The sequence below is a fragment of the Janibacter sp. CoH_79_TC_3 genome (assembly GCF_058197955.1).
In genome coordinates, this window is the sequence record NZ_JBXWIV010000014.1 from 1 (window position 1) to 57,671 (window position 57,671).

At 42.1% G+C, this 57,671-nt stretch carries 46 protein-coding genes and 1 tRNA gene (1 of these 47 running past the window's edge); 20 read left to right on the forward strand and 27 right to left on the reverse strand.

Features of this window, described 5'->3' with window-relative positions; translation table 11 throughout:
• Positions 1-735: 735 nt before the first annotated feature.
• Positions 736-1,371 (forward strand): OmpW/AlkL family protein, encoded by a 636-nt coding sequence (locus AC2FA3_RS11140; protein ID WP_201543140.1) that lies wholly within the window; start codon positions 736-738, stop codon positions 1,369-1,371.
• 168 nt (positions 1,372-1,539) lie between these two features.
• On the opposite strand, the gene AC2FA3_RS11145 is transcribed toward AC2FA3_RS11140, so the two are convergent.
• Positions 1,540-3,330, reverse strand: coding sequence for a 2-oxo acid dehydrogenase subunit E2 (locus AC2FA3_RS11145; RefSeq protein ID WP_490509616.1), 1,791 nt, complete (start codon positions 3,328-3,330; stop codon positions 1,540-1,542).
• Positions 3,331-3,369: 39 nt separating this feature from the next.
• Entirely contained in the window at positions 3,370-6,183 is a 2,814-nt protein-coding gene (gene aceE / locus AC2FA3_RS11150) for a pyruvate dehydrogenase (acetyl-transferring), homodimeric type (RefSeq protein ID WP_201543142.1), read from the reverse strand.
• A gap of 692 nt (positions 6,184-6,875) precedes the next feature.
• On the opposite strand from aceE, the gene AC2FA3_RS11155 reads away from it, so the two are divergent.
• Both AC2FA3_RS11155 and AC2FA3_RS11160 read left to right on the forward strand, forming a co-directional pair.
• On the forward strand, positions 6,876-7,340 hold the full coding sequence (locus tag AC2FA3_RS11155) for a hypothetical protein (protein WP_201612223.1): 465 nt from the start codon (positions 6,876-6,878) through the stop codon (positions 7,338-7,340).
• 285 nt (positions 7,341-7,625) lie between these two features.
• Positions 7,626-8,408 carry a hypothetical protein gene (locus AC2FA3_RS11160; RefSeq protein ID WP_490509618.1) on the forward strand — a complete coding sequence of 261 codons (783 nt, stop codon included), beginning with the start codon at positions 7,626-7,628 and terminating at the stop codon, positions 8,406-8,408.
• 227 nt (positions 8,409-8,635) lie between these two features.
• Here AC2FA3_RS11160 and AC2FA3_RS11165 read toward each other — a convergent pair whose 3' ends face one another.
• The 4 genes from AC2FA3_RS11165 to glpK form a co-directional block, all read right to left on the reverse strand.
• Positions 8,636-9,328, reverse strand: coding sequence for a TetR/AcrR family transcriptional regulator (locus AC2FA3_RS11165; RefSeq protein WP_201543145.1), 693 nt, complete (start codon positions 9,326-9,328; stop codon positions 8,636-8,638).
• A gap of 213 nt (positions 9,329-9,541) precedes the next feature.
• Positions 9,542-10,570: an endonuclease/exonuclease/phosphatase family protein gene (locus tag AC2FA3_RS11170; protein WP_490509619.1), complete on the reverse strand. Its 1,029-nt coding sequence runs from the start codon at positions 10,568-10,570 to the stop codon at positions 9,542-9,544.
• 316 nt (positions 10,571-10,886) lie between these two features.
• Positions 10,887-11,567, reverse strand: coding sequence for a hypothetical protein (locus AC2FA3_RS11175; RefSeq protein ID WP_490509621.1), 681 nt, complete (start codon positions 11,565-11,567; stop codon positions 10,887-10,889).
• A 286-nt stretch (positions 11,568-11,853) separates the two neighbouring features.
• Entirely contained in the window at positions 11,854-13,446 is a 1,593-nt protein-coding gene (gene glpK, locus AC2FA3_RS11180; RefSeq protein WP_490509622.1) for a glycerol kinase GlpK, read from the reverse strand.
• Between the two features lie 403 nt (positions 13,447-13,849).
• Between glpK and AC2FA3_RS11185 the strand changes: the two genes are divergently transcribed.
• The 4 genes from AC2FA3_RS11185 (at position 13,850) to AC2FA3_RS11200 (ending at position 19,512) form a co-directional block, all read left to right on the forward strand.
• The gene (locus tag AC2FA3_RS11185; protein WP_490509623.1) at positions 13,850-15,601 is read left to right on the forward strand and encodes a TolC family protein; all 1,752 of its coding nucleotides are present in this window, start codon (positions 13,850-13,852) and stop codon (positions 15,599-15,601) included.
• Positions 15,602-15,694: 93 nt separating this feature from the next.
• The gene (locus AC2FA3_RS11190) at positions 15,695-16,939 is read left to right on the forward strand and encodes an HlyD family secretion protein (RefSeq protein ID WP_490509624.1); all 1,245 of its coding nucleotides are present in this window, start codon (positions 15,695-15,697) and stop codon (positions 16,937-16,939) included.
• A gap of 3 nt (positions 16,940-16,942) precedes the next feature.
• Positions 16,943-18,280: an ABC transporter permease gene (locus tag AC2FA3_RS11195; protein WP_490509625.1), complete on the forward strand. Its 1,338-nt coding sequence runs from the start codon at positions 16,943-16,945 to the stop codon at positions 18,278-18,280.
• Positions 18,280-19,512, forward strand: coding sequence for an ABC transporter permease (locus tag AC2FA3_RS11200; RefSeq protein WP_490509626.1), 1,233 nt, complete (start codon positions 18,280-18,282; stop codon positions 19,510-19,512). Before AC2FA3_RS11195 ends, AC2FA3_RS11200 begins: the two co-directional genes overlap by 1 nt.
• A gap of 120 nt (positions 19,513-19,632) precedes the next feature.
• Here the strand turns inward: AC2FA3_RS11200 and sthA are convergent, their stop codons facing one another.
• Both sthA and ppsR read right to left on the reverse strand, forming a co-directional pair.
• Complete coding sequence (gene sthA / locus AC2FA3_RS11205) at positions 19,633-21,282, reverse strand: Si-specific NAD(P)(+) transhydrogenase (protein ID WP_490509627.1); 1,650 nt, start codon at positions 21,280-21,282, stop codon at positions 19,633-19,635.
• Between the two features lie 190 nt (positions 21,283-21,472).
• A complete protein-coding gene (gene ppsR, locus AC2FA3_RS11210; RefSeq protein WP_227679121.1) occupies positions 21,473-22,369 on the reverse strand; it encodes a posphoenolpyruvate synthetase regulatory kinase/phosphorylase PpsR in 897 nt (298 codons plus the stop codon).
• Positions 22,370-23,055: 686 nt separating this feature from the next.
• Here ppsR and ppsA point away from each other — a divergent pair.
• The 6 genes from ppsA (at position 23,056) to AC2FA3_RS11240 (ending at position 28,581) form a co-directional block, all read left to right on the forward strand.
• Complete coding sequence (gene ppsA / locus AC2FA3_RS11215; RefSeq protein WP_490509628.1) at positions 23,056-25,440, forward strand: phosphoenolpyruvate synthase; 2,385 nt, start codon at positions 23,056-23,058, stop codon at positions 25,438-25,440.
• Between the two features lie 182 nt (positions 25,441-25,622).
• Positions 25,623-26,609 carry an RDD family protein gene (locus AC2FA3_RS11220; protein ID WP_490509629.1) on the forward strand — a complete coding sequence of 329 codons (987 nt, stop codon included), beginning with the start codon at positions 25,623-25,625 and terminating at the stop codon, positions 26,607-26,609.
• A gap of 301 nt (positions 26,610-26,910) precedes the next feature.
• On the forward strand, positions 26,911-27,315 hold the full coding sequence (gene rpsF / locus AC2FA3_RS11225; protein ID WP_149489873.1) for a 30S ribosomal protein S6: 405 nt from the start codon (positions 26,911-26,913) through the stop codon (positions 27,313-27,315).
• 16 nt (positions 27,316-27,331) lie between these two features.
• Positions 27,332-27,562, forward strand: coding sequence for a 30S ribosomal protein S18 (rpsR, locus tag AC2FA3_RS11230; protein ID WP_010198808.1), 231 nt, complete (start codon positions 27,332-27,334; stop codon positions 27,560-27,562).
• A 26-nt stretch (positions 27,563-27,588) separates the two neighbouring features.
• On the forward strand, positions 27,589-28,098 hold the full coding sequence (rplI, locus tag AC2FA3_RS11235) for a 50S ribosomal protein L9 (RefSeq protein ID WP_201543154.1): 510 nt from the start codon (positions 27,589-27,591) through the stop codon (positions 28,096-28,098).
• Between the two features lie 258 nt (positions 28,099-28,356).
• Positions 28,357-28,581: a hypothetical protein gene (locus AC2FA3_RS11240; RefSeq protein ID WP_490509631.1), complete on the forward strand. Its 225-nt coding sequence runs from the start codon at positions 28,357-28,359 to the stop codon at positions 28,579-28,581.
• Positions 28,582-28,681: 100 nt separating this feature from the next.
• Here AC2FA3_RS11240 and AC2FA3_RS11245 read toward each other — a convergent pair whose 3' ends face one another.
• The 7 genes from AC2FA3_RS11245 to AC2FA3_RS11275 form a co-directional block, all read right to left on the reverse strand.
• Positions 28,682-29,239, reverse strand: a complete 558-nt coding sequence (locus tag AC2FA3_RS11245) for a histidine phosphatase family protein (RefSeq protein ID WP_490509632.1) — start codon at positions 29,237-29,239, stop codon at positions 28,682-28,684.
• A gap of 37 nt (positions 29,240-29,276) precedes the next feature.
• Positions 29,277-30,158 carry an adenosylcobinamide-GDP ribazoletransferase gene (gene cobS, locus AC2FA3_RS11250; RefSeq protein WP_490509634.1) on the reverse strand — a complete coding sequence of 294 codons (882 nt, stop codon included), beginning with the start codon at positions 30,156-30,158 and terminating at the stop codon, positions 29,277-29,279.
• Complete coding sequence (gene cobT / locus AC2FA3_RS11255; RefSeq protein ID WP_490509635.1) at positions 30,158-31,210, reverse strand: nicotinate-nucleotide--dimethylbenzimidazole phosphoribosyltransferase; 1,053 nt, start codon at positions 31,208-31,210, stop codon at positions 30,158-30,160. The genes cobS and cobT overlap by 1 nt, the downstream gene beginning before the upstream one ends.
• 147 nt (positions 31,211-31,357) lie before the next feature.
• Positions 31,358-31,780, reverse strand: a complete 423-nt coding sequence (locus AC2FA3_RS11260; RefSeq protein ID WP_201543159.1) for a tetratricopeptide repeat protein — start codon at positions 31,778-31,780, stop codon at positions 31,358-31,360.
• 165 nt (positions 31,781-31,945) lie between these two features.
• The gene (locus AC2FA3_RS11265; RefSeq protein WP_490509637.1) at positions 31,946-32,284 is read right to left on the reverse strand and encodes a RidA family protein; all 339 of its coding nucleotides are present in this window, start codon (positions 32,282-32,284) and stop codon (positions 31,946-31,948) included.
• A gap of 94 nt (positions 32,285-32,378) precedes the next feature.
• Positions 32,379-33,626 (reverse strand): NAD(P)/FAD-dependent oxidoreductase, encoded by a 1,248-nt coding sequence (locus AC2FA3_RS11270; protein WP_490509638.1) that lies wholly within the window; start codon positions 33,624-33,626, stop codon positions 32,379-32,381.
• A 228-nt stretch (positions 33,627-33,854) separates the two neighbouring features.
• Positions 33,855-36,017, reverse strand: coding sequence for an ATP-dependent helicase (locus AC2FA3_RS11275; protein ID WP_490509639.1), 2,163 nt, complete (start codon positions 36,015-36,017; stop codon positions 33,855-33,857).
• 334 nt (positions 36,018-36,351) lie between these two features.
• On the opposite strand from AC2FA3_RS11275, the gene ychF reads away from it, so the two are divergent.
• From ychF to AC2FA3_RS11290, 3 genes are all read left to right on the forward strand, one after another.
• Entirely contained in the window at positions 36,352-37,443 is a 1,092-nt protein-coding gene (ychF, locus tag AC2FA3_RS11280; RefSeq protein ID WP_490509640.1) for a redox-regulated ATPase YchF, read from the forward strand.
• 178 nt (positions 37,444-37,621) lie between these two features.
• Positions 37,622-39,076, forward strand: a complete 1,455-nt coding sequence (locus AC2FA3_RS11285; protein WP_490509641.1) for a deoxyguanosinetriphosphate triphosphohydrolase — start codon at positions 37,622-37,624, stop codon at positions 39,074-39,076.
• 178 nt (positions 39,077-39,254) lie between these two features.
• Complete coding sequence (locus AC2FA3_RS11290) at positions 39,255-39,935, forward strand: TetR family transcriptional regulator (RefSeq protein ID WP_201543164.1); 681 nt, start codon at positions 39,255-39,257, stop codon at positions 39,933-39,935.
• A gap of 47 nt (positions 39,936-39,982) precedes the next feature.
• Here AC2FA3_RS11290 and gspK read toward each other — a convergent pair whose 3' ends face one another.
• The 8 genes from gspK to AC2FA3_RS11330 all read right to left on the reverse strand — a co-directional run bounded on the left by gspK (position 39,983) and on the right by AC2FA3_RS11330 (position 48,033).
• Positions 39,983-41,107 carry a type II secretion system minor pseudopilin GspK gene (gene gspK, locus AC2FA3_RS11295; RefSeq protein WP_490509642.1) on the reverse strand — a complete coding sequence of 375 codons (1,125 nt, stop codon included), beginning with the start codon at positions 41,105-41,107 and terminating at the stop codon, positions 39,983-39,985.
• A 12-nt stretch (positions 41,108-41,119) separates the two neighbouring features.
• Positions 41,120-42,034, reverse strand: coding sequence for a type II secretion system protein GspJ (locus AC2FA3_RS11300; RefSeq protein WP_490509643.1), 915 nt, complete (start codon positions 42,032-42,034; stop codon positions 41,120-41,122).
• Positions 42,031-42,525: a type II secretion system minor pseudopilin GspI gene (gspI, locus tag AC2FA3_RS11305; protein ID WP_490509645.1), complete on the reverse strand. Its 495-nt coding sequence runs from the start codon at positions 42,523-42,525 to the stop codon at positions 42,031-42,033. Before gspI ends, AC2FA3_RS11300 begins: the two co-directional genes overlap by 4 nt.
• A gap of 3 nt (positions 42,526-42,528) precedes the next feature.
• A complete protein-coding gene (locus AC2FA3_RS11310; RefSeq protein ID WP_490509646.1) occupies positions 42,529-43,227 on the reverse strand; it encodes a prepilin-type N-terminal cleavage/methylation domain-containing protein in 699 nt (232 codons plus the stop codon).
• A 211-nt stretch (positions 43,228-43,438) separates the two neighbouring features.
• Positions 43,439-44,122 carry a TetR/AcrR family transcriptional regulator gene (locus AC2FA3_RS11315; RefSeq protein WP_201543168.1) on the reverse strand — a complete coding sequence of 228 codons (684 nt, stop codon included), beginning with the start codon at positions 44,120-44,122 and terminating at the stop codon, positions 43,439-43,441.
• A gap of 232 nt (positions 44,123-44,354) precedes the next feature.
• Entirely contained in the window at positions 44,355-45,143 is a 789-nt protein-coding gene (locus AC2FA3_RS11320; RefSeq protein ID WP_490509647.1) for a TatD family hydrolase, read from the reverse strand.
• A gap of 148 nt (positions 45,144-45,291) precedes the next feature.
• Positions 45,292-47,079, reverse strand: coding sequence for a type IV pilus assembly ATPase TfpB (gene tfpB / locus AC2FA3_RS11325; protein ID WP_490509648.1), 1,788 nt, complete (start codon positions 47,077-47,079; stop codon positions 45,292-45,294).
• Between the two features lie 72 nt (positions 47,080-47,151).
• On the reverse strand, positions 47,152-48,033 hold the full coding sequence (locus tag AC2FA3_RS11330) for a tRNA (N6-threonylcarbamoyladenosine(37)-N6)-methyltransferase TrmO (protein WP_490509650.1): 882 nt from the start codon (positions 48,031-48,033) through the stop codon (positions 47,152-47,154).
• A gap of 430 nt (positions 48,034-48,463) precedes the next feature.
• Between AC2FA3_RS11330 and AC2FA3_RS11335 the strand changes: the two genes are divergently transcribed.
• The 4 genes from AC2FA3_RS11335 to AC2FA3_RS11350 all read left to right on the forward strand — a co-directional run bounded on the left by AC2FA3_RS11335 (position 48,464) and on the right by AC2FA3_RS11350 (position 51,315).
• Entirely contained in the window at positions 48,464-49,237 is a 774-nt protein-coding gene (locus tag AC2FA3_RS11335) for a ferredoxin--NADP reductase (protein ID WP_490509651.1), read from the forward strand.
• A 137-nt stretch (positions 49,238-49,374) separates the two neighbouring features.
• Positions 49,375-49,461: transfer RNA gene (locus tag AC2FA3_RS11340), tRNA-Leu, on the forward strand.
• A 182-nt stretch (positions 49,462-49,643) separates the two neighbouring features.
• Positions 49,644-50,921, forward strand: coding sequence for a site-specific integrase (locus tag AC2FA3_RS11345; RefSeq protein WP_198334084.1), 1,278 nt, complete (start codon positions 49,644-49,646; stop codon positions 50,919-50,921).
• Positions 50,922-51,000: 79 nt separating this feature from the next.
• Positions 51,001-51,315 carry a hypothetical protein gene (locus AC2FA3_RS11350; protein WP_200663603.1) on the forward strand — a complete coding sequence of 105 codons (315 nt, stop codon included), beginning with the start codon at positions 51,001-51,003 and terminating at the stop codon, positions 51,313-51,315.
• 97 nt (positions 51,316-51,412) lie between these two features.
• On the opposite strand, the gene AC2FA3_RS11355 is transcribed toward AC2FA3_RS11350, so the two are convergent.
• The 4 genes from AC2FA3_RS11355 to AC2FA3_RS11370 all read right to left on the reverse strand — a co-directional run.
• Positions 51,413-52,627 carry a competence protein CoiA gene (locus tag AC2FA3_RS11355; protein WP_490509653.1) on the reverse strand — a complete coding sequence of 405 codons (1,215 nt, stop codon included), beginning with the start codon at positions 52,625-52,627 and terminating at the stop codon, positions 51,413-51,415.
• 98 nt (positions 52,628-52,725) lie between these two features.
• Entirely contained in the window at positions 52,726-56,013 is a 3,288-nt protein-coding gene (locus tag AC2FA3_RS11360; RefSeq protein WP_413501502.1) for a type I restriction endonuclease subunit R, read from the reverse strand.
• A gap of 34 nt (positions 56,014-56,047) precedes the next feature.
• Entirely contained in the window at positions 56,048-56,668 is a 621-nt protein-coding gene (locus AC2FA3_RS11365; RefSeq protein ID WP_413501503.1) for a hypothetical protein, read from the reverse strand.
• A 287-nt stretch (positions 56,669-56,955) separates the two neighbouring features.
• Positions 56,956-57,671 carry the 3' portion of a hypothetical protein gene (locus tag AC2FA3_RS11370; RefSeq protein WP_490509654.1) on the reverse strand. It continues 211 nt past the right edge of the window, so 716 of the gene's 927 nt are visible here — the last part of the coding sequence; the start codon falls outside the window, past its right edge — the gene reads right to left on this strand; its stop codon occupies positions 56,956-56,958.

Sequence of the window (57,671 nt, forward strand, 5' to 3'; positions counted from 1 at the left end):
GAGTAAGTCATGGTCTTTATAATAACAATTGGGTTTGATAATTAGTTTATAACACTTTTAGGTGGGCTTGACTATATGGACAATCGATGAATAGCTGAATTGATTCTAAAAACATGGTTTTTCTTAGAAAATTAGTAATGGATTACTTTTAAAATTAAAAGTATCAAAGCTAGTTTTACTTTGATTTATCCATCAGTACTCACGATTATACAAAATTTAGATAATAAATGTAGGTTGCCCCTAACAATATAATAGCAATCACAAAAAAGACCAAGCGTAGAAAGTGCTCATCAGCTCTTAACTGACTGCTTAAATTTTGCGCAGGTAATAAGAATAAACCACATTGAGGACAACACGAATCAATTTGGTTTAACAGCTTGATTGAACGGGCATTTTCACAGCGCAGTGGAGAATTGCTACAATAGCCAAGCATAATATGTAACCAGAACCTTTATCAAATAGTAGAAAAAGCGAAAAATTAAAACTGATTAAAACTGATTAAAACTGATTAAAAAACGGATCTTAATTTAACCTATCACATCAATCGCAACTGTAACTTAAAATATAAATATTACTACTTTCTATGCAATGCCTTACTTTTGGTAAGGTTTTTGTATTATAATAGAGAGATAATGTTACGAGTTAACAATAACTATAACATTGTGTATCGGTCACTAATGTCATCCCTCATTAGAAACTGACCAATAATCATCTATTATGTTGAGGAATCAAACGATGAAACTACAATCCCTAGTTTTAGCTGCTGCAACTGCCCTTACTATGACCACTGCTTTCGCTGTACCTGCTGGTACTTGGTCAGTCGCTGCCGGCGCACACTATGTTGATCCTAAAAGCGATAACGGTAACGTCACTATAGGTAATACAAATTATGCTGTAGATGTTGACGGCGATGTACGTCCAACCATCAGTGGCGAATACTTTATCGCTAATAACGTTGGTGTTGAACTACTAGCGGCTATTCCATTTCATCATGATTTCACTTTAACTGATGCAAATGGTGGTGAAATCACAGGTAGAACTCAACATTTACCACCGACTCTTTCACTACAATATCACTTCGACGGCTATAACATGCCTATGAATGTGAAGCCTTTTGTTGGTGTTGGTGTGAACTACACGACTTTCTTTAAAGAGAAAGCCAATGTTCCAGGTACTGAGCTAAAACTTGACGATAGCGTTGGTGTTGCTGGTCATATTGGTCTTGATATCCCATTTGCTCCTACCGAGTCTTTCCGTATTGATGCCCGTTATATGGACATCAAAACTGATGCTACTTTAAACGGTGCAGATATTGGTGAAATCGATATCAGCCCTTGGGTTTATGGTGTTGCTTTTGTAAAACAGTTCTAATATAGCCCATTGCTATAGACTGAACGGCATAAATAAAAGAAGCCAGCTTAATAGCTGGCTTCTTTATATCTGTCATTTATCTATAATTTAGTGAAATAACAGATATAAAAAAGACCACCCGTAGACAGTCTTTTCATGATTCATACTATTTTTAAATAATCATAAAACCTATAGCAAAATCCGACGTGGATCCGCCAATAATGTTGCGATATAACGGGTAAATACCGCGGCATCGGCGCCATTAATCACCCGATGGTCATAAGACAATGATAGCGGCAACATCAAACGCGGCTCAAAGGTTTGCTTAGTTGCATTCCAACGCGGCTGCATACTGGCTTCTGATACGCCTAAGATACCCACTTGTGGCCAATTTACTAATGGTGTGAATGCAGTACCACCTAAGTTACCTTGACTAGATATCGTAAAGCTCGCGCCTTGCAAGTCTTTAGTCGTGAGCTTCTTATCACGCGCTTTAACCGCAAGTTCCCCAATTTCAACGGCAATCTGCTTAAGCCCTTTATCTTGCACATTTTTGATAACAGGTACAATTAAACCGTCATCAGTCGCTACTGCAATACCCATATTGACACTCTTACGTAAAATAATTTGGGTATTATCGTCGCTCAAATGACTGTTAAAACGCGGATGCTGAGTCAATGCGTAAGCAGTCGCTTTGACAACAAAAGCTAAAATAGTGAAGCCAATACCTTCCGCTTTCATAGCACCTTTAAGCTCACCACGTAACTTTTCAGTTTCTGTGATGTCAGACAAGTCAAACTGCGTCACTTGCGGCAATAAGGTATTATAATTAAGCTGCGGTATCGACACTTTTTGTAGGCGGCTTAAATCTTGTACTTCGGTTTCACCCCATATTTCAGTATTACTCATATCAGGTAAGCTTGGTAGGCTTGAGCTAACTCCATTGCTACTTGCAGGTGCTACTTTTTGCGTATTCAAGCTATCTTTTACATGCGCAAATAAATCTTCTTTTAAGATACGATCATTAAGCGCCGAACCCGTCACTTGGGAGATATCAACCCCTAGCTGACGCGCAAGCTTACGCACAGCAGGACCGGCATAGATATCGACCATTTTTTCGTTGACTTGTGCTTCGCTCAGCTTAGCATTTGTAGCGTTCGTATTAGTCGTAGATTTAGCGGCTTTTTTGGGCTCGCCAGTCGTTTGCGACTTAGCAGACTGCTCAGCTGATTCAGTTTTATTAGTTGAGTCAGCAGGTTTTGATGCTTGCGATTCAGAAGCCTCTGCTTTACTCTCATTTGCCGTACTCGTGCTAGCTGCACCTTCAGCAATAATGACGATAAAGTCTTGACCATTCGCGACCATATCACCGGCTTGCACCAATATTTTTTCGACCTTGCCAGCTTCTGGCGCTGGTACTTCAACCGATGCTTTATCAGACTCAATAAGCAAAATGGATTGATCAGCAGTGACGATATCACCGACACTGACCATAATCTCAGACACTTGCGCTTCATCAACACCTAAATCGGGCAAAGCATGAGTGGTTGATTTTCCTACTTGCTCGCCTGCTTGCTCACTTGCTTGTTTGGCAGGTTGAGAAGTATTTGCCTCAACTGCGTTAGCTTTAGTATCAGTATCGCTTTGCTTTTCGACTGACTGATTATCCTGCGACTCATTTTGTTTATCAGTGCCAGATTCTGTTTTGTTTTCTGTGTCAGTGCTTTGGCTGTCATTTTGGCTATCAGAATCAGTATCGCTTTCAAGCTCAATAAGCACCATACCTTCGCTCACTTGGTCGCCAACTGCCACGCTAATCTTAGTTACTTTACCGGCAGCCGAGCTTGGTACTTCTACTGAGGCTTTATCAGATTCCAATAAAATAATATTGTCATCTTTTGCAATAACGTCGCCAACTTCGACCATAATCTCACTGACTTCGGCGCTATCGACACCCAAATCGGGGGCTTTAATATCCATCCGTAATTCTCCTTGTATTATGTTTGCCTTGTCTTTTGGCTATTCTTTGACGTCATCATCATTGAGTAAAGCGGCGTCGGCTGGGTCTTCTGCGCGACCTTCGCTACTTATCTCATCATCATCTTCATCGACAAACTCTGGTACAGGGCTCGGATTGACATTGTCAGGGGCTGGCGCATCTGGGAAATGATCATAATGAGGCTGTTGCTGCCATGCAGGCGGTTGATCGGCTTCGATACCAAAGCTTGAAATCGCATCTTTTACCAGACGCATCTCAACTTCACCCTCATCGGCTAAGCGCTTAAGCGTTGCAACCACGATGTGTGCGGCATCTACGTGGAAGAAGCTACGTAATTGCTCACGGGTGTCCGAGCGACCATAGCCATCAGTACCTAAAGTCGTATAAGGACGATTGTCAGGTAACCATGCACGGATTTGTTCTGGATAATTGCGCATATAGTCTGTCGCCGCTACGACGATACCTTCGTGTGGAGCAAGCTGTTCGGTGACCCATGGCACCACTTCTTCATCCATTGGATGTAGGCGGTTATAATCATCACAAGCCATACCATCACGAGTTAGCTCATTAAAGCTGGTCACACTCCAGACGTTAGATGAAATATTAAACTCATCTTGTAATATTTTGGCCGCTTTTTGCACTTCGCGTAAAATAACGCCTGAACCTAGCAGCTGAACTTGGCTTGAACCGTTGTCCTCTAACAAATACATACCACGTTTAATGCCTTCTTGGACGCCTTCTGGCATGGCAGGTTGTTCGTAGTTTTCGTTCATCAAGGTCAGGTAATAATAAATACGCTCGCCCTCGCCATACATACGGCGTAGACCATCATGCATAATCACTGCCAGCTCATAGCCGAAACAAGGGTCATAAGTGACACAGTTCGGTACGACGTTAAATAGAATTTGTGAATGACCGTCTTGATGCTGTAAGCCCTCGCCATTTAGCGTGGTGCGACCGGCCGTTGCACCAAGTAAGAACCCTTGCGCCTGACAGTCACCTGCCGCCCATGCCAAGTCACCAACACGCTGGAAGCCAAACATAGAATAGTAAATATAAAGCGGAATCATCGGTAAAGCATTGACAGAATAACTGGTTGCCAGTGCAATCCACGTACTCATCGCACCCGCTTCATTAATACCTTCTTCTAGCATGTGACCATCGATGGCTTCTTTATATCCCATTAAGGCTTCACTGTCTTCTGGGGTATATTTTTGCCCAGAAGCCGAGTAAATGCCCAATTGACGGAACATACCTTCTAGACCAAAAGTACGCGCTTCATCAGGAACGATAGGCACAACGCGGTCTTGAATGTCTTTATTTTTTAACATGGCAGATAGCAGACGTACAAACACCATGGTAGTCGATTGCTCTTTACCATTACTACCTTTAAGCACACGATCAAAAATAGACAAATCTGGAATATTGAGCGGTATATGACCACTACGGCGATTGGGCAGATGACCACCCAAGGCTTCACGGCGACCTTTTAGGTACTTCATCTCCAGCGAATCTTCTTTTGGACGATAAAACGGTAACGTCTGTAATTCGTCATCGGTAAATGGCAAATCAAAACGGTCACGGAAATACATCAAAGCTTCATGATCGAGCTTTTTGATTTGATGCGATTTATTTACCGCTTGTGCTTGGGTAGACAAACCATAACCTTTAACAGTTTTTACCAAGACAACGGTCGGTTGACCTTTGGTTTTCATGGCTTCACTAAAGGCAGCATAGACTTTCATTGGATCATGACCACCGCGGTTTAAGCGCGAAATATCATGATCAGACAGCTCGTTTGCCATCTCTTCTAGCTCTGGATATTTACCAAAAAACTCTTTGCGCGTAAATTCAGGCGTACGGGCTTCATATAATTGATACTCACCGTCGACCGCTTCTTCCATACGATATTTAAGCACGCCGGTGGTATCTTTATCTAACAAGCTATCCCATTGACCGCCCCAAACCACCTTAATCACGCGCCAGCCAGCGCCGCGGAATACCGACTCAAGCTCTTGAATAATCTTGCCGTTACCACGCACAGGACCATCAAGGCGCTGTAAGTTACAGTTGACCACCCAAATTAAATTGTCCAGTTTTTCACGACCGGCGAGAGAAATCGCACCCAAGCTTTCTGGCTCATCGGTTTCGCCATCACCCAAGAACGTCCAAATCTTGCGATCTTCTTTTTCTAGCAAACCGCGGTTTTCCATATAGCGATGCACGTGCGCATGGTAAATGGACATAATCGGACCCAAGCCCATCGACACGGTTGGGAACTGCCAATAATCTGGCATTAAGTAAGGATGCGGATAGCTCGAAAGACCCTTGCCGCCGACTTCACGGCGGAAGTTTTCCAGCTGTTCTTCGGTCAGACGACCTTCTAGATAAGAGCGCGCATAAATACCAGGCGCTGAGTGACCTTGATAATAAATCATGTCACCGCCGAAATGATCACTGGCAGCACGGAAGAAATGGTTAAAGCCTGTCTCATAAAGAGTCGCACTTGAAGCGAAGGTCGCTAAGTGACCGCCTAAATCATCATCATTTTTATTAGCGCGCATCACCATTGCCAAGGCGTTGTAGCGAATCAAAGCACGAATTTTACGCTCAATCGTTAAATCACCTGGGTACATTGGCTCATCTTCGACGGCGATGGTATTGATATAAGCGGTATCAAGACGGTTAAATGGCAGCCCTTCTTGTACTGCCATGTTATATAACGCTTTTAATAAAAACTGCGCCCGATCCTTATCGGCATGTTTGATAACGGACTCAAACGCTTCCAGCCATTCTTGGGTTTCGGTGCTATCAGCATCCTTATAATAATTCATCTTTATTAATCCTTTTTATCAGTCAGCCCTGCACGATGACAGGGTGTTATTAAATCAGAGTGTGGTACGTGTTTTAATGAGCAATCGATTGACTTGATGCTTTCCTTATAACGTCCTTGCTGCATCTAAGCATTGCATTGCCATTCATGGTTATAACAGAGAATTCTAAATAGATCGTATCACTGTAGATTAGCATAGGCACATATAAACATCGTTGTAAAATTAAACGATATCCGCTACGCGATTCTCACTATCAAATGATAATGACACTCTATTATAGGTACTTATTGAGGGTTTGTTTATAGCTATAGAGAAATGCCAATATGACAAGTATTTTTGAAATAAATAGTGATTAGTTTTTAAATGAATAATTGTAGGCAAATTAATTAGGGTATGCCTCTACTGTAGGTTTAAGAGCGGCTGACTCATAAAAATCTAAAGGAGCTATAATAGAACTATAAACATACGGCTGTGTTCAAACATATTTTGATTAGATAAAATTATAAACATTATCCACTTTATAATTAAATAGCATATTCCTTAGAATTACCTCATAATCTTTAAATTATATAGTCGCTATATCATCTAATAGTAATACAGTATTTAAAGTACATAATAACCAATGGTAATAGACAATTTGAAGCTCAATCAGCTTGTAGATAGCAACATGAGAATTAAGGAAGAAATATACTATGAAGTGCCTTAGATTTTTAAAGGTTATTTTGTCAGCAGCTCTATTATCTATAATTTCATTAAATCTGGCGTATGCTAATAATGGAGTAAAAATGGAGCTAACCACTAATGAAGTATTTAAGGATCAGCAGGGTAAAGTAGTTTATATACCTGTCAGAACAGCTTCAACTGGTGCTATCATTGAATACAAAGCTACTTACACTAATACCTTAGCACAAGATTTAAATGACTTAATTATCACTTTGCCAATTCCTTCAAGCATGACATTTACTGGTGAGGCACATCCCGCTAGCGCCCAAGCTAGTATCGATGGAAAAGACTATGCCGATATACCATTAATGCGTCAAGTAGCTGGTAAAGTCACTAAAACCCCTCTTGCTGAATACCGTTATATTCGTTGGAACATCAAACTATTACCTGCAAAAAAATCTGCTAATGTATCTTTAAATACGACAGTCAATTGAATTCTGTATTAAATCCTTTATAACGACACTACTATAGAAGATGCTTACTTTAGATTGCGCTTCAAATTTGATGAAGACTTATTCAAACGCGAAGATTCACGCAAAAATAAGCCGCTCAGCGCGAATTCTACGTTATAATTCCTCCTAGTTTTCATTTATTCTCATTGTCGTAAGCCATGCTTACGGCAATTTTGTATTAACGGGGCAATATTTTTTATCCCATGATAACTAACCCGTTTAAATACAAACCTCTAATACTTATTACCTTACTATAAGGTTGTTCTTATGCCTCACCCTAGCACTCAAGCCGCTGACTATAAAAAACCTTTATATACTGCGTTATCAGCTGCGTTACTACTATCAGCCGTTTCTTGTGTATCAACGCCAAGCGCTGCGCCAAAAGTTAATACACTAAAGATAGCAGATTACTGTCTTAGCAGCAACGATACTGAAACCTTAGCTTCTTCTAAAGCTCAAAGCGCCCAACAGCGCGCTATGAATTGCATGTTGAACGAATTGCAAACTTATCAGCAAAAAAACATGAGCGCGCGGCAACAATATTTTGCTTACAAAGCTCAGGCTTGGCTGAACTATGCCACTGATAAAGACAGTATGAATAGTCGTTCAGACGCTGGCGTGGAAGCTGCCCAAACAGCAGAAAATATCTTGCAAGCGTTAAAAAATGATAAAGTTGAAAACCTTGAACTTATAGAGGACATTCCATCTACTTCTGCGCTCATGCGACCTGATTTATGGGCAGCTTTAAACGCTCTTAAAGATAGTGGCGGTATCAATAGTGCGCCACGCGAAATCGCCTTTAGTGAAGTGTCATTAATATGGGCAGCTAGCGACCAATGTGAGCGCGGCGCAAAATCATCAAACAGTCACTTTCGGATGGCCGATCGCTGGCTTGAGCAAGCGCGCGAGGCTTTCGTTAACACCCACGACTCAAAAGCGAACGTCGCTTTAGAAGCGCTTATCGTGCGTTATTATGAAGAATACGTCCCTTTAGATTCAAGCGATGATACTTGTAACGGTCAAGCGCTAACAACTATTGATAAAAAGTAGATGCCTTCTGTGTGTAGTGACTTATGCTTGTATTGATTACTCCTTGACAGCTCAATAAAATTTCAATCAATATCTAATAAACGTTTAATCAATATTTATTAAAAACGCCCAAAAAAAAGCCGACATCATGTCGGCTTTTTAATATCTGTTATTTGATTTTAAATTCTAAGCTAATTTCATAACAATTAACAATTAACAATTAACAATTAACAATTAACGATTAACAATTAGCGATTTTTACGCGGTAATTTTTCTGGTAAGTAGCAGCGCAGATACGCGATAGACGCGGTATTGGCTTCTTGTAAATACTTATCGGTAATGCTTTGATGACGGCGGTAAGAAACCGTAAAAATGGCATTGATAATGCTAAAGGTAATCAATAATACATCTTGAATATCTTCAAACTTTGGCATCTCATAGCGCTCTGATAGGCGTTTATAGACCAATTGCACCACTTGATTGTCCATATGCTCACCATAACTATCACCTTCAAAATCAGGCGTATTGGTGTCATAAATCAATTTGGCTTTGGTTTGATCTTCATCAAATATTTGTACGCAACGCTCAATCAGTGCGGTCAAATAAGCTTGCCATCTGTCATAATCAACGGTTTCAACAGTGGTAAGTACTTCTAAGATGTCGATGGCATTTAAAAAACGCAATGCTAAAAATATCGCTTCGATGTTTGGAAAGAAATGATAAGCAGAAGCTCTTGGAATACCCGCTTCTTCACAAACAGCAGCCAAGGTAATATCGTTAATCGCTTGAGTTTCACTCAATTTTTTCGCGCCCATCAATAGCTTTTGACGGCGTGCGCGACCTTGCTGACTGGTAAACTTAAATTTATTAGGCACCAGCTTTTTCGCTAGCTCCGAATCTACCAACACATCTTCAATTTTGTCGTCTTTACTTTCACTCATGATAAATCTCTTAATGTTACGCCCCATCTTTATAAATATAGTCTTCATCGGATAGCATCTGTCCTAAATCGAAGAACATTCTATCAACCGGTAATTTGGGTCAATAGCACCACTACTATACTCAATGAAGAGGCATGATAAACGCTTGTACACAGTCAAGCAAGGGACATGAATAGGTTAAAAAATAATTCACTAACTACGCAAAAAATGGGTTTAATTGTGAAGTTTTATTTTCGCTCGTATAATACCATGATCAGTGACTCTATCGGCATAATCCCACTTCAAATGGTCATTAAAATAGTCAACTCGTTCAACATGACCGAGCGAAAACTTACTATCAGGCAAAAACTCTTCTGAAACAAATAGCTGATCAATCACTTCTGGCATACCCTGATAAATATGGGTATACGCCACATCTTTCATCCAACCATAACGGGCTTGGATACGAGCAGCATCAAACAATGCTACGTCACGCATACTCTTATCATAATTGACTTCGCCAGTTTCGGTCATCAATTGGGTGGTAACGCTACCGGTGACATCGTTCATATCACCTAACAAAATCAGTGGCTCACGATTATGATGCAAGCGTTCAATGATAGAAATACGAATAGAGGCGGCTTCTGCAGCGCGCATACATAAACTACGCAGCTTGGCACGAATGCGAATGTTTGGATCGTCCATATCTTCTAATAAGTGACCGTTTTCATCGCGTAAGAAAAAAGCCCGTTTGCTTTTTAAATGCGCGGTAATAATCGTCATCGGCTGCCCATAAGCGTTCACTCGTAATATGAGCGGTGGGCGATTAAAGCGCTGATAAGGTCCAATATCAGGAATATCAATGACCGCTTTTGGCTCTATCTCTTCTAGCAAGGTGCTTTCTAACTGCTCAAAACGAGTGATAATACCGACGGCTGGTGTATTTTGCGCGCCCTTTCCTTGGGTATAAGGACTTGCACCATCGTTGCTTGCCAGCGGAATCACTACATGCTCAGGCTCAAATCCCAATGATAGCGCTAATGCTTCGAGCGCATTGCTATCCCATACTTCTTGCACGGCAATGATATCGGCATGTGCCTTTGCCAATAAATCGGTAAGGCCGCGCAGCTTATGGTCGTATTCTTTGTTAGTATAAGCAGGTGCGTTTTCGTAATAAATTCGATTAGGATTGGCAAAATTTAGTAAATTGGCAGTCGCTATATAAAATTGTTTAGAAGCACTACCTTGCACATCATTAATCATAAATTGCCTATTATTATTATTTTTAATAACTGTCTTTTATCACCATATATTCATATATAACAATATACATTAAAAAAGCCTCCAAAGGAATCTTTGGAAGCTTTAAAATAACATAAAACAGACTTGTTTTAGCCGTTAGTAGAATAAGCTCTACAATCCGACTAACTCTAGTAATGAGAGAGTAAGCTTTTGTATTGTTTGCTTACTCATATTAAATACACCATTAATTAACCTTAACTATCAGAATTAAAAAATATCAGGTTATTCATTATTACTTTTATTGGCTATCGTCGTGTTTTGTGAGCCTAGAGTACTATTATGATAAGCGATTCCAAGCATCACGTGAAGCGCGACGGGCATCATTCCATTCTAGACGCGACTCACCTTTTACTTCATGCCATGAGCGCTCTAAATCTGACTCGTGGTCTTCAAAACGAGCCTCGGCTGGATAACGTGCGCGGTTTGCATAACCAACAGCATACGCTGGATGTAAATCACGGTCAAAGTCATGACCTTCACGATAGTAATCCGCCTTAGCATATTCTGCACGCCAGTAAGCTTCTTCACGTGTCGGATCGATGGCTTCCGCTGCCGCATGACCTGCACCGCCGCCAACGATAGCACCAATAGCACCACCGATTAACGTACCAAGTGGACCTGCCATTGTACCAATTGCTGCACCTGCTGCTGCACCACCAAGGCTACCGATACCTGTACCGAGTGGATGTGAACCTGGTTCACCTGTAATTGGATCAGCATTCAAATCTTGCTTACTTTCTTTTGACATATGCTTGACGGCAGTACGATCGATACCATCATGATCATCGATGATATTGTCATTTTCATGTTTAATGACTCGATTGCCATTGATATCGTGGTCAGTGCCAGTTAATCGACGTTCATTATCATCGATAATACGCTCTCTATCGCCAACTTCAAGATAGTCATCAGCGATTACACGGTTATTAGGGTCTGTAATGCGTCCATCGTTATTCATAATATTATCCTTAAATTATTTGTTATATATTAGATTTATTTATTGCTAACTTATTAATGAATAGAAAATTAAATATCAGCGGTATTGCTTATTAACTCATCTAAAGTATAGGGATTTATGAATAGCGACAGATAGACAGGTTATGTAAACTCTGTCCAAATTACGATTGCCTTACGTTACAACCTGTATCTTTATCACGAATTTGCATGGATTTGTAGGTCAGTAAAGCATTTTGAGTAATTTTTAACTGATTTTTTATAGCGCTTTAGAACTGTTAATTATCAATTTACATCACTTTTAATGCTCTATCGATGGCTCGTTGCCACTTATTAAGGTGCTGCTGACGTCTATCGGCAGACATTTTAGGCTCAAAAATCCGCTCAACTTGCCATGACGCTTGCATTATTGATTCATCATATAGACCGGTTTTCAATCCTGCTAATAAAGCCGCACCTTTAGCAGTGATTTCTGTGTCTTTGGGGCGCAACACCGGTACGCCTAATAAGTCGGCTTGAAACTGCATGAGTAAGTCATTGTTAGCTGCGCCGCCATCGACTCTTAGCTCAGTCAATGGATGAGGACTGTCTTTTTGCATAGCGATAAGGACATCGTACGTCTGATACGCCACCGCTTCTAACGCAGCGCGCGCAATATGGGCTTTGGTGGTACCGCGGCTCATACCAGTAATACTGGCACTGATATCGGAGCGCCAATAAGGGGCGCCAAGTCCTGTAAAGGCTGGCAATAATACTACCTCTTCACTACTATCTACTTGCCGCGCTAAGCTCTCAACCTCACTACTTTGTTGAATCATACCTAGATTATCACGCAACCACTGCACGATAGCGCCCGCCATAAACACACTGCCCTCTAAGGCATAAGTGACTTCTCTTTTAGGCGGCTGTAGCATACGTCTACCAGACTGAACGATTTGATCAAAGGATAGATTGTCTGGACGAGTTGGCGTTGATTTACGTTGCCAAGCAATGGTGGTTAATAGCTTGTGCTCGCTCAGTTTTGGCTTTTCACCAATATTCATCAGCATAAAACAGCCGGTTCCATAGGTATTTTTTGCCATGCCTGCATCAAGGCAGCCTTGCCCAAACAGTGCTGCCTGCTGGTCGCCTAATACCGCCTGAATAGGAATTTGTTTGGCAAATAATCCTTTTTTGGTTTTACCAAAATCGCCATCAGATGGCAGTACCTTGGGCAATATATTCATTGGTACACCAAAGCAGGTACATAACTCCTCCGACCATGCCAGTTTATGGATATCATACAATAAGGTACGACAAGCATTGGTCACATCGATGACATGCTCGCCGCCGGTTAAATTATAAATAAGCCAGCTATCTATAGTGCCGACAGCGATTTCCCCTTTATTGGCGCGTACTCTTAATTTAGGATCGTTTTCTAACAACCACGCGATTTTACTGGCGCTAAAGTAAGGGTCCAAACGTAATCCTGTGATACGCTGCACTTCACTTGCCATGTCATCATGGTTATTATCGGTCTTAGCGCCCGCGCTTTCTGCAGCAAGCGTTTTACAATAGCTGGCGGTACGGCGGTCTTGCCAAATAATAGCAGGCGCTAGCGGTTTGCCCGTTTGCTTGTCCCACATCACGATAGACTCACGCTGATTGGTAATCGCAATACTGGTAACATCGGTTGCCAGCAGCCCTGCCTGATTAATCACATCATGGGCACAGCTAATCTGAGTTTGCCAAATCTGCTGCGCATCTTGCTCGACAAAACTTGCCTGCGGAGTTTTTAAAGTTGTCGGCTGCTGCGCCATTTTAATCGGGCGGGCATGGTCGTCATACAGTATCGCCCGACTCGACGTCGTACCTTGATCTAGCGCTAAAATATATCCAGCCATGACTCACATCCTATTTTATATAATGTTTTTTCTTGGTTTTTATGCGCTTGTTTGATTCATCTGCTTTTATAACTATCTATATTATGACCAGTACTTTTGTTTGTCTTAAGCAACCTTTAGTCACTCATCCATAAATCCTCACCCATAAATAGTGCTATTATCTAGCTTAAAGTTAAACACTTAACATAAAAGCCACGCTCATTCAACGTAAAATAAGCGAATAGTGAGCATTGACCCGTCACTATTGTGGCACTACAGTGTACGCTTTGTTATGAATAACCAATTTTTGCTTTCTATTAATAGTCTATAATATCGCCCTGTTTGACTATCTTCAAAACACTTTGCGTTCTAAATACTTTGTGCTCGAAACACATTGCATTCTAATTAATGGCTTATGTGACTTATGAAATTTGCTTTATCGACTCTGTCTACTACTGTGATGACGGTTACGCTCATGGGCTTAGCCGCGCCTCACTGCGCTAACGCCAATGATGATACTATCATGCCAGAAAATGAAGTAGCGCCCGTTGTAGTGACGCAAATTATTGACGCGGATACGCCAAGCATCCTTCAAGACAATAGTACTCAAGGCAATACAATTCAAAGAAACGGCACTCAAATAACTCAGACTCAAACTTATAAAAGCCCTACACAAAAAAGTATTATAGAAAATAAAGCTGCGACGCCTAATATAGAGTTAGATAAAGCAAAGCCCAATATCGCTTTAAGCACCCTTATTGATCCCATCACCCATAAAAGCATTGATAACAGTTATCCCTTAGAAGTGTCTAGCCTGCTCAGTCTTGAGCAAGCGCAAAATATTTTATTGCAAGTTTCACCAAAAATCGCCGCCAATCAAGCCGCGATTGCTGCCAGTGAATATGAAACCGATGCGCTAAAAACCATTGATCATCCATTGGTATTTGCACGCGTCTCCGCCACTGCTTATAACTTAGACGCCGATATTGACTTATCTTCGATTAAAACGGGCATTATCAATGATGTGAATAGTAGCGTTGATAGTATCGACCCACCCATAAATATAGAAGATTTACCAGATTTTGGTGAGTTGGTCGGTGACCGTATCCCAGATAATTACAACTTAAAGCGCTCAGGTTCAACGACGGGCGCAGGTCTAGGAGTGGTATGGCCCATTTATACCGCTGGACGCACAGCGGCATTAACCGGCGCTTCCACTGCTCGCACCCAAGAAGCCGTCGCCGATAGCATACTGGATACCAACGAGCTTTATAACACCTTAATTGAGCGTTATTTTAAGGCACAATTAGCGATTATTGCCGCTTATTTACGTGAGGATGCTTATGATACGGTGCAGCAAGTTGACCATATGGCGCAGCGGCTTTTTGAAGAAGGGTTTATCTCACGTGTCGATCGCTTAGAAGCCCAATCGGCGCTTGCGGATGCGAAAAGCGAATCGGTCAATGCCAATAATGATGCGCGTTTGGCAATGATGGCACTACAGCGTCTTTTGCGTACCGATTATCGTATTAAACCAAGCACACCTTTATTTGTTTCTAGCCGTCCTCTGCCTGATGTGAACTACTTTCAAGATTTGGCACTGAATAATCATCCAGGTCTGCAAAAAGTCGTGGCTAAACGGGCGCAGGCTCAGCAGCTACACGCACTATCCGATACGGGCTACAAACCTACGGTCATGCTTTATGGCTATGGACAAGTTGAAAAAGACCCCAGTTGGGTCGCTGGTATCTCAGCAAGTTGGAAGCTTTGGGGCGGGCTTGATAAAACCGCTACCTTAGCCTCTAGCAATGCAAAGATACGCCAAGCCGATCTGTCTGAGATTGAAGTCAGTGACAATCTATTATTGTTGGTCGAAAAAAACTGGCACGATGTCAATAATGCCCAATCTCGCTATCAGGCATTACAAAGTAATGTGGATTTGGCAGCAGAGGTATTGCGCTTGCGTCAACTCGGACTACAAGAAGGCTTAAATACGCCTATCGATGTGGTACAAGCGCAAACGCAGTCGCTCAAAGCACGTACGGAACAGGCGCAAGCGGCGAATACTTATGTACAATCTCTTGCCGCTCTAATGCAAAGCTGCGGTACGCCCCTTGCCTTTAATGCTTACCTAAACGCCGCTGACATTCGTCTACCAACCTTATATGACAAATAGCTCATTTAGTAAAAAATATTAAATGCCAAGATTAAATAACGCTAGACCTATTCTGCTTATTCCCGACTTTATCGCTTTAGGAATCTCACTGTCATGACTGAATCTAATAACGAATCAGGCGACTCACGCAAATTAAATGCTTCAGACCAAGCCGCTGAATCAAACAACAGTCAGCATGAGCAAAAGCCTCTTGATGCTATTGATGGCACTCGACCGACTGAAGCCTTCGTTGATAGTGTCGATAGCGCTGATACTGAACAAGAGCAAGCTTTGCCCCCTTATAAGCGCGAGCCTATAAAAGCGAATAAATCTGCCATGATCAAAAAGGTAATTTTGGTGCTTTTTGTGCTGCTCATATTAGGGACGATTGCTTATGGTCTATATAAAAGCAATCAACACAATGAGCCTGAAGTCATCACCCTACAAGGGCAGATGCAAATGCAGCAGACGTCCATTGCCGCAAAAGTACCGGGGCGTATTGCACAAATCATGGTTACAGAAGGTGATGCGGTGACGGTCGGTCAGCAATTGATTGAGATGGACTCACCTGAGATTAACGCTAAGATAAATCAAGCACGTGCTGGTAAACAAATGGCACAGAGTCAGCTTGATAAAGCAGAAAATGGCGCCCGTCCACAAGAGATTGCGCAAGCAAAAGCAGCTTGGCAAGCCAATAAAGCGGCGTCTGATTTGGCAGAAAACACTTATCAGCGGGTCAATCGTCTGTATGAAGAAGGGCTGATGGCACGACAAAAACGCGATGAAGCGTATGCGCAATATTTGGCTACTCAGGATCAGACAGAAGCCGCGCGTTTGCAATACGACTTGGCAATGGAAGGCGCACGCAGTGAAGATAAATCTGCCGCGACGGCACAAGTTGCCCAAGTCGATGCGCAACTAGAAGAAGCGTTGGTCGCAAAAGAGGAAGCCAATCTAAGAAGTCCGATTGCTGGTATCGTGGATAATGTCATCGTTAATGCTGGCGAAGTCATTGGTCAAGGCGTGCCGCTACTTACTTTGGTGAATACCAATGATCAATGGGTGATACTCAACGTGACCGAAACCTATTTAAATCAGTTTGCGATTGGTCAGCGCTTTATGGGTACGATTCCCGCTTTGTCATCGCCTGAAAAACCTTATACCAAGCAGTTTACCGTTTATGCCACCTCAACATTATCTGACTTTGCTACTTGGCGTCCAACCAATAATAACGATGGTTTTGATGTGCGTACCTTTGAGGTTAAAGCGCGTACATCAGCTCCTGATCGTCGTATTCGCTCGGGTATGAGCGTGGTTGTCAATATCAATCCAGCCCTTGCTAATCAGAGCCAAGAGTAAACCATGCGCTTGACTAAGCAAAAGAAGTTAAGTGAGCAAAAGGGTTTAATTGGCTCTTTTGTACGCAGTGCGGGCTACGAGCGACGTTTTTTAGCCAAAAACCCATGGGATTTGAGCATGGTGCTTTGGATACCGCTTGCGACCGTGCTATTGATTTGGTGGATATTTTCACAAATACAAATCACCGATTTACCCATCGGTGTAATGGATAAAGATCGCGGTCCTATTGCTAATACCGCCGTGCGTTATTTGGAAGCCAACCCGAATCTCACGGTCAAACAACTGTATCATTCGCCAGCAGCAGTAGAAGCGGCGCTCTTGCAACGTGATATTTATGCGGTAGTTATTATTCCAGAGGATTTCTCGCGCAATATTTCATCCAGCAAACCTGCACCGATTGTATTGCAAGTAAACGCCCAATACGGTACCCACTCTGGCATCATCCAAACCAGTGTACAATCAGTGATTGGTACGCTATCGGCAGGCGTTGAGATACAGCGTTTGGTAAAAAAAGGCATTGCACCATCACAAGCAGCGATTGCCTACTCGCCCATTGCTATTCAGCGTATCAGCTTATTTAATGCCGCAACGGATTATCAGCAGTTTTTAGCATCCACCGTTATCCCGGCGCTGCTACATATCTTGGCCATGGTAATCGGTGCCACGACCATTGGGCGTGAGCTACGTGATAAGCAAATCGGTCGGTGGTATGACTTTATTGCAAGCGGTCGTCCTGACTTAACCAATACTGAAAGCAACATTGCAAACAGCAAAATCATAGCAGCCTCGACCTCTGCTGAAGACAATAACGTCTCTGTTATAGATATTAAGCCCAGAAAAGCCAGTGTTTTAATCTTGCTCTTTGGTTTATTGGGTAAGTACTTTTGGCCGATGCTGGCTTATAGTCTATGGTCAGTTTTGGCGTTATGGCTTGCCACTCCGCAGCAAACGCTCGCTATTAGCTCCATTATTGCGACTTATATCGGCCTTGTCTTGCTTATGATGCTGTCATTTTGGCTTGGGGCAATATTTACTTTAACCTCATTTTCATTACGTATGGGCTTATCGTCTACGGGGTTTATCTCAGCGCCTTCTTATGCTTTTGCAGGGGTGACATTTCCTTATATCGCCATCAGTGACAGTGCTCAGCATTGGTCAGACGTCTTACCACTCACCCATTATCTGAAGCTGCATATCGCACAATTACAGATGCAAGCACCCGTTGCCATCTCACTCCCAATTGTCTACGGACTGACGTTAGCGACTCTTATTGCTATGTTCTTAACCACTTTATTGAGCAAACGCGCGCTCTCACATCCTGAACGCTGGGGAGCACGCTAATGTCTATATTAAAAAAACAGCCTGACTCACCAAAAGAATATGTATCACTAAAAGATAAGTTATCTAACGAAGCAGCAGATTCAAAAGACTGTTCTTCATCGCAAAGCTTTTTAGGCAGTTTTTTGCAAACCATTAAAGATGTCTTTTCTGATAAAGGCGTGATGTTATTATTAATGATTGCACCGATTATTTATGGCTTTTTTTATCCTTGGCCGTATTCAGCGGAAGTGATTAACCATGTGCCAGTGGGTATTATTGATCAAGACAACAGTAACTTATCTCAAACCATCGTCCGTTACGCCAGTGCCAGCCCACAACTAGATACCAAGCGCTTTCTCAATGAGCAAGATGCCATCGAGGCTATATGGTCAGATGACATCGCTGGTTATATGATTATTCCAAGCGGACTTGAACAGCAAGTACTATCTGGAAAAGCGGCAAGCGTCAGCGTACTGGGTAATGGCGGCTATTTCTTGCTAAATAAAAACGTCCAAATGGGGTTTCTACAAGCGGTCAGTACGGTATCAGCAGGGGTTGAGATTAAAAAAAGCGTGGCGCAAGGAGCTTATTCTGCGACCGCGGCGGCAAGTACCCAAGCGGTGCCCTTAAAGATCATTCCTTTATATAACCAAACCGAAGGTTATGGCGCTTACGTGGTGCCAGCGGTCGCTATTCTTATCCTGCAGCAAACCCTTTTGATGTCTACAGCAATGTTAATTGGTACGTGGTATGAGCAGCGTCGTCATGCCACCAGTATTCGCGGCTGGCTCGGACGTATTGCAGCGCTCAGTATGTTCAGCTTTATCATCGGCTGCTTTTATTATGGCTGGACCTTTGAGCTGCATCATTATCCGCGCGGACAAAATATGCTCGGCAGCTTGTTATTTTTGCTGCTATTTTGTCCGACTGTCGCCACCCTTGGCTGCGTGTTTGGGCTATGGTTCCGCCAGCGTGAGCGCAGTATGCAAATCTTAATTTTCAGCTCGCTGCCGATGTTTTTTGTCAGTGGTTATCCATGGCCTGCCCATCAATTACCAGAATTTTTACAAATCATACGCTGGTTAATACCGACGACACCTGGCATCAATACCTCTGTTCAGCTCAATCAGATGGGCGCAAGTGTAGCGCAAGTTGCAACGGGATTTTATGCCTTGGCAGGATTGTGGCTATTTTACTTTATATTACTGCTGCTTTTTCGTTGGCATACCGCGCAAAGCAAGACTGCCTTTTAAGTTAAAAAGAGCTTTATAGCACTTATGCTATTAAAAAATCCCACAAAAAAAGCGCCTGCTTATTAAGTAGGCGCTTTTTTATGTATTTGACTTTAGGGTTTAATAGTTAAAAACTCACCATTAAAAAACGCGATTTAAACCATTCAGTGCTGCCACACGATAAGCTTCTGCCATCGTTGGATAGTTAAAGGTCGTATTGACGAAATACTCAAGGGTATTATTGCTCTTGCACTTCATCACTGCTTGACCGATATGAATAATTTCTGACGCGTGATTACCGTAGCAATGAATACCTAAAATCTCAAGCGTATCACGATGGAACAAAATCTTTAACACCCCTGAGCGTTCACCAATGATTTGCGCGCGTGCCAGATGTTTAAAGAATGCTTGCCCAACTTCATAAGGAACTTTTTCATCGGTTAGCTCCTGTTCAGTTTTACCAATACAAGAAATCTCAGGAATGGTGTAAATACCTGTTGGCACACTCGATACCGGTTCTGCATCACTATCACCAACCATAAAGGCCGCCGCACAGCGTCCTTGATCGTAAGCAGCAGAAGCCAATGATGGCCAGCCGATAACGTCACCAGCGGCATAGATGTTTTCCACGCCCGTACAATAGGTATCATCAACTTTAAGCTGCCCACGGCTATTGGCTTCAAGCCCGATAGCTTCTAAGTTCAAGCCTTCTGTGTTACCTGAGCGCCCATTTGACCAAAGAATGGCATCTGATTTAATGCGCTTGCCGCTTTTTAGATGCAAGACCACATAATCATCATGCGTCTCTAAATGGTCAATCTCTTCATTACTGCGAATCAGCACGCCAAATTGTCTAAAGTCATGAGCGATGGCATCACTAATTTCGCTGTCGAGATAACTGAGCAATTGATCTTGGTTATTGATTAAGTCAACTTTATAGCCAAGACCGGTAAAGATAGAAGCGTACTCACAACCAATGACCCCTGCACCATAAATGATGATTTTTTTGACCACATAATCCATTTGCAAGATTTTATCAGAGTCAAAAACACGCGGATGGTTAAAGTCTAAAATATCAGGACGATAAGGACGGCTACCAACGGTGATAATGGCTTTATTAAAGGTGACGGTTTCAAAGACACCATCATCTTTTTCGACATTTAAAGTATGCTCATCAAGAAAGCTTGCCCAGCCATGAATCACATCAATGCGATTACGCTCATAAAAACGCGTATGGGTAGTCACCTGATTGCGTATCACCTGACGCGCATTGGCCAACACACGGTTTAGCGGCACTTGTTGATATTCCATCGCTTTGGTAAACATCGGATCACGGCGAAAGTTAATCAGGTTAAAGACTGATTGACGCAATGCTTTACTTGGAATCGTACCCACATGGGTAGAGTTACCGCCGACCTGTTCGCGCGGGTCGATAACCGCAACTTTTTTGCCCGACTTCGTCAGCTTCATGGCTGCCGCCTCACCAGCCGGCCCTGCGCCTAAAACGACAACATCATACTCATATTTGTGTTTATCGCCTTTGATACGCTGCGAGTCTTTGGTAAAAGGGGTTTTGATATCAATACGAATATCATCTAGCGGATTGACCAAGTCAGGATGATGCATGATGTCTTCAGTGACTTGCTGATGGGTTTGATCAATTTTTGCTTTTTTAGTTTTACCCTCAGTATGCTCAGGGTTTGGCGCGCGACCGCTCTCTTTATTAGACACTTCGGTGTGAGTGTCTTTACCAATATCGTTGGTCGCGTCGCTTATAGGTTTGCTTCCCATCGTATCCTCTTTATTAATTTATGAATCTATTTGTTTTTTAGGTCATTAATGTCTGCATGTCTACATACAGTCAAGTCATGGCGCTAAAGCGTGCCTACCATACGTTGTGATAGGATATTTTGCAATGTTGGCTAGAGTTAAGTTGTTACCGTTACCCTAGCTATTTATTGGACGTTATTAATTACTATATTTAACCAATCCGGCGTTTAAGACCTGTCATCTGCAAGATACGGGTGGCAATCTCTTCAACAGACATCTCGGATACATCAAGGCTTGGAATACCTTGCGAGGTATAAATCCCCTGTATTGCACGCTGCTCTTGCTGACATTGCTGATAGCTTGAATAACGACTACCTGCGCGGCGTTCTTGGCGGATCTTCACCAAGCGATCGGTATCGATAATCAAACCAAATAGCTTATGTTTATGCTCGCGTAAGGCTTTGGGCAGGTTATTGTCGTTTAAATCTTCTTCGGTTAAAGGATAGTTTGCCGCCCGAATACCAAATTGTAGCGCCAAATATAATGACGTTGGCGTTTTACCAGAGCGCGAAACGCCGATAAGAATAATATCTGCCGCATGGTAATGGCGGGTGCGTGCCCCATCATCATTGTCTAAAGCAAAATGCACGGCATCGATACGCTCTTTATAAGTCTCAGAATCAACGTTATCATGGGCATGACCCGAATGTCCGTCCGGCTCGACACCCGTCTCTTCAGCTACCCGACCGATTAAACCTTCATACATATCCAAGTTACAGCTATGTGCTGAGTTGATTTTTTCGCGAATTTCGGGGCTGACAATCGTATCGAATACTAATGGCAATAAACCATCGCGTTGATACGCGGTATTGATTTGTTCAACCGCATCTTCAGCACGCTCTAAGCTATCGACATAAGGCAATACTCGAGTCTCAAAAGGCACAGAGGCAAACTGACTTAAAATAGCACGTCCGAGAGTTTCGGCAGTGATTGCCGTACCATCAGAGATAAAAAAGGCTGTTCTGATATTTTGGTCGTTATCTACTTGCAATGCTTGTTTGTTTTGAATAGTCGGATTGGCTGCTTCGGGCGGATTGTTTGCGAACATAACGTGAACACCTTTGTTAAAACGTTAAAACCTCAATAGTCGCTTTTGCTTAGCGCTGAAAAATCTTCAATCGGCTCTTGCTAGCCGTTTATAGCAATTTCTAATAAAAACTTATCATAAAAGTTTTTATTAGATATTTATTTGTCATGCTATTTAATAGTCATTGGCTGTTAAATAGCACTTAATTAGTATAGGCGCGTTTAGCACGTATCTATGCGCTATATTATACGCATAATAGCCGTTCAATAGAAATCAATGTTACAGGCGTACACTTAAAAGCTATTATAAAAGCCAGCATCAAAATAAAGCTCACTTTTAAACCTCTCATTAAACCCTTTAGCAATGCTTAAAGAGTTATCTAGAATTTAACAGTTGTATAGTCGCCTATATATAAAAGAAAAATAGACACGAAAATTTTAAAGCTATTTTATGACAGCCTTAAGTTAATTTCGGCTACTTTATCTAATATTAGTGCTTTTAAATGACTGATAAAATCAGTCACATCTGCATTTTTATTATATTCTAGCAGGCAAATATTATATTCTTAGCGCACAAATATGTAGCAATCCCCACAATTTGTATCTTTTTGACGAATTTTTTGGTTCTAGGTATCGAAATTATCCAAATATAGGGGTATAATCGACCATTATAATCTTTACTAAATAACCTTATTTTCTGGAGTTATCATGGCAGCGCAATCTACAGCACTTGTAATCAATCTTGATCAGCTAGGAAAAGATGACATTGATATGGTTGGCGGCAAGAATGCCTCGCTTGGCGAGATGATCAGCCATCTATCTGATTTGGGTGTCAGCGTTCCAGGTGGCTTTGCGACCACTTCAAATGCGTTCAATCGTTTTTTGACAGAAACAGGCTTACTAGACAAAATCAACAACGAGCTTAAAGCGCTTGATGTTAATGATGTCAACAAGCTTGCCGAAACGGGTAAAAAAATCCGTACGTGGATCATTGAGCAAGAGCTGCCAAGTGACCTTGAGCAAGAAGTGCGTCAGTCATTTGAAACCATGAGTGGCGGCGAAGACATCGCGGTTGCGGTACGTTCTTCTGCGACTGCTGAAGATTTGCCAGATGCTTCATTTGCTGGTCAGCAAGAAACTTTCTTGAACATTCGCGGCATTGATAACGTCCTAATTGCGATTAAAGAAGTATTTGCGTCTCTATATAACGACCGTGCTATCTCTTATCGTGTGCATAAAGGTTTTGAGCATGAAGGTGTTGCCCTATCTGCTGCTGTACAGCGTATGGTTCGTTCAGAAACTGGCGCTGCCGGCGTTATGTTCACCCTAGATACCGAAAGTGGTTTTGATCAAGTGGTCTTTATCACCTCAAGCTACGGTCTAGGTGAAATGGTCGTGCAAGGCGCGGTCAACCCAGATGAGTTCTATGTATCGAAAAAATTACTTGCTAATGGTAAACCGGCGATTATCCGTCGCAACCTAGGTAGCAAGCATAAGAAAATGATTTACGGTGATGAAGGTAGCACCACTAAATCTGTAAAAATCATTGATGTTGAAAAAGAAGAGCGCATGCAGTTCTCTTTATCAACTGAAGAGCTGAATTCACTTGCCAAACAAGCGATGACCATTGAAAAGCATTATGGTCAAGCGATGGATATCGAGTGGGCAAAAGACGGCGACAGCGGTGAAATCTTTATCGTGCAAGCACGTCCAGAAACCGTTAAGAGCCGCCAAGACAGTAATGTCATGGAGCGTTATATCATCAATACTGGCGATGCTAAAATCCTATGCGAAGGTCGTTCAATCGGTCAACGCATCGGCGCTGGTAAAGTCCGTATCGTTAGCAACTTAAACGAGATGGACAAAGTACAAGATGGCGACGTATTAGTATCAGATATGACGGATCCGGATTGGGAACCAGTCATGAAGCGTGCTTCTGCTATCATCACCAACCGTGGTGGTCGTACCTGTCATGCTGCTATTATCGCCCGTGAGCTTGGTGTTCCAGCTATCGTCGGTTGTGGTAATGCCACTGAACTATTGGTTGATGGTCAAGACGTCACGGTTTCTTGTGCTGAAGGTGATACTGGCTTTACTTATGAAGGTCAGATTGATTTTGAAGTACAGACCAACTCTGTTGAGTCTATGCCAGAGCTTGCCTTTAAAGTGATGATGAACGTTGGTAACCCAGATCGCGCTTTCTCATTTACCCAAATGCCAAACGAAGGCATCGGTCTTGCGCGTCTTGAGTTTATTATCAACCGTATGATTGGTGTGCATCCAAAAGCATTGCTAAATATGAACAGCTTGCCACGTGAAATTGCACAAGCCATCAATGAGCGCATCGCAGGTTATGCCTCACCGGTTGATTTCTACGTGGACAAATTGGTTGAAGGTATCTCAACGCTGGCTGTAGCCTTTATGGATCAGCCTGTTATCGTTCGTATGTCTGATTTCAAATCAAACGAATATGCCAATCTATTAGGTGGTAAGCTGTACGAACCATCAGAAGAAAACCCAATGCTTGGTTTCCGCGGTGCTAGCCGCTACGTTTCTGATAATTTCCGTGACTGCTTCGAGCTTGAGTGTAAAGCACTAAAACGCGTCCGTGATGAGATGGGTCTGACTCACGTCGAGATTATGATTCCATTCGTCCGTACCGTTGGCGAAGCCAAAGAAGTCATCGAGCTACTTGAGAAAAATGGTCTAAAACGTGGTGAAAACGGTCTGCGCGTCATCATGATGTGTGAGTTACCAACTAACGCCCTATTAGCAGAAGAGTTCCTAGAGCACTTCGATGGTTTCTCAATCGGTTCAAACGATTTGACTCAGTTGACGCTTGGTCTAGATCGTGACTCAGGTATCGTCTCACATCTATTTGATGAGCGTGATCCTGCGGTTAAGAAACTATTATCTATGGCGATTGAAGCTTGTAATAAAGCGGGCAAATACATTGGTATTTGTGGTCAAGGTCCATCAGATCACCCAGATCTTGCTTACTGGCTCATGGAACAAGGTATCGACTCAGTGTCATTAAACCCTGACTCAGTGTTAGATACTTGGTTCTTCTTAGCCGGTGAAGAAGCGAAGTAAGCCGTAACGTTCAGTCACAGCGTTAACTCACATTGTCATGTAAAATATAGTCATTAGGGTCTATTTGATTTTTTCAAATAGACCCTAATATAATGTATTACCAAAAGTGACTTAAAAGCCGTTTTTTAAAGATAGCTTTTTAAAAACAGTGACTTGAGATATGACTAACTATGTAGGCAATTATGCAGATTTTCCTTGCTCGAAATAACGTACAAGCCGGTCCATACACTTTGGATCAGCTCAATATCATGCTGACCTCTGGTGAAGTCGTATTAGATGATTTGATATGGCATGAAGGCTTAGATCAGTGGCAGCGTGTTGGTAATTTAACCAACAACCAGCCTTACTACCGTCCTGCTCCTATAGTGTCGGCAGATAATAACGACTCTATTATCAATAATGTCACTATCTTTCCAGAAGATTCTGCTAGCAGCACTGCTCAGGATAATAAAACTGTATCGCTAGACAGATTATACGGTAAGCCTGAACGTCCGGCAGAAAATGCTAAAAATAGCAAAGTGGACATGACAACCAATCGTCAATACAAGCCAACTGGCAATGTCTCATTAAATAAATCTAGTACGACTAATGCCACCTCAGCAAAAGATAAAGTCGTAGGCAATGTCGTCCTTGCGCCTATTATGTCGCGAGTATTGGCAACGGCACTTAATGCTCTACTATATTTATTAGCGATTTTTCCGCTAGTCATGGCATTAACCAAAATGGATGTGGATTATACCAAGTTTCAAAATATCCAAGATATGGATGCCGCTTATCAGTATTCAATGACGCTAATGGAAAGTATTCCAAGCAGCACCTTGATGATGTCACAAGTGATGGTATTTGGCCTATTTGCACTGCAACTGGTGTTTATTACCTTACGTGGACAATCACTTGGTAAGCTGATTACCGGTATTCGCGTCGTCGACCAAACGACCCATCGCCTGCCATCTTTTACCAAGCTTATCGGCATGCGTACGCTACTGCTATTTATTATTTATAACTTATTATTCTCATTTACCAGCTTTTTAGGCTTTGTCGTCATTATTGTTCATTATTATATGGCCTCAAAAAGCCCTGAAAATATCGGTTGGCATGACAAACTTGCTAAAACCTTGGTGGTAAAAGCGGATAGCAGCCAATTAATCAAACAGCCAAAAGTAAAATAATTAATTTAATAATTAACTTATAACCTTGTTATAAAAATGATTATTATAAAGTTATATTAAAAAGTGGCGTTTAGGCGCCACTTTTTATTAGTAGAGCAGTATTTGCTGCTTTTATTGTTTATTAACAGCTGCTTAGTGATTAATCTTTGTGTTAAGCACTGAGTACTGTTATAATACGGCGCTTTATAAACTAAGCTTATCCCCTATTGTTTTTATAGAATCCGATAAAATTTGGGCTTACCTTATAAATCTCCTTGCTATTAACATAGGGTTAATAGCTACTAATCCGTAAGGAGTCATAATGCGACATTACGAACTGGTGTTACTTGTACACCCAGACCAAAGCGACCAAGTGGTCGGCATGGTTGAACGCTATATTAAGTTAGTTCAAGACAACGGCGGTGCAATCCATCGTCTAGAAGATTGGGGCCGCCGTCAACTGGCTTACCCAATCAACAAGATTCACAAAGCTCATTACGTTCTTTTCAACATCGAAACTGACGGCGAGACTTTAGCTGAACTTGAAGAATTATTCCGTTATAACGACGCGATCATTCGTAGTCTAGTTATGCGCCGTGACGATGCTGTCACTGAAGAGTCGCAGTTAGCCAAGAATGCCGATGAAAAACGCGCACGCAAAGCAACTACTCGTCGTCCTGACAGTCGTGAAAACGACAGTGACGACAACGACCACAGTGAAGACTAATTAAAGGAGAATACTCATGGCACGTTTCTATCGCCGTCGCAAATTCTGCCGTTTCACTGCTGAAGGCATCACTCACATCGATTATAAAGATGTTGAATTGCTAAAACAGTACATCAGTGATAATGGTAAAATTGTACCAAGCCGCATTACCGGTACATCTACTAAGTATCAGCGTCAATTAGCGACTGCTATCAAGCAAGCTCGTTATTTATCGCTACTTCCATACACTGATAACCATCAGGGTTAACCGTTAATTTTAACTAGGAATGACTCATGCAAATTATTTTGTTACAGCGTATCGTCAACCTTGGTAAACTCGGTGAAACTGTCGATGTGAAACCAGGTTACGGACGTAACTTTCTTATCCCTTTGGGTAAAGCACTACCTGCTACTGCAGCTAACATTGAAAAGTTCGAAGCACGTCGTGCTGAGCTTGAAGCTGAAGAAGCAAAAGAAGTAGCTGTTGCTCAAGAACGTGCTGACGCATTAACTGACGTTAATGTTATCATGCGCGCTAAATCAGGTGACGAAGGCAAGCTATTCGGCTCTATCGGTACTCGCGATATCGCTGAAGCATTGACTAACTCAGGTCTAGAAGTTGACCGTGCTGAAATCAAGCTACCTGAAGGCACTTTACGTCAAGTTGGCGAATATAATGTTGATATTCAGCTACACCACGACGTTACTGCTAGTATCTTAGTAACCATTCTTTCAGAAGATGGCGACACTCAAGATTCAGCAGAAGAAGTTGAAGACGAGAACGAAGATTACTCTGAAGAGTAATATTTAGTGCGAGTCTAAAGAAAAGCCAGTAACATCATGTTGCTGGCTTTTTTGTGTTTTGAATCTCGCCAAGCTAAATCTGATAAAATATTTAATAAAAACTTACAATGATATCTGAGAGTAATAATTGGTAATAAAATACCCATACAATCTATACTTAATAATAAATTACTGCTTATAAAGTCACCTTTAATATCAACATCTTAATTGCTATCCTATACCTATATAAATGTATAACTACGGATAAAATAGGACGCTATGATAAATACTGACGACAAATTAATCTGTATCCAAGGTAATGATTTTTACTCAGAAGGTAAGATATATACCGTTGGTAGAATCGTGAATAATAAATACTTTCAAGTGCTGACTGGTAGTAATGATGACCATTGGTACGCAACTTTAGATGACGAAGGTATCTATGTTAGCTTTGATTCTATGAGTGCAGCAGATAATAAAGCTTGGTTTGATAAGATTGCTTAGGCAGTTTTTATTTATGTATTGATGATAGATATATAATTATGAAAAATAGATTGAAAAATGCATTACCCAAGAAACTGGCCATTATAAATGGTCAGTTTTTTTAATAAAAATCTAGTTGAGAATGCTCTAAATAATTGACGGGTCGTGGCCATTCAACGGCTTTCTTCGGCACTTCTTGTCCAGCAACTATCATACTAGCAGCATTTATCCAACCTGCATGACCGACGACCAATATTGGTCTATGACTACTATTTTGCCTAGCCATCGAATTTATCCAACTTTCAACACGCTCAAATAACTGCTGTAAACTTTCGCCGTGCTTAGGTGCAAAATCAGCAAAGTTATTACACCAGTCATCAATTTCTTGTTTTGGTATTTGTGCCCAAGGCTGACCATCCCAGTTACCAAAATCAATCTCTGCAAGCTCAGGGGCGACATGATATTGAAAGCCTTGCTGCGCTAGCATCTCACCCACTTTTAAGGAGCGCTGTAACGGGCTGACCCAAATGAATTTTGGTAATTGATGCAGACGCACAAAGCGCTGTATTTTATTAGCAAGGCGTTTGATTTTGCGTTTATCGACACTGATATCCGTTTGTCCAATGCAAAACCCATTAGCCGCAATGGGCTTTGGATGGCGCCAAATATGAAAAATCATTTGCTGTTACTATCCTGTTTTGAGCATCATTTTTATATCAGATGAACGGTATAGATATAGAGGCAGCAAGTCCGATATAAATAGCAATCTCACTCAGCTGCTGCGTCGCACCTAAACCATCACCCGTATAACCCTGTAAACGTCTGCGTAATAAGCGCCGCATATAGTCTGTCGCTATGAGGCCTAATAATAAAGCCAATAGCCATTGCCAGACACCAATTTGCTGCATGGTAGTAGGAAACAGGAGCAGGACGAGTACGCCAGCCAATAGCAACCATCCACTGCTCAATAGTCCTTGAAAGGGCGTCAGCTGCTGCGCCATCGGTTTGGCCTTGGCATGCTCAATCTCACCGCCATAAGGCAATAGCGCCAGTAAGCTAATACATAAGAAGCGTGAGGCAGTATGACCAATAATCAGCGCCACAATAGCCACCGATAGTGGCATGGCAGTCAGTAAACTGATTTTGATAAGTAACGCGCATACCAACCCTAGTACACCATAAGTTCCTAAACGTGAGTCTTTCATAATGGTTAAAGTACGCTCGCGGGTCAGACCACCGCCTAAACCATCGCAACTATCAGCAAGTCCATCTTCATGGAAAGCGCCAGTGAGCCTAATCCCAAAAGCGGTACTTATTACTGCTGCTACCAAGGGCGTAAATAAGATACTGCCTAGCCAAAATACGCCAGCGCAGAGCAGCCCAACCAATAAACCTACTCCAGGAAAATGACGGCTGCTCTGGTGCAACCACTGCGGATCATAATTGACAAATTGCGGTACGGGCAAGCGAGTCAAAAACTGCACCGCCACCAATAATAGACGCCATTCATGCTTTATAAATTGACCAACGCTTGGTTTAGACAATGGTTGCTGTGGCGGCTCTAGTTGATTTAATGGCTTTTTTGATAATCGTGACATTAGCTATTTTGTCCACTAATACCTGCATCATTAAAACTTGCCATCTCATTTATAATGGCACAAGCCGATTGAAGCAATGGATACGCCAGTGCTGCACCGCTGCCCTCGCCTAGGCGCATACCCATATTAAGTAATGGCTCAGCATTAAGAAGCTTTAATAAATGCGAATGCCCTGGTTCAACCGAGTGATGGGCAAAGATAGCATATTGAGCAACACCGGGCGCTAGACGCTCAGCCGCCAACAACGCGCTACTGGCAATAAAGCCATCTATTAGGAGAACACGGCGCTCACTAGCGGCCTGAATCAGCGCCCCTGCCATCATTGCAATCTCAAGCCCGCCCAACGCAGCAAGTACCTCGAATGGCGCTTTTGCTTCACGGTGGCGCGCTAACACTTGCGTTAAAATACTTACCTTGTGCTGTAATCCTGTATCGTCAAGACCGGTGCCGCGACCGATGCAATCATTAATCGGTATATCGCCCAACCTTGCCAGCAATAAACTGGCAGCGGACGTATTACCAATACCCATTTCACCGACGATAAGCAAATTACCCTCTGAGTTTTCGACAACTTTCATGCCGCTCTCTAAGGCAGCTAAGCACTCTGCTGCGCTCATCGCAGGCTCAGTTAGCGCATCACGGCTACCGTGACGGACTTTATAATTGAGCAATTGAGCATGGGGTGCAAAGTCAGCATCGACGCCAGCATCGACTACTTTTAGCTCAATATTATGCTGACGCGCTAAGACATTAATGGCAGCGCCGCCTTGCAAAAAGTTATAAACCATTTGCGCAGTAACTGCACTAGGATATGCAGATGTACCATGCTTGGTTAGACCATGGTCGGCAGCAAATACTCGAATTTGAGGTTGGTTAATATGCGGCGTGGTTGTACCTTGAATCATACCCAACTGCACCGCAAGCGTCTCTAAGCATCCAAGTGCGCCAAGCGGCTTGGTCTTTTGGTCGATGATTTGCTGTAACTTCTGATGCAGCTCGTGATTTTCTATATTTATAATCGTAGGCGCTATAAATGTGTTCAATGTCTTCAAGGAAATCATCCTAATTTTTATACAGATAAAACAAAACCCACATATTAGAGCGTGGGTTTTACCATTCTTTGAGCGCTTTTTTACTTTAAAGTAGCGGTTATGAATTCAAATAATGCTTAGCTATGCACTCACAACCACAGCTTAAATTTACTCTGCCAAGAGTTTTGCTAGCAACTCATTTATCTCGACTTTAAACTCTCTGTCTTCGATTTTATTAGCGCTGATTTTAGCATTCTCTAGGTTTTTGATGGCAGCATCTGTTTGACCCAATTCGATTTGCAGCTCAGCCATAGAAAAAGCAATCGATGACAAATGGTCTTTTGAATTAATCGCCGCGGCTTTATCTAACGCCTTTTGATAGATAACCAGCGCTTCATCCAAATCCTCGGTAAAGTCAGCCAGTGTCTCCCACTGTTCAGGATGGTCTTTATCGCTTTTTTCATTTTCGATGCAAAGATCTTTTAACTGCGCATATAGCGCATCAAAGGTTTTTTGATCATTTTTACTGTCCGCTTCTAGCAGTTTTTCTGCTAAAACATAAATGGATTTATATATTTTGGTATTAATCATAATGGGTGACCCTGTTTGGTTGCGCGTCAAATATGTTAGATGGTGTTGATTATAGACTAATTTGTATAAATAGCTCATAGAAAAGGGCGTGATATCACATCACACCCTTTTACTCTATCTCGCTATCAACCTAAGCACCTAGTATATCTAATTAAGTGGAAGTACTTATTCAGCAGCGATAACCGTAATCTCGACCAATAACTCAGGACGGGCCAGCGCAGACTCACCACAAGCTCGCGCTGGTGGCTGGACGCCTTCGAACCATTTATCCCAAACTTCATTCATCGCGGCAAAATCTGACATGCTTTTTAGCCAGACGGTTGCTGATAGCAGCTTTGATTTATCACCACCAACTTCTTGCAGTAATTTTTCGACTTTCTCTAAGCAAGTTAAGGTTTGGGCTTTGATATCATCTTCGCCATTACCCACTTGACCAGACAGATAAATAGTCTGGTTATGAATCACAATCTGACTCATACGTTGGTTACTATGGAGCTTTTGCATGGATTATTATCCTTAATTTTTTAATACTTTTAAATACATGAGCTTTCAAATATATAAACGGCTCATGTTTTATTAAACAGCGCTTAACAAGAACTTAGCGAGAAAAACGCTCGGCACTAAAGGCCTTAATATCAACGAGTGTTGGCTTGTCATGAATCATCTCTTCGACCAGACGACCTGTCATTGGCCCCAAGGTGAAACCCTGATGGCTATGACCAAAGGCAAACCATAATTTGTCGTGCTGCGGCGCAGGACCGATAACTGGCTTCATGTCAGGCATACAAGGACGTGAGCCTGCCCATGCTTCACTCTCAACGGCATCTTCTAGCGGGAGAATTTTGCGCGCAAGTTTTAATACGGTATTCAATTGACCAAAGTTCTTTGGCGCATCCATCGTGGTCATCTCAGCACCGGTGGTAATGCGGATACCTTGTTGCATTGGCCCCATCACAAAGCCTTTATCCATATCAAACATACTATGGTTGATGGTGTTTTTTTCCGTCACTTTAAAATGCTGATGATAGCCACGCATCGGGAACAATGGCAAATCATAACCAAGTGGTTTGATTAAATCATTAGACCAAGGTCCAGCGGCAATGACCAATTTATCACTATAATAAGTGTCATTATCGGTAATGACTTTCCAACCATTTTGCTCTTGCACAATTTCATTTACGCCGCTTTCTTTAATGATACCGCCCATTTCTTGAAAGTTTTTTGCGTATGATTTAACCAATAAGCTTGGGTTTGACACCTGCCAAGAGTTGAGCCAATGAATCGCACCAACGAACTCGTCAAAATTGGCGCTAGGCTCCATTACTTTTAATTCATCTACCGTCAATACATTGTGCTCAACACCTTGATCACGGTCTTTGATTGCGGCAGCAATGGCTTCTTTCAGAGTCTCTTCAGAACGATGCAGCTGCAACCAGCCTTTGCGGCTAATCAAATATTCAGCGTTTGCGGCGCTAATCATGGTTTGGTGTTCACTGGTGCAATGCTCAATCAGCGTCTGCCACTCGGCTTCTATTTTTTTGACCGAGGCTGGCGTAGAGTATTTCCAGTACTGCAATAGCGCCTGATGATAGCGCAAAATTGCCGGAATACGATAGCGAATATCGGTGCCTTGATTCGGCAGTACGCGTATCATTTCAGATAGATGACGTGGGAACGGATGGGTATGAATCGCCTCACGTTGAATCAAACCGGCATTACCGTATGAAGTCTCAGAGCCCGGTAGTTTTTTGTCTAATAGCAAAACTTGAGCGTTATTTTTTTGTAGATGCCAAGCAACTGAGGTGCCGACCATACCTGCACCGATAACGATCACTTCATAGCGCATAACGTGTCCTTTTTTAAGGTCTTAATACAAAGTATAAAATATGAGAAATAATATATAAGGTAGTAATAGTAACGCATTGCGCGCAAGATTAAACCCTTATGATATAAATATTTTTGCTATTCAATACTTTTGGTTATGCGTTTAAGTGGAAGCTATTTTTGATAGGAATAATGAAGATGTGATTAATAAAATACGCATGTTTTGGATAAATAAAATATCATTAATCAATCACCACCAAATCGGATCCTCACTCGCTAGCGTCTCTAAAAGACTTTTGCTGGTCTCGACCGTCAACTTATCAGCAGGCAGCTCAGCGATAAACCGTGAGGGCTTATCAAAGTATCCTGAATAGCTCGAAAAATAATCGGGTGCTGTTAAAAACAGCCTACTCTTAGCACGACTACAAGCGACATAAAATAGCTTACGCTCTTCCTCAAGCTCTTCGAAATCATTGAGCGAGCGATGATGCGGCGTCATACCATCGACCAATGAATTGACAAAAACAACTGGCCATTCGAGCCCTTTGGCACTATGAATGGTCGAGATAGTAACTTTATCATTACTATCTTCTCCTTTCTCAGGCTCGCCCGCTGTCGCAACTGAATCATTCGGCGGATCAAGGGCAAGGTTTTCTAAGAATTTATCGAGACTTTCATATTCTGTGGCCAAATTTTTGAGTACCCGAAAGTCCTCACTGCGTTCGCGCCAATTCTCTTCAATCGTTTTTAGCACAGGAATATAAAAATCTAGAATCAGCTCAATAACCATTTCGACCGATGCGGCCTGACTGGCTTTGGTTAAAGTCGCATGCAATGATTTAAGCTGTGGGCTTTTTTTCGCAAATGACGATGCTAATAGAGGCTCGAAGGAATTGTTATCGGCATTAACTGCTTGGGTCAAGCGCGTCGCCGTCACCGCCCCCACCCCTTTAAACAAGGTCAAAATACGGTGCCATGCAATCGTATCATTCGGGTTATAGAGTATTTTGACAAACGCTAAGACGTCTTTGATATGGCGTCTTTCAATAAAGCGGATGCCGCCTACGACAATAAATGGAATATTGCGCTCCATAAATTCAAGCTGAACGTAGTTAGATTGAAAGGACGTTCGGCACAAGACGGCAAAATCTTGATAATCATAGTCCGGTTTTAATTCAATAATTTTATCGGCAATATATTTTGCCTCTTTGGTTTCGTCACTGAGACGGCGAAAAACAGGCTTTGTGCCTGCTATTGACACGCCCGAGTACAGCTGCTTTTGATAACCTAAAGTTATTTGAGCGGACAAGGCATTGATATAATCTAAAACCGCTGGCGTACTACGATAATTTTGCTCCAATTTAATCAGTTTTGCTTCAGGGTAACTTTCACCAAACAATAAGATATTTTCATAATTGGCACCGCGAAAGGCATAGATGCTTTGGTTATCATCACCAACCACCATCAGCGACACTGACGCAGGCGCACAGATAAGGTCGATCAGCTCTTTTTGCGGGATATTGGTATCCTGATATTCATCGACCATGATATAACGATATTGCTTTTGTAGTAGCTGTCGAAAGGTGTCATTGTGCTTTAGATGCCGTACCACTTGGCTGATGATGTCATCGAAATCGTATAAATGGTTGGCGCGTTTATACTCATGAAAGTCAACGGCCAATTGTTCAATAATGGGAATATGCACGGCGATATCAGGATAAGTGCTTTCGATTAAATCGCGGATATGAATACGGCGATTTCTAGAAGTTGAAAAGATATTTTGCAACGTTTTTTTGCGCGGAAATGCCTGATTGGTTATCTTGGTTGGATACTTCTTTTCTTTATGAATTAAATCGATAGCGTCTTCACTATCGCCCGTGTCTAAAATAGTAAAGCGCGGGTTGATGCCAAGCAGCCCTGAATATTGGCGCAATAACATGTTGCAAAAAGAGTGAAAAGTACCGCTAGTGATATCGTTTAGCGCCTTGCCATTTATATGGCTATTATCCGCGAGACGGCTTGCCAGTAAAGTTCTAGCCCGACTTTTAATCTCATTAGCCGCTTTACGGGTAAAGGTTAATAGCAAAATCTCTTTTGGTGCTATGCCGTTTTCTATCAGGTAACTGGTTCTATAAGTCAACGTTTTGGTTTTACCAGAGCCCGCACCAGCGATGACCAATACTTTGCCCTCAATAGTTGTGGCAGCCAATAGTTGGTTGGCATTAAGCTCACTGGCGTAATCCACTTGCAAACCTAAATGACTGGCAAGCCTTTGTTCTAATATTTCAGTATCCGCATTTATCAAATTGGCCTCGAGCTTTTTAATCGCCTGCTCAAGCCGCGTAAGCTTAGGTTTCATGTCAACGAAATTCTGCGGATAATTATAATGGTGGGTAGCAAAAATGGTGCTCATTATTAACAATTGCCTTTGGTGTGGTTTGTCGTGCTATCTATTGATGACAGCGCAGCAGCGTAAATCATCATTTATAGTTAATAGCTTATCATAATAGATAAAGCTCTGAGCTTCGTTGATAACAAGTATTGATATTAAATGGCGGTATTAAATGGCGTTATCAAGTATTGCTATTGACCGTAAAAATTGAAACAGCAAGCATAACAACCTCACCCATTTTGGCTGAAATTTGCTACAATACGCCCAATTTTGAGTTACTATTTTACTGAGCTTGATAATGACTAAGCACCAAGTCTTATACTGGCTGATTTTATTAATATATTGAGAGCATGTTATGGGTTTTAATTGCGGCATTGTCGGTCTACCAAACGTGGGTAAATCCACCCTGTTTAACGCCTTGACCAAAGCGGGTATCGCCGCTGAAAATTTTCCCTTTTGTACCAAAGATCCCAATACGGGTATCGTACCTGTGCCAGATCCACGCCTGAAAAAACTGGCTGATATCGTCAAGCCTGAGCGCGTACTACCGACGACGATGGAGTTTGTTGATATCGCAGGTTTGGTTGCGGGCGCTTCAAAAGGCGAAGGTATGGGTAACCAGTTTTTAGCCAATATCCGTGAGACCGATGCGATTGCGCACGTGGTACGCTGCTTTGACGATGACAACGTTGTCCACGTTGACGGCCGAGTCAGCCCGATTGATGATATCGAAACCATCAATACCGAATTAGCCTTGGCCGATTTGGAAGCCGTTGAGCGCGCTATCCACAACTTAACCAAAAAAGCCAAAGGCGGTGATAAAGACGCGAGCGCTATGCTCGATATTTTCAAAAAAATCGAGCCATTATTAGCGGAAGGTCAGGCCGCTCGCGGTGCCAATCTAGACAAAGATGAGCAAAAAATGATCAGAAGTTATGGTCTGATTACCTTAAAGCCAACCATGTATATCGCTAACGTCAGTGAAGATGGATTTGAGAATAACCCGTACCTAGATGCCGTACGTGCCTATGCCACTGGCGAAGACTCTATCGTGATTGCATTATGTAACCAAATCGAGTCGGAAATTGCTCAGCTTGATGAAGATGATAAAAAAGACTTCTTGGCTGAAATGGATATGGAAGAAGCTGGCCTTGACCAAGTGATTCGCGGTGGTTATGACTTGCTTGATATGCAGACTTACTTTACTGCTGGCGTAAAAGAAGTTCGCGCTTGGACAGTCGCTGTTGGCGCAACCGCTCCTGAAGCCGCTGGTGTGATTCATACCGACTTTGAACGTGGTTTTATCCGCGCTGAAGTGATTGCTTATGATGACTTTATCGAATACAACGGTGAAAAAGGCGCAGCAGCAGCTGGTAAATCACGCTTAGAAGGCAAAACCTATATCGTACAAGATGGCGATGTGATGCATTTCCGTTTTAACGTTTAACGTTTAACTTTTAATGTTAAATAGCTGATTGTATGTTTACACAGTCTTAGTAGAGAACAACCAAAAGCCAGCCTCGTTGCTGGCTTTTTTTATTATAATAAAGGTAATAGCGTTAAAGTAATTAACGTCTCTAACAGCAAAGATAAAATAAAATGGTAGAAATAATGGACTATAAACTATGACTACTTCTGTTAATCAAGTGCTTAATTCCAGTGACCATTGGGCAAAGCTATTTAGCGCCCAACGTTTAGGTAGTAATAAAAAAGCCCCTGCCCAAGACAGCGCACGTTCCTCCTTTCATAAAGATTACGACAGACTGGTGTTTTCACACTCCTTTCGTCAGCTGAATCAAAAAACCCAAGTCCATCCGCTGACCAATCAACTCGGTATTCATACGCGATTAACGCATTCGCTAGAAGTTTCTTGTATTGGGCGCTCTTTGGGCATCATGGCGGCAGAAAAGCTGCATGATAAATTAGATGGTGGCTTACCAAATGGTGTCGCGCCCGCTGATGTCGGCGTTATTGTACAGGCAGCTTGCCTTGCTCATGATATCGGCAATCCACCATTTGGTCACGCTGGTGAGTACGCCATTCGTGACTGGTTTATGCATCCTGACCGTCAAAAAGTCTTGCAAAATCTAAACAGCAATGAGCAGTTAGACTTGCTTGCTTATGAAGGTAACGCGCAGGGATTTCGTATCCTTACCCGCAATGAGCATCACCCTGATATGGGTGGTATGCGCCTAACCTGTGCCACTTTGGGCGCGTTTATGAAATACCCTTGGCTTGCAACCCATAGCAACGGTGTTTATCAAGACAGCTCTATTTATCAAAGCAACCCTATTTATCAAGGCGGTCCCACCACTAGCATGCAAAAATTTGGCTGCTTTTTTAGTGAGGCTGCGCAGTTAGAAGAGTTAGCAGCCTGTTTACATCTACCACGCTCCGAGCAGCACGATGGCTTTGCTCGTCATCCACTGGCGTATTTATTAGAAGCGGCAGACGATATTTGCTATGCGCTGATAGATTTGGAGGATGGCATCAATTTGAATATGCTAAGCTATGCGGAGGTTGCGGCTATCTTTTATGAGCTGATTGGCGAGCACCCCGATAATCTTAATCTACCCACTCACGTATCAGTCAGGCAGCACTTGGCATCGCTGCGGGCACGGGCAATGATGCGTTTGGTCAATGCCGTTACCGATGCCTTTGTAGCCAATAGTAACGCGATGCTAGCAGGGACGCTACATGGCAGCCTATTTACCCATTGTGATGCGACCGTACAAAGCGGCATCAACCAAGCTAAGCAATTGGCGCGTGAAAAGATATTTAATCACCCAAGTAAAGTGCGGATGGAGCTGATGGCCAATCAATGCTTGCAGCGCCTGCTCGATGCTTTTATGCCATTGGCTTGGATAAATGAGACCAGCACTTCGATGACTCAAATGTCCTTTGAGCAGCAGCGTTTGCTAAAATTACTCCAGCCGCATCTTGATGAGCATCGTCGCGTCCTAGCTGATAACACATATGATAATATGCTTAATGTCCTAGACTTTATCACTGGTATGAATGACCATGAAGCGTATCGATTGGCGCAAGAGCTACAAGGACATTGGGGCACCATCGTCTAAGCAATAATTTTAAAATCAATCAGTTTTAAATTAATAGCTTTAAAACCCAGTCTAGAAGCAATTTAAAACCGAGCCAAACCTCAGTTTAAGAAAACCATCAACGATAATCATCTATTTTATTCGTATTTTCGCAATGAAATGAGTATGATAGACATCTATCAGGTAATTTTGAAATATTATGAGTAGTCGCGAACAAAAGAAACTTCAGACTCGGCACGCTTTTTTCAATGCGGTGCTCGATTTATGTATGACAGGACAGTCTTTTAGCTCAATTAGCCTCAGACAAGTCACGCGCGAGGTTGGTGTGGTACCGACGGCGTTTTATCGCCATTTTGATGATATGGAATCGCTTGGTCGCGCCTTGGTTATCGAAGAGTTGGGCGGAACGCTTGCAACCTTAAGTGAAAACTTGCAAATTGGGCGCAAACGCAGTTTTGAGCGTCAAATTGCTAAAAGTATTCAGATGTTTTTATATATGGTCAGTGAGCAGCCTTGCTACTGGCAATTTTTAGTCAGCGAACGCTATGGCGGCTCAGAAGCGGTCCGTAAAGCCATCAACGAGCTGATTAAAAAGCACGGTCAAAGCCTAGCAGAGGATTTAGCCCTTCAGCCTGCCTTTAATCATATCAATACTTATGATCGTAGGCTATTGGCTGAAGCTGGGGTCAATATGTTCTTTTCTTGGATTATTGACTGGCTAGAGCTGACCTATACCGAAGACCATGATGATGAGGTCGATTTGGCCGAGATAGAAAAGAAAAAGCAGTTGATGCTTCATAATTGCACGCGCCAAGCACAAATGCTGTTTTATGGTGCTTATAACTGGAAGTCTACCGAAGAAACCCGTTTAAGTGATTAATTAGGCTTAATCTTTACGAGTGATTTAATAGTGGTTATCTATAACCATCAAAAAATTGGTCGAAATGCCCAAAGTCGTTGCGTTACCACGCGTACCTCTTTGGGCTTTTTATTATCAGTATTTTGCGCATTTTTAGCATTACCATCAGCGCTATTATCATTATTACTATTTTCATTACTGTTATTATTACTGCTATTTGCTTTATCACTATCAGCGGCCGTTTTGCTAATAATAATAGTCGCAAAGCGTTGTCTTGCTTGACCAACCGTCGCATTATCACTTGCGGTAATAAGCGCCATAAAGGCTTGGCTATCAACCGCTAATAATGGTGTTAAGGCTTTGCGCTGCTCTTCTTTTACACTACTTAATATCGGCAACTGCCAGACATCATCAATAGAGCTAAATGCTTGTTTTGCTCGCAACTCAACAACGCTCTGCATTTGCTGACTGCTCGCACCCTCTGCCAAAGCGGCAAGCAAAACGGGACTGGCGGTATTAATATTAATGGGTAAATAATACGGCACCGCCGTGATATAGGGACGTAGTGCCGCTAATACTTCTGCATTAAAGCCCTTCACTTCGGCTAATTGATCAATACTAAGCAATGCTTGATTGGGCAGATTTTTATCTGCGCCGCGATTAGACTGCTGAGAATAAACCACACTTTCATCACCGCCATCTTGATATACCTCGCTGTCGGCATCTTGATAATCAAGGACGGCAATGGCGATATCAGGCTCTAAGTTCAACTGCGTGAGCAACCTTTGTAAGACTGCCAAGGCAGCAGTATCAACGGCGCCATTGTGATATAAATTATTAATATTAAAACGACTGCCCTCATCGCGTAATTCGATGCCAATGCTATGTCCACCTAACGTATAAGGCGGTATTGGCTGCGCCCAAATATCCTGCATGCTATCGGTAGCATTTAATTTAGCATCAGCACGAATGAGAGTAACGGCCAATTGCTGACCTGCATTGATATCTTGTAAGAGCTGGTTTTGATCAAACAATAAACCGCTGCGCCTAATGGCAATCTTTTGACTGGCAAGCATCGCCCCTGCAACCACAGTAATACTGACCACCAATAACAAAATAGTCAGTAGTGCGACTCCACGTTGGGAGTTGGCATTCATGGGTACAACCGGCTTCATTGCTAGCTTACTTGGCATAAATAGCCTCTATCATTGACCAAATGGGGCGTTTTCATTACTGCTGCCTGAATTATTATCTGCTATATTGCCATCAGCTTCGTTATTAGTGCCGCCATTACTGTTGCCGTTATTGTTGTTACCGCTATTACCATTATTACTATCATTGCCATTAGGGTTATTAGGATTGTTAGGAATATTTTTATTACTGGTATTTGTACTGACATTTGGTATTGGCTGCGGGGTAAGCGCCCATTGCCAAGTAATCGGCATATCCTGATAAGTAAAGTTAAGCGCAACCCCTTTTGGTAACAGCATAATCTCAGACGCTGCTTTGGCTGAACTCGGCAACTGCCCTGATGCTGTGTTGTTATTGATGTTGCTGCTGTCTTTATTGGGGAACTTGGCACTTACTTCAGGTAAATAAGCTTGCCAGCGCCCAGCCGTGACGTCTTCAAGCAATATACTATCTAGACTAATGCTGTCACTGCCAAGACTGGTATATTGACGGCGAATTAAGCGTTCATCAGCAAAAATGTATTCGATATGCTGCACACTCGCGCTGCTTTGATAACGTGGGTCAGGGTCGGCAAAACGAACAAAGCTGATACGCTCACCATCTAAACTCATAAAGGGTTCAGGCGCTGGTGCGTTTTCTTGATTGCTATTATTAGTATTATCGTTTTCGGTATTATTGCTTGCAGCATTATTAGTTAAGGAATTAGCACCTTGCGTATCCACTGCCTGATAGGGAATCATTTGGTTCATATCTTGCTGTAATTGCAAATAGGCATATTGCAAAACCGCTAAATTATCCGCATGAAACTGCGCCCGTTCACGGGCTCGGTTAACGCCATCAAATACTTGCCAGCCTGCAACCGCCAGCATGGCAAATATCGCCATCGCCACCATCAGCTCAAGCAGAGTGAACCCATGCTGTGCTCTCACAGATTATCTCCATCTGGCGTTAGACGGCTCAAATCCAAACTACCAACCTCTTGATCAGCGTTACTTAGCATTACATTGATATCCGTCACTGCACTGCCTGTCTGTCCGTCTATAATGGGGGCAACAGCGATATTCACCTGTTTTAATGCAGGTGTGATGGCATTAGCAACGGTCATCGTCACTTGCCAATCGCGACCTTGGGCATTGATAGTTTGGGTTTTATTGGTAGTCAGCCAAGTATCTTGAATGCGCAAATCCGCAGCGGCGTTTTGTGCCACGAACTGCGCTAGCGTACGGGTGCGCAATACATCTACGGAGCTTAAATACGCACTACTCGCACGGCTCGCGGCAACGGCAACGACTGCTAAAATGGCTAAAGCAACCATGACTTCAATCAGGGTAAATCCGTGCTCACGTTTTGATAGTGATGGCGTTAGTAGAATTGATTTTCTATTTAGATTAGTAGTTAGAGCTTTATCTTTATCTATCATTAGCTATCGCCCTTGTCCTATCGACATACTGCCATCGGGCATAATCGTAATGACATCGCCTACCAAACGCGAATTATGACGCACCTCTATCGTCACAGGCGTGGCCTGACCTGTGCCAAACCATAGCACTTGCGGTACGTTTTGGTCGGTAAACCACGGCTGTAGCGTTTGCGTTTGTCCTGCGTTTGTCCGGTTACCTGCATCTAGGCTTTGCACGCTTAAACTCACGCCATTAGGTAAGGCAGGCAGGCTAACTTCTGGCTCAATATTCCAGCTTGGTGTGGGCACTTTATCTGAAGCGGCAGCTGACATACTCGTCAAATCTACTGACAACTCCATAGCGCTCTTAGGTGTGCTGTCTCCACTAGAAGATGTGGAAGCCTGAGCTTGATAAGCAATATAAGGATTAGATAAAGTGACAATGACGGGCGTGATTTGACCTTGCTTATCGGCTTGTAAGCTTAAACCCATAGGTTGCATGCGCTCAGCCGATAAAAGCCGTACATATCTTAGTGAGTCTGTTAAATGCTCATAAAAGGCTCGGTTTTTGCGTGATTCACTACTACCAACCGATAAGCTCATCATGCCAGCAAATATAGATAAGATTACAACCACCACCACGATTTCGACAAGGGTAAATCCCGCTTGCCCGATGCGACTGCGTACGTTAGGAGCTGCTATTGAGGAAGTCGGTTTTGACATACAGAGGTCATCTAGAATGGCGTCGTTTTATTAGAAATGACACCGAATTGGTTGGTATGAGTACGATGTAGATAAAACGATAGACATGACTGATTAAAAAAATAAATCTGTACACATGTTAGAAGATAAATTTAACGTGCTGCCATACAGAATATAACAACACAGATTTTTATAAAATAATAGCTGAGTTCGTTCAAAATATAATAACAAGCTAGTAATTGGTATTACGGTGCTCTTCTGACTCAGTCTCTATTTGCTCTACCAATTCTTGCATATCCTCATCCATCACCTCGTCATCAATAGCTGGATAATGGCTTGGTAACTCAAGCATTTGCTGAACAAAGGCATAACGCAAAGTATCACGGCGACCTAAGTAGCGCTGATAAAAACTTGAGTTTAATAATCCCGCGCCGCCTTGACCCATTGCCCAAATTGAGGACAAATAATCACGCGTACTTAAGCTACTATGCTGCTCTTGTAAATACGCGCTGATAATATCAATCAAACGCTTCATACGCTGACGGCGAATATCATAAAGCTCGCCGAATAAACGGTTCAGACCCGTCACCGATGCCGCCAAACGCTCTTCAATTTGGTTAAGCAGCATGGCTTTTTGTGGATTAAATAACTGCTGAAAAATCATCCGCGCGACGCCTGCCGACGGACAGTCATCAATACGATTAATCTCAAATAACTGCTCTTCATAACGGATAATAATACGCAGGTAGAGCTCATCTTTACTGGAGAAATGCTTATATAAGGTGCCTTTAGCCAAATCAAGCTGGTCCGCCAAACTGTCCAAAGTGATATCACCATCGCCTGACTCAAGTAGCAATTGCTCCGCCATCGCTAAGATATTCTCTTCTCGTACCTTGAACTGGTGCTGACGACTCATAATTTCTCCTAAAAACTGACAATATCATGCATATGACCGTCCTTTATATCAGTATATTGGCAGTGCGCGGATTAACTTTATAACAGCTACGCCAGTACCATCAAAGGAAATATGCTTATGTTTGCTAAATAGTCATTAATAATCATGCAGTTAGGTTTAGTATTAAAAATAATTCAAACATAAAACCCCAAGGCTAGTTAATAAATGACTGATTAGTCATAGCATAACCATTTTAGTGATACTGTGCCAGTAAATTTTCAAAGTTTTTTGCCGTCAGTGCGCCGACTTTCTCGCCACTACAGCCATACATCTCAGCAAGATAACTTGCCACGTATGGCACGTATGCTGGCTCATTTGGTCGACCACGTTTAGGTACCGGGGCTAAATACGGGCTATCAGTTTCGATAAGTATTCTATCTTTGGGCATATTTTTTGCCGCATCTTGAATCATTTGCGCACTTTTAAAGCTAACAATCCCTGAGAATGAAATATAAAAGCCTAAATCTAATGCGCGTTTTGCGGTTTCCCAATCTTCAGTAAAGCAATGAATAATACCGTGCTCAGCGCCTTCTGCTTTTAGGATATCAAGCGTATCTTCTTTGGCGTCACGCATATGCACGACAAGCGGTTTCTTCAAGCTTTGGCTGGCATGAATATGACGCGCAAGGCTGGCTTGTTGCTCTTTTTTATTTTCAGTTGACCAATAATAATCCAGCCCGGTTTCCCCTATTGCCCACACATGCTCAGCATCAGCGGTTTTTATCAAACGCTCGACCGTCGCTGACTGCAATACGCCGATATCCTCACAAGGATGAATGCCGACACTCATACCAAGATGTAGCGTCTCGTCATTATAAGTACTGATGATATTGGCAATCTCATCATATTCAGCAAAATCACACATAATGGCCATCGCACGGGTGACATTGGCTTCTTTCATCGCAGCAATTGCGCCAGACAATTGACCATCGTATTTGGTCAAATCTAAACGATTAAGATGGCAGTGGCTATCGGTAAACATAAACAATCTCGTTATAGTCATTTTTAAAAATTATTAAGATAAAAAATTCAATTTGTATCGTATTTATTGTTTTGAAGCGCGCGCTTTTCAAGCACTGCTTAATAAACCTACTTTTAGTGCAATGGCACCTTTCAATATAGCGGAACTACTAATGCAAAGGTACAACGCGCATCACCTCTTCTATGGTTGTTACCCCTTCACTAATACGTTTTGCCCCTGATAAGCGTAGAGGCTGTACTCCTTCGCGGTAAGCTTGCTGCTTAAGCATATCTAAATTGACATCAGCAGCGACCAGTTTTTTTAGCTCATTCGATAATGGCATAATCTCGTATAGACCAACGCGACCTTGATAACCTGTATGGCGACAGTGCTCGCAGCCCTGCGCCTTATAAACTTGTGCTGGCACTGGAGCGCGCCAAGGCTGTACCAATTCTTGCCATTGAATAGCTATTTCACTATCTGCTTCCACATCAACTGCTTGCTTACAATGCGGGCATAATGTTCGTAATAAGCGCTGCGCCATGACGCCCAATATCGTTGCTGAGGTTAAGAACGGCTGAATACCCAAATCGTGCAGACGGGTAATAGAGCTTGGTGCGTCGTTGGTATGTAGGGTTGAGAGCACCAAATGCCCAGTCAACGATGCTTGTACTGCCATATTGGCGGTCTCAGCATCACGAATCTCACCAACCATAATGATATCTGGATCTTGACGCATCAAAGAGCGAATACCATCAGCGAAATGCAAATCAACCCCAGGGTTGACCTGCATTTGATTAAAGGCTGGCTCAATCATCTCAATCGGATCTTCAATCGTACAGACATTGACCTGCTCAGTGGCGAGTTGCTTAAGCGTACTATATAAAGTGGTCGTTTTACCTGAGCCCGTCGGACCAGTGACCAATATAATGCCATTTGGATGTGCAGTCAGCTCATGCCAAGTATCAAGCTGCTTACCCGATAATCCAAGCTGGGCAAACGAGCGCACCAATACTTCTGGGTCAAACACCCGCATCACAAGCTTCTCACCAAAAGCAGTCGGCATAGTAGAGAGACGCAGTTCCGTCTCTAACCCTTTGGGCGTACGGGTTTTTAATCGTCCATCCTGCGGTTTACGTTTTTCTGCCACATTGAGCCGCCCTAGTATTTTAATACGTGCGGTCACCGCCACTATAATGGCGAGTGGCATCTCATACACACTATGCAGCACGCCATCAATACGAAAGCGCACCTTCCCTGTCTCGCGGCGTGGCTCTAGATGAATGTCACTGGCGCGCTGCTCAAAGGCATATTGCAACAGCCAATCGACGACTTTGACAATATGTTGGTCATTGGCATCGGGATTGGTGTTATCGCCTAGCTGCAACAAGGCTTCGACATTGGTCACATCCGCTGTGGCACGTTTATGTAGGGAGTTAGCCCCCGCAATCGCTTGCGTGACTTGATAAAACTCCTGCCGATAGCGACTGATTTGCTCAGGATTGATAAAGACCGTACGATAGCTTTTTGACTTAATAAGCTTTTCAATATTGCTATGCCAATCGGTATAAAATGGTTGATCAGTACCTATAACCACCTCATCAAGCGTCACTTCAATCGGTAAAATATGCTGCGAGCGCGCATACTCAAACGACATTAGTTGCGTCACCGCCGGTACATCGACCTTTAATGGATCGATACGCACTAGCGGCATATCTGCTTTGGCAGCCAGCCATTGATTAAGCCATGCCAGCGTTAATTTATTCTCAGAATTACTATCAAGCGCGTGACCATTTGGCAGCCCAAACTCACTAATCGTTAAGAGCGGATGCTGCGCCTTATTACGTCGACTGGTAATGACGAGATTATAGCCGCGCTGATCAATCACCCTATCTGCCAACAATTCATCTAGGCACCAACGTAAATCAATCACTATCGAATATTTTTGAGCAGGCATAGTTGTCTTCTTCTATGGTTTAGAGCATTTGGTCAGCGGCGATATTTAATATAACTCTGATATTTACTTTAATTATATTATGACAATATTCTTTATTTGTAATTCACCTGATTCCAGCAATTGAAAACTGATATCGACAGATTTATAACGCATAACAAATGACGTATTTATCTCTGTACGCCGATAAGCAGGACGTGGGTCTTGTGCTATCAGGGCTTTGATAGTATCCAGATCAGACATTACCAACTGACTTTGGATACTATCAATGACTTTTTTGACTGATGATTGCTTATTTTGAGCATTTTCTGCTGCTATATTATCCGCACTTTGATTGGCGATAATTTGCACAAACTGTTCATAAGCCCATTCGGTAATGGTCACATTCAACAAGTTTGGTGCAGAGCGTGCAAAACCGCTTTGGGCATCAGGTAAGGCATCACTGTAAGCCACGTAAGGCTTGATATCGATGATGGGCGTACCATCTATCATATCAGCACCGCTAATAATAAGTAACACCCGACCTTCTACAATCTCAATGCGTTCAAGCTTGACCACAGATAACCCGAGCGCAGATGGACGATACATACTGCGACTGGCAAATACGCCTATTTTTTGATTACCACCCAAACGCGGTGGCCGCACTTGCGGACGAAAAGCGCTATCGACTTTCTCTTGCTGCTTATGGTTATCTAAACTGGTCTGCTTGTCTTTATATAACTTGTCTTTATATAGATAGTTATGATGAAACTGCCAACTGATCCAAATGTGGCTAAAATCCTCCAGTCCGACAAATGCTGCTGGCGTATCATACGGCGCGAGCATTTCAATCACACTGGTAAGCGCCACCAAATTTGGCTGCCTTGTCGCGCCAAACTTTTGCGACAGCGGTGCACGTTGGTAGCCAATAATGGGCGATATATGATGGCTTAAAGATGCAGTAGTCTGGCAAATCATAAATCAAATCCAACAAAGTAAATGTATGATAATAAATGGCACGCGCCAATCATAGAAAATTATCCGCTAACGATATTCCATTTTATCATGCTACAGACAGGCAGCCAGACGGATTTTTACTTTAAAGTTTGTTATGATGAGCGAGAAATTTATTGAGAATGGCTTGCATTCATACAGTTGCACTCATAAAGCCTTCATTCATAAAGTACGGGCATCAAGATTTACTCTTATGAACAAGGCTGGCTTGATAAAACCTGACGTCTTATAAAACCTGATAATAATGTTAGAATAACAGTTTTTGCTGGCGTCATTTGCTTGTCTGACTCAATAAACGCTTTATTTTATTAAAACGTTACATAACGTTAAACTTTTTTATTTAACACAGATTTCAATTTGCGAATACACATTACCACTTACTAACGAGGGCTTTATGTCAAAACTCCGCACCGAAACGGTCACAGAGGTTCATCATTGGAATGACTCTCTATTCAGCATCAAAACCACGCGCGACGATGGCTTACGCTTCCGTAATGGCGAGTTTGCGATGATTGGTATCGTTGTCGATGGTAGACCGCTATTGCGCGCTTACTCGATTGCCAGCCCTAACTATGAAGAGCATCTGGAATTTTTCTCTATTAAAGTACAAGACGGTCCATTAACCTCGCGTTTGCAGCATATCAAAGTGGGCGATGAGTTATTGGTCAGTAAAAAGCCGACTGGAACTTTGGTACTGGACGATTTATTACCGGGTAAGCATTTATATATGCTATCAACTGGCACGGGACTTGCGCCATTTTTAGCCTTAGCACGTGACCCGGAAGTCTATGAGCGTTTTGAAAAAATCATTTTGGTACACGGCGTGCGTCAGGTTAAAGACTTGGCTTATCGTGAAATGTTCGAAGAAGAGCTGCCAAATGATGAAATCTTTGGTGAAGATTTCCGTAAAAAGTTCATTTACTATCCTACTGTAACGCGCGAAGAGTTTAGAAATACTGGCCGTATCACTGACCTGATGAAATCAGGCAAATTCTTTGAAGATATTGGTCTGCCTCCGATGAATAAAGACGACGACCGTGTAATGATTTGCGGTAGTATGCCGTTTAACGCTGAAGTGTCAGCGATTTTGGACGATTTTGGTCTCACTGTCTCGCCACGTATGGGCGTGCAAGCAGATTATGCCGTTGAACGCGCCTTCGTTGGTTAAAAATGAATTTTTATCGTAAATATAATAAATAATTCTTGACGCTCGAAAATAGGCTGCTATAATACGCAGCCTATACAGAGATAACCCTGTAGCCCAATTCGATACAGTCTAGCACTAAAGACTTTATCACCTAACACGCCGGTGTGATGGAATTGGTAGACATGACGGATTCAAAATCCGTTGCCTTTAAAAGCGTGTCGGTTCAAGTCCGACCACCGGTACCACTATACGAAACCCTTACAGTCTATGGATTGTGAGGGTTTTTTATTGCGTGAATTATTTATAAATTGGTCGAGTAATACTAGCGTCAAATAAAATTTTGATACTATCTTGATACTTTAATACATCTGTATGTTCACGTATTATAGTGCTATTAATATAATAACTGCGGCGTGACGGATGAATTATGAAAGTTAAGCTTAGTAAGAAGTTTATCGATTCAGTTGCATATGCTTCAAGTGGTACAGACATCTATATGGATGAAGTATTAACGGGTTTTGCACTTCGTGTAGGTAAGCAATCTAAGAGATACACGCTTCATAAACGCATCAATGGTAAGCTCTATCGTGACGAAGTTGAAGAAACACATCTAATCACTTTGACTGAAGCTCGTGAAAAAGCTAGCACGATGATGGTCAACATAAAAAAGGGGCTTGATGTTTACGATGGTTATCACGCTACTCCAAAGTTAAAAGACATTCAAGATTGTAATATACCAACACTCAATGAAGCATATACCTACTTTAAATCGATGAAGCCAAATCTTGCTAGCCGTACTATTGAAACTTATGATCAGCAAATACTTGGTCGACTCGATGACTGGCTTGATATATCGTTAAACGATATAACTAAAACTATGATAAGTGAAAAACATAAGGAAATCAGCAAATCTAGTCCAGCTCAAGCGAATGCCACTATGCGAGCTCTCCGCTCTATATGGAACTACTGTCAAGATAGTTTTTTAGATGACGATGAGGAGTACATAATAAAGGATCAACCCATTCGAATACTGAATGCCAAGAATGATTGGAACAAAATTAAACCTCGTACTCGTCATGTTGAAGAAGAGTATTTAGGAGTATATTTTAAAACTTTGATTGAACACCGTGACGGTAGTTCTTTCAAACAAGCATCTTATAGCAATAATGCTCGTGATCTTTTACTGCTTTTTATGTTTGCTGGAGTTCGCTTAAATGAAGCGCAGACACTAAGATGGGAAGATGTAGACCTTGACGCTGCTCGTATCGTTTTTAAAGCTACTAAAAATGGTTCTGATTACCATATGCCTACTGGAAAAATACTTCAAGCCATACTTAGTGAACGCTATAGATTGAGCAATGGAGAGCGTTGGGTATTTCCGAGTGATTTGAAAAGAAATAGCGACCACGTTAAAGATTTGAGCGGTAGTTATCATTCAATATCAGACAAAGCTGGCTTGCACATTACGCCTCACGATTTACGTCGTACATTTGGCACTGTCGCCAATAGTCTTAATGTAACCTATCCTGTACTAAAGAGACTGCTAAATCATCGTGAGGCTAAATCTAGTGATGATGTGACACTACATTACATACAGGTATCACAGCGACAATTACGTGAAGCTTTAGATGAGATTGAAGCTTTTTATTGCAAGCATATAGGAATGACTCAAGATGAGGTGATTAAGAGCCTCTTACAGACATAACTTCATATAGTTTTTTAAAGTTCTGTACAACTAACTAATCGATAGAACATATAACGATATTTTGATTAGGAGACATACTATGGGTATCAAACTTGAATTTGGTATGACACAGAATAGTAGAGATCAAAAAATCTGTGTTGATTATTGGGCATATGATCATAAGGAGGATTATCTTGAACATGTACAAATGCTATGTCAGAAATATAGAATCAACTCAAATCTATTGTTTGAGACGATTGCTCAATGTTACGCTTGTTTAGATGATGTGCTCTGTGAGTACTGCACAAGTGCTTGCCCGGTAGAGATGCCAGCAGATATCCTATATATGCGTGCTCAAGATAGTTGGTGTTGTATGGTTTGCAAAAACGCAGTATGGCAAAAGGCTTACGTTTGATTGCTGTCAAACCTATATAGTAGCTATTGCAAAATCTACAGTAGTGAATTAAATTTTATGATTTTTTATAAACAATCATATATGCCAATTATTCTGATTAAACTGGTTCACTATCTCTAGTAACCCATTTACCAAACTCAAAACTCTCGTTATATTTGATTTTGAAACTGTTGTTTACACGGTAAACACATTCCGTATTAAGAGTTGTATTCGAAGTATAGAATTTTTCTGTATTAAGACCTAAATACTTTATAAAAAGCGGCTTAGTGAAAAATTTTTTTAAATAGGTACTATATTGACCATCTCTATCTATGACAAAACCACATTCAACACAAGTATTGACTATAAAAACTTTGTTGAGTATTTCACTACGCACCTTTTTTATGGGTGAAAAAACATAATGCTTAGAAAAATGTGTATTAATAATTCTAAGCTCTTTATCGCTACAATCTTTTATTTTCTTAGAACGTACTTTATAGTCTTCTTTGTATCCCACCTCAGAAATTATCGGATTGGAGTAACCACATTTAGCGCAAGAGTCTTTACTCACCCCTAAAGTCATCTCAGTGATACCGTTGGATTTAAATCTAAACTTTGTAGAGGTGAATCGCTCATAAGGTATAAAAACTAGGCCTTGTGAAACCAATCTTTGTATAAAATTCTCTAATGGTAGTGTAATAGGCTTAAATGAACAGTGGTTGTACCGACTACTGTTGCTGTCTAGCTTATTCACGTTATAAATCATATAAGCTTGATTGTCCTGTGTCTTATTTCTATAAATAGAGAATACAGGTATGTCTTTCGTACTATAAGCATAATCGCCTGTAATTGCGTTCGTATCTTTAATTGAGCCACTTCTAAGCAACCACGCACACCTTACACCTGATTGAGCATATTTTTCTTGTCTGCGTTTTGTTTCTATAAAAGTTTGAGGGCTCCATTGCACTTCAATGGCAATCTTCGCTTTACCTTTTTCTGCGTAGATATCTGCTATCCATTCCTCACCACTAGGGGTAACCCCTCTTTTTTCGACTTCTACATTCCAACCATTTCTATCTAATTCTTTCATAACAAGATATTTGATATGCATGTGTTCGGCAGTTTCACCACCAGTCGAGCAGTCAGAGTCTTTAGGTTTTGCCTTATGAGCGAAGAACTGCGTACCTAGCTTACTTGTCTTTAGTATTGCCTGATTACCACAGCAAGCCATATTGAAACTGGACGCTTTATCTTCTTTTAAAGCTATCCAATCTTTTAAACTATATATAAAACTATAGATTTTTTCATCATTTTTTATGCAAATAAAAGCCATATTGATCCTTAATTATTTTGACTTTTAAGCTAGCATTACCTTTTTGTGTATTTTCATACTTTCTTAGTTAACCAAGCATAATTTAAAGCTTATCTTTATTAAGCACTCAATTTGTTATCCAATAAGAACCGCGTAAACTGCGCTAAGCGATTAGAATCAGACAACAACTGCTTAGTGATCTCCTGATACGCTTCTTGGCTATCAAAGATAGCGTCTAGCGTGGCATCTGGATAATCACCTAACATAATCTTATCCGCTGGATTATTAGCAATCTGCTGCATGACGATATCGTTCTCTTTAATCTTATCCCATATCGTTTGCGAATAGTTGAGCATATCGCTATCGGTTAGATTTTCCGTATCAAACATCTCATTAAGCCGCGCCACAATTTGCGATAACAAATCCTCTTCCTTGTCCCTCGCTCTACCGCCGCCGCCGCTGCCTGATTTTAGATCAATACTCTCTTCTTGCAGCTTTAAATCTTGTTGACGAAGTTTAGATAAGCGGTAGTGACTCATAACAATATTACTAAGATCAACGTCGTCGTCATCATCTAGCTTTTCGCGTAGCATAGGTTGCAGGTGACGAGCATACAAACTCAGCTTCTCCAACGCTTTATCATCATAATCGACAATTTGCGACATGAACTCATACTGGCGCGTGAAAGTGGTCAGATCCTTCTTAAATAGCTCAAGTGCGTCTTGCTCCACCTTATAGCCTTTATAATCGGTCTCAGCGTTAGCAATCAGCACCGCATCTCCAGTAGCATTACTTCGTTCTAGTAGCATCTTGGCATTGGCAGCCTGCTCTTTTGCTTCTTTATAGCGTTTTTGCCAACGCTCAACGGCAGGCTTGCAGATATTACTGACAGCGGCACCAGATTTGTTCTTGGCGTAAAAAGCAATAGCAAACTGTTCAACCTCCGGCCAATCGAATATACCGCCAGCACATAGCTTCTCATACAGATCAAACACACTATCAGGATCAGACACATCATCTAAAGTAGCATTTTTATAATACGGCTGAAACGCCTCTAATATGTCTTCTGGATCATTAAAGAAGTCGAGCACAAAGGTGCCACTCACTGACTTGCCAGCATATGTACGGTTTAAACGTGAGAGCGTCTGCACACAGTCTACGCCGCCAAGCTTTTTATCCACGTACATGGCGCATAATTTGGGCTGATCAAACCCTGTTTGAAATTTATTAGCCACTAGCATCACTTGATAATCATCACTATCAAAGGCTTTACGCATATCACGCCCTTTAAGATTAGGGTTCATATTATGCTCAGTAAATTTTTGATCAATTAAGGCGCTACTATCAGGATCATCAGCGTTAAAGCTGACCTCACCCGAAAACGCTACCATAGCATTGATACCTTTATAGCCGTGATCAGTAATATAGCGATCAAAGGCGAGCTTGTAGCGAACTGCCTCCTTACGTGAACCTGTCACGACCATAGCTTTGGCTTGCCCGCCGAGTAACCCTTTGATGTTTTCATTAAAATGCTCAATGATGACTTTAACCTTTTGCGCGATGTTATGATCATGCAAGCGCACCCAGTTATTAAGCTTGATAGTCGCGCGGCGGGTATCGACTTCTTTGTCTTCAGCAGCAATTTTTTGGGTTAACTGATAGACCACTTTGTAATTGGTATAGTTTTTTAACACGTCTAAGATAAAGCCCTCTTCTATAGCTTGGCGCATTGAATAGACATGATAAGACTCAGGTACGTTCTGTTTTGACGGTGGCAGATCAGGATTAGGTACACGTCCAAACAACTCTATCGTTTTTGGCTTAGGTGTAGCGGTAAAGGCATAGTAGCTCAAATTAGGACTGTTACGACGCGCGGCAATGACGTTATCTAGCATATCTTCACTAGATAGTACCTGATCGCTATCTTTATCATTGCTGTCACTGTCATTATCACCAGACACTAACACTTCTTTGAGCTTACGCGCAGTAGTACCTGTCTGTGAGGAATGCGCCTCATCAGCGATAATGGCATAACGGCGTGACTTTAAGACAGCGGAGTCTTCAATGGCTTTGAGCACAAACGGAAAGGTTTGGATAGTGACGATGATAATCGGTTGTGAGTTTACCAAGGCGCTGGCTAGCTTCTCAGACTTTGACCCTTCACCCTCTTTATTATTAATACGTCCAACCACGCCATCGGCATGTTCAAACTGAAAGATCGTATCTTGTAGTTGTTGATCCAGTATCGTACGGTCAGTAATGACAATGACAGAATGAAACTGTTTATCGCCGTCACTGTTATATAAAGTCGATAGCTGATGCGCTGTCCACGCGATAGAATTAGACTTACCTGAGCCTGCGCTATGTTGAATGAGATACTTTTGACCCGCGCCCTCATCGATAGCCGCATCAACCAACTTGGTCACGACGTCCCACTGATGATAACGCGGGAATATTAAACTCTCCTTCTTAGACTTGCGCCCTTCCCAATCTTCAACCTCTTCAATCTGCAAGTGAACGAAATGCCCAAGGATCGAAAGTAAATTCTCTGGCGTCAGCACTTCATTCCATAGGTAATCGGTGGCATAACGGCTGCTATCGGCTGGCACGTCATTACCCGCGCCGCCCTCGCTGGTGCCTTTATTGAACGGTAAGAAGTAAGTACTGTCACCTGCCAGCTTCGTGGTCATATAGACTTCATATTGACTGACGGCGAAATGTACCAGTGCGCCGCGCTTAAAGGTCAGCAGTGGTTCAGGTTTTTTAGTATCAGGGTCTTTCGGCAGGCGGGTCTTCTTATACTGAGTAATGGCATTTTGTACCGCTTGCTTAAACTCCGACTTTAGCTCCATTGTAGTGACAGGCAAGCCATTGACGAATAGCACGATATCGATACGGTTACGCTTAGCGACCTTGCCATTAGCGTCAGCGCCGTCTTTAAGACTGGTATAAGGGCTATACACTACCTCAGGGACGACACGGCAGATATTGGCTTCATAGCGCGCCATGGTCTCAGGATTGAGGTTGTGCTCAGGCTTGAACTGGCAAAGTGAGAAGCGCGCGTTACGAATCTTAAGCCCATGACGCAATACGCCTAATGTGCCATAAGTGCGCGAGGCTCTATCGGTAGCTTGCGCGTCCGCTTTGTTGAGCTGCTTGACTAAGGCGGCGATAAAGTGGCGCTCAGAGTCGATAGGAAAGGTGCGGCAGAACTTCTCCCATTCCTGCGGCTGGGTAGTCTGCACAAAGTCGAGCACGTCTTGCTCATAAAGTGCCGTCTCTGCCTGATAGCCACTAGGACTACCCAATTGCCAGCCTTGCGCTTGCATCTGAGTGACGATATCGGCTTGTAAGACAGATTCGTAGGTGATGTTATGGGCGTTAGTAGCAGTGCTAGTCTGAGTCATGACATGATTCTTATTATTGGGTTATAAATTAGGCTTATGAGATCAACCAAACTTTGTTAATTTCAACGATCTTATGTTCTCGACCATTAATAATCTCTGTTCCCAATATCTTACTAGGGTCAGTCTCTTGCACCATTTCTCTACTGTCTTCATCGGTCATATCATAAGCTTCAATATGCCGACTGAGCTGCCAGATATGGCAATCTAAGTACTTAGCAGTGTTTGCATTGTAATGAATAGAGCTTTGAATACCATTTTGGGGCTGTTTATCTACTGACTCAAAAGTATTCTGATAAAAGTTTTTATGAGCCTTTATCGCACAAACCACTTGGGATCGACTGATATAATCTTCGTATAGCCAAATTTGTAGATAGTAAGGAGTTTGCAACGTTTCTAGCGAGTCTTTCCATGACTGATAGATTTTTTGCAAATTTTTAATCAGTAAATACTCACAGTCACCTGTTGGCTCAGGATAAACACTACTGCCTAAAGGTAAGCGCGACCATGGTTGTACCCGAAACTTAACGTAGTCTCTTTTTTCTTGAGTCAGTAGATTAATATTAAGGCTCTTACGATTATCACCCCATTGCTCAATAGCACGTTTACGGCGGTTGATGCCTCTTATTTTTCGGTATTTTATAGCGCTGTTTTTCATAGGAATCTCTACTCTCAGTTCAAATCATGCTTAAAGTCGCTAAGATAAACAGGATGTAAACTTCATCTACTATCCCAGCTAATTGCTCTATACAAAGTCCAGCACGTCTTGCTCATAGAGTGCTGTCTCAGTCGTATAGCCACTAGCATTACCAACTTGCCAGCCTTGCGTCTGCATTTGAGTAACGATGTCTGCTTGAAAGACAGATTCGTAAGTGGTGTCGGTTACGTTAAGTCCGTTTATAGTTATTATAATGCTCTGAGTAATCTCGTTGCCCTGTAAGTATTTTATCGTTCAAAACCAACTCTTTTAAGAATGCCATCTTGTAATTCAAATAACCCACTAGGCTTACCTATAATATTACTCCTAGTAGAATTTTCATAATCTATAACCTCGTTAAGTAATTTAAAAACTCTTTTACCAGCATAAACAAAGCCATGAGTTCCAAAAAAGCTATTATATTCATGTGTTAAAGAAGATATCTGAAAATCATTTTTAGTAAAAATACGATTATCGAAAGCTTCTTTAAAAACTACTTTTTCAAAGTAATCTTGCTTAAATTTACCGCTGCCAATCATTGCTATGGCATTTCTTCGAATAACAGTCTTTTTGACTACTGCTTCTAATATTGGATCTTCAACTATCTCGTATTTATATAAATAATACTTTCTATCTTGGGGACATTGTATGCCTAAAAGAAACTCAGCTTGATAAGCACCAAAGTGATTTCTCATAGAGGTATGTTTTCTAGCTTTATCTAAAACTGCATTAATTGAGTGTCCTACCACATCGGAAATATAATCAGCGTTGATCAATGAGTTGATATGTCTAGGTAAAAACATACTTTCATCATAATCTCCATTTCTTAATTGCTTACTTCCTTCACAGCTCATTGCGAGAATGTATTTACCATTCCTATAGGATGGATATAATTCAGACAAATGATTTTTTATAGAGTTAATCATATGTTGAGCCACTAATGTGCTTCCAGCAAATGCTATTG

Coding starts and splice junctions, on each gene's coding strand:
- AC2FA3_RS11245 (WP_490509632.1), bottom strand. CDS start 29,239: ATGATTTTTCATATTTGGCGCCATCCAAAGCCCATTGCGGCTAATGGG.
- gspI (WP_490509645.1), bottom strand. CDS start 42,525: ATGATAGATAAAGATAAAGCTCTAACTACTAATCTAAATAGAAAATCA.
- AC2FA3_RS11155 (WP_201612223.1), top strand. CDS start 6,876: ATGAAGTGCCTTAGATTTTTAAAGGTTATTTTGTCAGCAGCTCTATTA.
- AC2FA3_RS11315 (WP_201543168.1), bottom strand. CDS start 44,122: ATGAGTCGTCAGCACCAGTTCAAGGTACGAGAAGAGAATATCTTAGCG.
- AC2FA3_RS11145 (WP_490509616.1), bottom strand. CDS start 3,330: ATGGATATTAAAGCCCCCGATTTGGGTGTCGATAGCGCCGAAGTCAGT.
- tfpB (WP_490509648.1), bottom strand. CDS start 47,079: ATGCCTGCTCAAAAATATTCGATAGTGATTGATTTACGTTGGTGCCTA.
- AC2FA3_RS11265 (WP_490509637.1), bottom strand. CDS start 32,284: ATGCAAAAGCTCCATAGTAACCAACGTATGAGTCAGATTGTGATTCAT.
- AC2FA3_RS11285 (WP_490509641.1), top strand. CDS start 37,622: ATGACTACTTCTGTTAATCAAGTGCTTAATTCCAGTGACCATTGGGCA.
- AC2FA3_RS11175 (WP_490509621.1), bottom strand. CDS start 11,567: ATGAATAACGATGGACGCATTACAGACCCTAATAACCGTGTAATCGCT.
- AC2FA3_RS11140 (WP_201543140.1), top strand. CDS start 736: ATGAAACTACAATCCCTAGTTTTAGCTGCTGCAACTGCCCTTACTATG.
- gspK (WP_490509642.1), bottom strand. CDS start 41,107: ATGCCAAGTAAGCTAGCAATGAAGCCGGTTGTACCCATGAATGCCAAC.
- rplI (WP_201543154.1), top strand. CDS start 27,589: ATGCAAATTATTTTGTTACAGCGTATCGTCAACCTTGGTAAACTCGGT.
- AC2FA3_RS11350 (WP_200663603.1), top strand. CDS start 51,001: ATGGGTATCAAACTTGAATTTGGTATGACACAGAATAGTAGAGATCAA.
- rpsF (WP_149489873.1), top strand. CDS start 26,911: ATGCGACATTACGAACTGGTGTTACTTGTACACCCAGACCAAAGCGAC.
- AC2FA3_RS11160 (WP_490509618.1), top strand. CDS start 7,626: ATGCCTCACCCTAGCACTCAAGCCGCTGACTATAAAAAACCTTTATAT.
- AC2FA3_RS11190 (WP_490509624.1), top strand. CDS start 15,695: ATGACTGAATCTAATAACGAATCAGGCGACTCACGCAAATTAAATGCT.
- sthA (WP_490509627.1), bottom strand. CDS start 21,282: ATGGGAAGCAAACCTATAAGCGACGCGACCAACGATATTGGTAAAGAC.
- AC2FA3_RS11260 (WP_201543159.1), bottom strand. CDS start 31,780: ATGATTAATACCAAAATATATAAATCCATTTATGTTTTAGCAGAAAAA.
- AC2FA3_RS11220 (WP_490509629.1), top strand. CDS start 25,623: ATGCAGATTTTCCTTGCTCGAAATAACGTACAAGCCGGTCCATACACT.
- AC2FA3_RS11320 (WP_490509647.1), bottom strand. CDS start 45,143: ATGTTTACCGATAGCCACTGCCATCTTAATCGTTTAGATTTGACCAAA.
- AC2FA3_RS11335 (WP_490509651.1), top strand. CDS start 48,464: ATGTCAAAACTCCGCACCGAAACGGTCACAGAGGTTCATCATTGGAAT.
- AC2FA3_RS11290 (WP_201543164.1), top strand. CDS start 39,255: ATGAGTAGTCGCGAACAAAAGAAACTTCAGACTCGGCACGCTTTTTTC.
- AC2FA3_RS11185 (WP_490509623.1), top strand. CDS start 13,850: ATGAAATTTGCTTTATCGACTCTGTCTACTACTGTGATGACGGTTACG.
- cobS (WP_490509634.1), bottom strand. CDS start 30,158: ATGTCACGATTATCAAAAAAGCCATTAAATCAACTAGAGCCGCCACAG.
- AC2FA3_RS11275 (WP_490509639.1), bottom strand. CDS start 36,017: ATGAGCACCATTTTTGCTACCCACCATTATAATTATCCGCAGAATTTC.
- AC2FA3_RS11360 (WP_413501502.1), bottom strand. CDS start 56,013: ATGACTCAGACTAGCACTGCTACTAACGCCCATAACATCACCTACGAA.
- AC2FA3_RS11240 (WP_490509631.1), top strand. CDS start 28,357: ATGATAAATACTGACGACAAATTAATCTGTATCCAAGGTAATGATTTT.
- ppsR (WP_227679121.1), bottom strand. CDS start 22,369: ATGTTCGCAAACAATCCGCCCGAAGCAGCCAATCCGACTATTCAAAAC.
- AC2FA3_RS11355 (WP_490509653.1), bottom strand. CDS start 52,627: ATGGCTTTTATTTGCATAAAAAATGATGAAAAAATCTATAGTTTTATA.
- AC2FA3_RS11270 (WP_490509638.1), bottom strand. CDS start 33,626: ATGCGCTATGAAGTGATCGTTATCGGTGCAGGTATGGTCGGCACCTCA.
- aceE (WP_201543142.1), bottom strand. CDS start 6,183: ATGAATTATTATAAGGATGCTGATAGCACCGAAACCCAAGAATGGCTG.
- AC2FA3_RS11310 (WP_490509646.1), bottom strand. CDS start 43,227: ATGTCAAAACCGACTTCCTCAATAGCAGCTCCTAACGTACGCAGTCGC.
- ppsA (WP_490509628.1), top strand. CDS start 23,056: ATGGCAGCGCAATCTACAGCACTTGTAATCAATCTTGATCAGCTAGGA.
- AC2FA3_RS11330 (WP_490509650.1), bottom strand. CDS start 48,033: ATGATTTGCCAGACTACTGCATCTTTAAGCCATCATATATCGCCCATT.
- glpK (WP_490509622.1), bottom strand. CDS start 13,446: ATGGCTGGATATATTTTAGCGCTAGATCAAGGTACGACGTCGAGTCGG.
- rpsR (WP_010198808.1), top strand. CDS start 27,332: ATGGCACGTTTCTATCGCCGTCGCAAATTCTGCCGTTTCACTGCTGAA.
- AC2FA3_RS11165 (WP_201543145.1), bottom strand. CDS start 9,328: ATGAGTGAAAGTAAAGACGACAAAATTGAAGATGTGTTGGTAGATTCG.
- AC2FA3_RS11345 (WP_198334084.1), top strand. CDS start 49,644: ATGAAAGTTAAGCTTAGTAAGAAGTTTATCGATTCAGTTGCATATGCT.
- AC2FA3_RS11170 (WP_490509619.1), bottom strand. CDS start 10,570: ATGATTAATGATGTGCAAGGTAGTGCTTCTAAACAATTTTATATAGCG.
- AC2FA3_RS11365 (WP_413501503.1), bottom strand. CDS start 56,668: ATGAAAAACAGCGCTATAAAATACCGAAAAATAAGAGGCATCAACCGC.
- ychF (WP_490509640.1), top strand. CDS start 36,352: ATGGGTTTTAATTGCGGCATTGTCGGTCTACCAAACGTGGGTAAATCC.
- AC2FA3_RS11195 (WP_490509625.1), top strand. CDS start 16,943: ATGCGCTTGACTAAGCAAAAGAAGTTAAGTGAGCAAAAGGGTTTAATT.
- AC2FA3_RS11200 (WP_490509626.1), top strand. CDS start 18,280: ATGTCTATATTAAAAAAACAGCCTGACTCACCAAAAGAATATGTATCA.